This window comes from Allobosea sp. NPDC003192 (genome assembly GCF_050275675.1).
GTDB lineage: Bacteria > Pseudomonadota > Alphaproteobacteria > Rhizobiales > Beijerinckiaceae > Allobosea.
The window spans coordinates 1-56,119 of record NZ_JBNNPK010000003.1 but is presented as its reverse complement, the minus strand read 5'-3'; the positions used below and the strand labels follow the sequence as shown (position 1 = coordinate 56,119).

48 protein-coding genes, 1 tRNA gene and 1 pseudogene (1 of these 50 cut by a window edge) are annotated in these 56,119 nt (G+C 67.5%); 24 read left to right on the top strand and 26 right to left on the bottom strand.

The genetic code is table 11. The features are described 5' to 3' along the window. Positions 1 to 286 carry the beginning of a sugar ABC transporter substrate-binding protein gene (locus ACQKLX_RS05435; protein WP_427360194.1) on the bottom strand. 650 nt of this gene lie to the left of the window's left edge, so 286 of the gene's 936 nt are visible here — the first part of the coding sequence; it begins with the start codon at positions 284 to 286; its stop codon lies beyond the left edge, outside the window. Positions 287 to 679: 393 nt separating this feature from the next. Between ACQKLX_RS05435 and ACQKLX_RS05430 the strand changes: the two genes are divergently transcribed. Beyond that, on the top strand, positions 680 to 1,924 hold the full coding sequence (locus tag ACQKLX_RS05430; RefSeq protein ID WP_427360192.1) for a Zn-dependent hydrolase: 1,245 nt from the start codon (positions 680 to 682) through the stop codon (positions 1,922 to 1,924). Between the two features lie 93 nt (positions 1,925 to 2,017). Here the strand turns inward: ACQKLX_RS05430 and ACQKLX_RS05425 are convergent, their stop codons facing one another. Together ACQKLX_RS05425 and ACQKLX_RS05420 are read right to left on the bottom strand one after the other, a co-directional pair. Beyond that, on the bottom strand, positions 2,018 to 2,413 hold the full coding sequence (locus tag ACQKLX_RS05425; protein WP_427360677.1) for a RidA family protein: 396 nt from the start codon (positions 2,411 to 2,413) through the stop codon (positions 2,018 to 2,020). Between the two features lie 40 nt (positions 2,414 to 2,453). Beyond that, positions 2,454 to 3,098 carry a TetR/AcrR family transcriptional regulator gene (locus ACQKLX_RS05420; protein WP_427360190.1) on the bottom strand — a complete coding sequence of 215 codons (645 nt, stop codon included), beginning with the start codon at positions 3,096 to 3,098 and terminating at the stop codon, positions 2,454 to 2,456. A gap of 123 nt (positions 3,099 to 3,221) precedes the next feature. Here ACQKLX_RS05420 and ACQKLX_RS05415 point away from each other — a divergent pair, with 123 nt between their 5' ends. The 4 genes from ACQKLX_RS05415 to ACQKLX_RS05400 are packed head-to-tail and all read left to right on the top strand — an operon-like array spanning position 3,222 to position 7,218. Further along, entirely contained in the window at positions 3,222 to 3,998 is a 777-nt protein-coding gene (locus ACQKLX_RS05415) for a cyclase family protein (protein ID WP_427360675.1), read from the top strand. Positions 3,999 to 4,021: 23 nt separating this feature from the next. Next, positions 4,022 to 4,948 (top strand): 3,5-dioxohexanoate:acetyl-CoA acetone transferase, encoded by a 927-nt coding sequence (gene kce, locus ACQKLX_RS05410; protein WP_427360188.1) that lies wholly within the window; start codon positions 4,022 to 4,024, stop codon positions 4,946 to 4,948. Next, complete coding sequence (locus tag ACQKLX_RS05405) at positions 4,948 to 5,976, top strand: SMP-30/gluconolactonase/LRE family protein (protein ID WP_427360186.1); 1,029 nt, start codon at positions 4,948 to 4,950, stop codon at positions 5,974 to 5,976. The genes kce and ACQKLX_RS05405 overlap by 1 nt, the downstream gene beginning before the upstream one ends. Positions 5,977 to 6,009: 33 nt before the next feature. After that, entirely contained in the window at positions 6,010 to 7,218 is a 1,209-nt protein-coding gene (locus tag ACQKLX_RS05400) for an ABC transporter substrate-binding protein (protein ID WP_427360184.1), read from the top strand. Positions 7,219 to 7,227: 9 nt separating this feature from the next. Here the strand turns inward: ACQKLX_RS05400 and ACQKLX_RS05395 are convergent, their stop codons facing one another. From ACQKLX_RS05395 to ACQKLX_RS05380, 4 genes are all read right to left on the bottom strand, one after another. Continuing rightward, positions 7,228 to 7,977, bottom strand: a complete 750-nt coding sequence (locus ACQKLX_RS05395) for an ABC transporter ATP-binding protein (RefSeq protein WP_427360183.1) — start codon at positions 7,975 to 7,977, stop codon at positions 7,228 to 7,230. Continuing rightward, the gene (locus ACQKLX_RS05390) at positions 7,953 to 8,831 is read right to left on the bottom strand and encodes an ABC transporter permease (RefSeq protein ID WP_427360181.1); all 879 of its coding nucleotides are present in this window, start codon (positions 8,829 to 8,831) and stop codon (positions 7,953 to 7,955) included. Before ACQKLX_RS05390 ends, ACQKLX_RS05395 begins: the two co-directional genes overlap by 25 nt. A 3-nt stretch (positions 8,832 to 8,834) precedes the next feature. Further along, complete coding sequence (locus ACQKLX_RS05385) at positions 8,835 to 9,848, bottom strand: ABC transporter substrate-binding protein (RefSeq protein ID WP_427360179.1); 1,014 nt, start codon at positions 9,846 to 9,848, stop codon at positions 8,835 to 8,837. A gap of 89 nt (positions 9,849 to 9,937) precedes the next feature. Beyond that, entirely contained in the window at positions 9,938 to 11,284 is a 1,347-nt protein-coding gene (locus ACQKLX_RS05380) for an LLM class flavin-dependent oxidoreductase (protein ID WP_427360177.1), read from the bottom strand. A gap of 694 nt (positions 11,285 to 11,978) precedes the next feature. Here ACQKLX_RS05380 and ACQKLX_RS05375 point away from each other — a divergent pair. After that, the gene (locus ACQKLX_RS05375) at positions 11,979 to 13,103 is read left to right on the top strand and encodes a helix-turn-helix transcriptional regulator (protein WP_427360175.1); all 1,125 of its coding nucleotides are present in this window, start codon (positions 11,979 to 11,981) and stop codon (positions 13,101 to 13,103) included. Positions 13,104 to 13,196: 93 nt separating this feature from the next. Here ACQKLX_RS05375 and ACQKLX_RS05370 read toward each other — a convergent pair. Together ACQKLX_RS05370 and ACQKLX_RS05365 are read right to left on the bottom strand one after the other, a co-directional pair. After that, positions 13,197 to 13,272: transfer RNA gene (locus ACQKLX_RS05370), tRNA-Ala, on the bottom strand. Between the two features lie 189 nt (positions 13,273 to 13,461). After that, a complete protein-coding gene (locus tag ACQKLX_RS05365) occupies positions 13,462 to 13,863 on the bottom strand; it encodes a TIGR02300 family protein (RefSeq protein WP_427360173.1) in 402 nt (133 codons plus the stop codon). A gap of 241 nt (positions 13,864 to 14,104) precedes the next feature. Between ACQKLX_RS05365 and cmk the strand changes: the two genes are divergently transcribed. Both cmk and ACQKLX_RS05355 read left to right on the top strand, forming a co-directional pair. Then, a complete protein-coding gene (cmk, locus tag ACQKLX_RS05360) occupies positions 14,105 to 14,731 on the top strand; it encodes a (d)CMP kinase (protein ID WP_427360674.1) in 627 nt (208 codons plus the stop codon). Positions 14,732 to 14,913: 182 nt separating this feature from the next. Continuing rightward, a complete protein-coding gene (locus tag ACQKLX_RS05355; RefSeq protein WP_427360171.1) occupies positions 14,914 to 15,729 on the top strand; it encodes a DUF1194 domain-containing protein in 816 nt (271 codons plus the stop codon). 9 nt (positions 15,730 to 15,738) lie between these two features. Here ACQKLX_RS05355 and ACQKLX_RS05350 read toward each other — a convergent pair whose 3' ends face one another. Beyond that, positions 15,739 to 16,935 (bottom strand): multidrug effflux MFS transporter, encoded by a 1,197-nt coding sequence (locus ACQKLX_RS05350; protein WP_427360169.1) that lies wholly within the window; start codon positions 16,933 to 16,935, stop codon positions 15,739 to 15,741. A gap of 154 nt (positions 16,936 to 17,089) precedes the next feature. Next, positions 17,090 to 18,502, bottom strand: a complete 1,413-nt coding sequence (locus ACQKLX_RS05345; RefSeq protein WP_427360672.1) for a sodium:proton antiporter — start codon at positions 18,500 to 18,502, stop codon at positions 17,090 to 17,092. Positions 18,503 to 18,678: 176 nt separating this feature from the next. Between ACQKLX_RS05345 and ACQKLX_RS05340 the strand changes: the two genes are divergently transcribed. Together ACQKLX_RS05340 and hrpB are read left to right on the top strand one after the other, a co-directional pair. Continuing rightward, positions 18,679 to 19,467: a class II glutamine amidotransferase gene (locus tag ACQKLX_RS05340; protein WP_427360168.1), complete on the top strand. Its 789-nt coding sequence runs from the start codon at positions 18,679 to 18,681 to the stop codon at positions 19,465 to 19,467. 43 nt (positions 19,468 to 19,510) lie between these two features. Next, the gene (gene hrpB / locus ACQKLX_RS05335; protein WP_427360166.1) at positions 19,511 to 22,009 is read left to right on the top strand and encodes an ATP-dependent helicase HrpB; all 2,499 of its coding nucleotides are present in this window, start codon (positions 19,511 to 19,513) and stop codon (positions 22,007 to 22,009) included. 4 nt (positions 22,010 to 22,013) lie between these two features. Here hrpB and ACQKLX_RS05330 read toward each other — a convergent pair whose 3' ends face one another. Then, positions 22,014 to 24,161 (bottom strand): transglycosylase domain-containing protein, encoded by a 2,148-nt coding sequence (locus tag ACQKLX_RS05330; RefSeq protein WP_427360164.1) that lies wholly within the window; start codon positions 24,159 to 24,161, stop codon positions 22,014 to 22,016. Between the two features lie 310 nt (positions 24,162 to 24,471). On the opposite strand from ACQKLX_RS05330, the gene ACQKLX_RS05325 reads away from it, so the two are divergent. Continuing rightward, a complete protein-coding gene (locus ACQKLX_RS05325; protein ID WP_427360163.1) occupies positions 24,472 to 24,867 on the top strand; it encodes a DoxX family protein in 396 nt (131 codons plus the stop codon). 73 nt (positions 24,868 to 24,940) lie between these two features. Here the strand turns inward: ACQKLX_RS05325 and trxA are convergent, their stop codons facing one another. The 5 genes from trxA to ACQKLX_RS05300 form a co-directional block, all read right to left on the bottom strand. Further along, a complete protein-coding gene (trxA, locus tag ACQKLX_RS05320) occupies positions 24,941 to 25,261 on the bottom strand; it encodes a thioredoxin (RefSeq protein ID WP_091835207.1) in 321 nt (106 codons plus the stop codon). An 88-nt stretch (positions 25,262 to 25,349) separates the two neighbouring features. Beyond that, entirely contained in the window at positions 25,350 to 28,835 is a 3,486-nt protein-coding gene (gene addA / locus ACQKLX_RS05315; protein ID WP_427360161.1) for a double-strand break repair helicase AddA, read from the bottom strand. Continuing rightward, complete coding sequence (gene addB / locus ACQKLX_RS05310; protein ID WP_427360159.1) at positions 28,832 to 31,936, bottom strand: double-strand break repair protein AddB; 3,105 nt, start codon at positions 31,934 to 31,936, stop codon at positions 28,832 to 28,834. Before addB ends, addA begins: the two co-directional genes overlap by 4 nt. A gap of 6 nt (positions 31,937 to 31,942) precedes the next feature. Further along, the gene (locus ACQKLX_RS05305; RefSeq protein ID WP_427360157.1) at positions 31,943 to 32,677 is read right to left on the bottom strand and encodes a nucleotidyltransferase family protein; all 735 of its coding nucleotides are present in this window, start codon (positions 32,675 to 32,677) and stop codon (positions 31,943 to 31,945) included. A 76-nt stretch (positions 32,678 to 32,753) separates the two neighbouring features. Then, on the bottom strand, positions 32,754 to 33,419 hold the full coding sequence (locus ACQKLX_RS05300; protein WP_427360155.1) for a nitroreductase family protein: 666 nt from the start codon (positions 33,417 to 33,419) through the stop codon (positions 32,754 to 32,756). An 81-nt stretch (positions 33,420 to 33,500) separates the two neighbouring features. On the opposite strand from ACQKLX_RS05300, the gene polA reads away from it, so the two are divergent. The 4 genes from polA (at position 33,501) to ACQKLX_RS05280 (ending at position 38,909) form a co-directional block, all read left to right on the top strand. Continuing rightward, entirely contained in the window at positions 33,501 to 36,545 is a 3,045-nt protein-coding gene (gene polA, locus ACQKLX_RS05295) for a DNA polymerase I (protein WP_427360154.1), read from the top strand. A gap of 95 nt (positions 36,546 to 36,640) precedes the next feature. Next, the gene (locus ACQKLX_RS05290; protein WP_427360152.1) at positions 36,641 to 37,003 is read left to right on the top strand and encodes a glycine zipper domain-containing protein; all 363 of its coding nucleotides are present in this window, start codon (positions 36,641 to 36,643) and stop codon (positions 37,001 to 37,003) included. 2 nt (positions 37,004 to 37,005) lie between these two features. Further along, complete coding sequence (locus tag ACQKLX_RS05285; protein ID WP_427360150.1) at positions 37,006 to 37,422, top strand: hypothetical protein; 417 nt, start codon at positions 37,006 to 37,008, stop codon at positions 37,420 to 37,422. A gap of 101 nt (positions 37,423 to 37,523) precedes the next feature. After that, positions 37,524 to 38,909 carry a sensor histidine kinase gene (locus ACQKLX_RS05280; protein WP_427360148.1) on the top strand — a complete coding sequence of 462 codons (1,386 nt, stop codon included), beginning with the start codon at positions 37,524 to 37,526 and terminating at the stop codon, positions 38,907 to 38,909. Positions 38,910 to 38,912: 3 nt separating this feature from the next. Here the strand turns inward: ACQKLX_RS05280 and ACQKLX_RS05275 are convergent, their stop codons facing one another. Then, the gene (locus ACQKLX_RS05275; RefSeq protein ID WP_427360146.1) at positions 38,913 to 39,293 is read right to left on the bottom strand and encodes a response regulator; all 381 of its coding nucleotides are present in this window, start codon (positions 39,291 to 39,293) and stop codon (positions 38,913 to 38,915) included. Positions 39,294 to 39,451: 158 nt separating this feature from the next. Further along, positions 39,452 to 39,916 (bottom strand): DUF992 domain-containing protein, encoded by a 465-nt coding sequence (locus ACQKLX_RS05270; protein WP_427360144.1) that lies wholly within the window; start codon positions 39,914 to 39,916, stop codon positions 39,452 to 39,454. A gap of 165 nt (positions 39,917 to 40,081) precedes the next feature. On the opposite strand from ACQKLX_RS05270, the gene ACQKLX_RS05265 reads away from it, so the two are divergent. Beyond that, positions 40,082 to 40,312: a hypothetical protein gene (locus ACQKLX_RS05265; protein WP_427360143.1), complete on the top strand. Its 231-nt coding sequence runs from the start codon at positions 40,082 to 40,084 to the stop codon at positions 40,310 to 40,312. 27 nt (positions 40,313 to 40,339) lie between these two features. Here the strand turns inward: ACQKLX_RS05265 and ACQKLX_RS05260 are convergent, their stop codons facing one another. Beyond that, entirely contained in the window at positions 40,340 to 40,927 is a 588-nt protein-coding gene (locus tag ACQKLX_RS05260; RefSeq protein WP_427360141.1) for an extensin-like domain-containing protein, read from the bottom strand. Positions 40,928 to 41,277: 350 nt separating this feature from the next. Beyond that, positions 41,278 to 42,072 carry a response regulator gene (locus ACQKLX_RS05255; protein ID WP_427360139.1) on the bottom strand — a complete coding sequence of 265 codons (795 nt, stop codon included), beginning with the start codon at positions 42,070 to 42,072 and terminating at the stop codon, positions 41,278 to 41,280. A gap of 309 nt (positions 42,073 to 42,381) precedes the next feature. Here ACQKLX_RS05255 and ACQKLX_RS05250 point away from each other — a divergent pair, with 309 nt between their 5' ends. The 3 genes from ACQKLX_RS05250 to ACQKLX_RS05240 are packed head-to-tail and all read left to right on the top strand — an operon-like array spanning position 42,382 to position 44,883. Continuing rightward, entirely contained in the window at positions 42,382 to 42,606 is a 225-nt protein-coding gene (locus ACQKLX_RS05250) for a NepR family anti-sigma factor (RefSeq protein ID WP_427360138.1), read from the top strand. Next, a complete protein-coding gene (locus ACQKLX_RS05245) occupies positions 42,593 to 43,153 on the top strand; it encodes a sigma-70 family RNA polymerase sigma factor (protein WP_137883936.1) in 561 nt (186 codons plus the stop codon). Before ACQKLX_RS05250 ends, ACQKLX_RS05245 begins: the two co-directional genes overlap by 14 nt. Further along, positions 43,153 to 44,883 (top strand): sensor histidine kinase, encoded by a 1,731-nt coding sequence (locus tag ACQKLX_RS05240; RefSeq protein WP_427360136.1) that lies wholly within the window; start codon positions 43,153 to 43,155, stop codon positions 44,881 to 44,883. The genes ACQKLX_RS05245 and ACQKLX_RS05240 overlap by 1 nt, the downstream gene beginning before the upstream one ends. On the opposite strand, the gene ACQKLX_RS05235 is transcribed toward ACQKLX_RS05240, so the two are convergent. From ACQKLX_RS05235 to ACQKLX_RS05225, 3 genes are all read right to left on the bottom strand, one after another. Then, on the bottom strand, positions 44,808 to 45,680 hold the full coding sequence (locus ACQKLX_RS05235) for a transglutaminase family protein (protein WP_427360134.1): 873 nt from the start codon (positions 45,678 to 45,680) through the stop codon (positions 44,808 to 44,810). The genes ACQKLX_RS05240 and ACQKLX_RS05235 overlap by 76 nt on opposite strands. Before the next feature lie 177 nt (positions 45,681 to 45,857). After that, on the bottom strand, positions 45,858 to 46,133 hold the full coding sequence (locus ACQKLX_RS05230; protein WP_427360133.1) for a hypothetical protein: 276 nt from the start codon (positions 46,131 to 46,133) through the stop codon (positions 45,858 to 45,860). A 112-nt stretch (positions 46,134 to 46,245) separates the two neighbouring features. Continuing rightward, positions 46,246 to 48,057, bottom strand: a complete 1,812-nt coding sequence (locus ACQKLX_RS05225; protein WP_427360131.1) for an ABC transporter ATP-binding protein/permease — start codon at positions 48,055 to 48,057, stop codon at positions 46,246 to 46,248. A 122-nt stretch (positions 48,058 to 48,179) separates the two neighbouring features. On the opposite strand from ACQKLX_RS05225, the gene ACQKLX_RS05220 reads away from it, so the two are divergent. The 3 genes from ACQKLX_RS05220 to ACQKLX_RS05210 all read left to right on the top strand — a co-directional run bounded on the left by ACQKLX_RS05220 (position 48,180) and on the right by ACQKLX_RS05210 (position 50,529). Beyond that, on the top strand, positions 48,180 to 48,941 hold the full coding sequence (locus tag ACQKLX_RS05220) for a Crp/Fnr family transcriptional regulator (protein WP_427360129.1): 762 nt from the start codon (positions 48,180 to 48,182) through the stop codon (positions 48,939 to 48,941). A 137-nt stretch (positions 48,942 to 49,078) separates the two neighbouring features. Next, the gene (locus ACQKLX_RS05215) at positions 49,079 to 49,879 is read left to right on the top strand and encodes a class I SAM-dependent methyltransferase (protein WP_427360127.1); all 801 of its coding nucleotides are present in this window, start codon (positions 49,079 to 49,081) and stop codon (positions 49,877 to 49,879) included. 89 nt (positions 49,880 to 49,968) lie between these two features. Further along, positions 49,969 to 50,529 (top strand): NADPH-dependent FMN reductase, encoded by a 561-nt coding sequence (locus tag ACQKLX_RS05210; protein ID WP_427360125.1) that lies wholly within the window; start codon positions 49,969 to 49,971, stop codon positions 50,527 to 50,529. A 6-nt stretch (positions 50,530 to 50,535) separates the two neighbouring features. Here ACQKLX_RS05210 and ACQKLX_RS05205 read toward each other — a convergent pair whose 3' ends face one another. Beyond that, on the bottom strand, positions 50,536 to 51,063 hold the full coding sequence (locus ACQKLX_RS05205) for a hypothetical protein (RefSeq protein ID WP_427360123.1): 528 nt from the start codon (positions 51,061 to 51,063) through the stop codon (positions 50,536 to 50,538). 129 nt (positions 51,064 to 51,192) lie between these two features. Between ACQKLX_RS05205 and recQ the strand changes: the two genes are divergently transcribed. Then, the gene (gene recQ / locus ACQKLX_RS05200; RefSeq protein ID WP_427360121.1) at positions 51,193 to 53,031 is read left to right on the top strand and encodes a DNA helicase RecQ; all 1,839 of its coding nucleotides are present in this window, start codon (positions 51,193 to 51,195) and stop codon (positions 53,029 to 53,031) included. Between the two features lie 121 nt (positions 53,032 to 53,152). Further along, positions 53,153 to 55,591, top strand: a complete 2,439-nt coding sequence (gene gyrB / locus ACQKLX_RS05195) for a DNA topoisomerase (ATP-hydrolyzing) subunit B (protein WP_427360119.1) — start codon at positions 53,153 to 53,155, stop codon at positions 55,589 to 55,591. A 327-nt stretch (positions 55,592 to 55,918) separates the two neighbouring features. Here the strand turns inward: gyrB and ACQKLX_RS05190 are convergent. Then, positions 55,919 to 56,119: pseudogene (locus tag ACQKLX_RS05190) on the bottom strand (integrase core domain-containing protein); the annotation flags it as partial.

The following is a 56,119-nucleotide window of genomic DNA, read 5'->3' as shown; positions in this document are numbered from 1 at the left end:
AGGCGTCGGGGATCGAGACGACGAGGCCGGCCGGCTTCTGGTTCACCGCGGCATCGATCAGCTGGCTCATCGCCACCATGTCGAAGGTCTCCGGGGCGCGGTAGTCGACCGCGACTTTCAGATCGGCCGCCGCCTTGGCGACGCCGTTCTTGACCACCGACCAGAATGGGTCGGCGGCCTGGCCATGGCTGACAACGATGATCCTGGTCTGCTGCGCGACGCTCGGCGTCGCCCCGCCAACCACGATCGCGGCGGCAGCAATCATCCCTGCGAGAAAACGCTTCATCTCATCCTCCCATGCGGGGATGCCCCCGCTTTCGTTGTTCGGTCCGATCGGGCGCGATCGACCGGTTTTCGGGCGATTTGGCCGGCCGCGAAGCGCCGCGGACTGCCTGGGATGGCGAAGGAGGGAGGACGCGCCAGGCGCGGCCACCGACTCTGCGCTTCATTCAAAACGAAACAAAAAAACCGTTTTTAATATTCAATGGAACAATCATTCCATTGCGCATGCACGCCTGTCAAGCGCCTTCTGCGCCGATGACATACCGGAGCGTGTGACGGCCCGTGCCACCCGGACCGGAGAAACCCATCACCAATATCGATTTGCCAGGACCGGTCCGGCGCCTCGATTGTCGCGGATCGAAGCGGCGCGCTCAGCGTCCGGAATCAGGGGAATCTCATGGGCCTGCCAGCGACCGCGCGCATCGATACCGGGCGCTTCTGGACGACGATCGAGCGCTCGGCCGAGATCGGGGTGGGACGGCCGGGCGGCCTGTCGCGGCTGGCGCTCGGCGATGCCGACCGGGAGGTCCGCGACGTCTTCATCGACTGGTGCCGACAGGCCGGCCTCACCGTCCGGATCGACGGAATCGGCAACATCTTCGCGCGCCGGGCCGGGCAGGATGACAGCCTGCCGCCGGTGGTGATGGGCAGCCATCTCGATACGCAGGTGAATGGCGGGCGCTTCGATGGCATCGCCGGCGTGCTGGGCGGGCTGGAGGTCTGCCGCACGCTCGACCAGCTCGGCCATCGCACCAGGCGGCCGATCGAGGTCGTCAACTGGACCAATGAGGAGGGCGGGCGCTTCTCGCCGCCGATGGTCGGCTCGGGCTGCTTCACCGGCGCCTATACGCTCGACTGGGCGCTGGGCCGGCGCGACGATGACGGCAGGACGATCGGCGAGGAGCTCGACCGCATCGGCTATCGCGGTGAGATGGAGGCGGCGCCGCATCCCTTCGACGCCTATGTCGAGTTCCATATCGAGCAAGGGCCGATCCTCGACCGCGAGGGCATGCAGGTCGGCGTCGTCACCGGCGGCTACGCCAGCACCGGCATGCTGGTCGAATTCCGGGGCGAGACCGCCCATACCGGCCCCTGGCCGATGGAGCGGCGCAAAAACGCGCTGATCGCCGGAGCACGCCTGCTGGTCGCGGTCGACGATCTCGGCTGGGAGCATGCCGGCAGTAGCGGCAAGGCGACAGCCTCGCGGCTGGTGGCCTGGCCGAACAAGCCGGGCATCCTCTCCGACTGGGCGCAGGCGACCTGCGATGTCCGCCATGCCGATCCGGAAGCCACCGCCGTGATGGCCGAGCGCGTCCGCCGCGCCGTGCATGAGGCGGCGGCGCGGGCTGATTGCACGGCCGAGATCCTCGATGTCTGGAACTGGGGCGGTAAGGTCTTCGCCGACGAATTGATCGCGCAGGTCCGCTCGACCTCGCTCAGCCTCGGCTACCGCACGTGCGATATCCTCAGCCAGGCCGGGCACGACGCCTATTTCGTCGCCCGCCATGCGCCGACGACGATGATCTTTTCGCCCTGCAAGGGCGGCATCACCCACAACAACGGGGAATTCTGCACGCCGGGCGATCTCGAGCCCGGCCTCAACGTGCTCCTGCACACGGTGGTGGCGCGGGCGGATCGCTGAACTGTCATTGCGAGCGTAGCGAAGCAATCCAGGGGCGGCAGCGTTCGACGCCCCCTAGATTGCTTCGTCGCTTCGCTCCTCGCAATGACGCGTTCAGCCCACCGCGGCGACGCATTCGATCTCGATGTCGAAGGGCAACGGCCAGGGCCGGATCGCGGCGCTGGTCCGGGCCGGGAAGCTGTTGCTGAAATAGGTCCTGTAGACCGCGTTGACCCCGGCCATCAGCGCGGGATCGGTGACGAAGATCGTCGCCTTGATGACGGCGTCGAGCGAGGAGCCACCATGGCGCAGGGTGACTGCCAGCGCCTCCATCGCGGCGCGGGTCTGCGTCTCGATATCGCCGCTGACGATCTCGCCGGTCGTGACATCGATCGGCGGCATGCCGCAGGTGAAGAGCAGGTCGCCGGCACGCGCCAGCGCCGAGGTCGGCGCGCCGAGCCGGCGGATCGCTTCGGAGATGACGGGGACTTCGATGATCTCGCGGCGCATGATCTGATCCATTTTCCCTTATCCGCCTGAATTGGCCGGCTCAGCGGCTCCGCAGCAGGCCGTCGATGCCGGCGGCGCAGAAGCTGGTCAGGCGCTGCAGCAATTGTTCGGCATTCTCGGCCACCGGGACGGACTCGCGCTGCTGGTCGAGCCGCATGGCACGGTCGCCGGCGGCCATCGTCGTGACGAGAGCCCCGACCATGAAGAGGTAGGCGTCAACCAGCGCGCCCTCCGGCGCCTGCGGATAGACCTTGCCCAGCGCCGCGACGAACTGTCGTGCGGTCGGATCGAAGTGCTCAGCGACGACGCCGCGTGCCGCCTCGCGCGGGTCGACCGCCTCGCGGGCGGTCATCATGGCGAAAGCCGCGCCCTGCACCCCTTCGCTGAAGCGCTGACGCACGGATGGGCCGATCAAGGCGGCGACGATCTCGCCGATGTCGAGCACCGGCCGGGCCATGGCCTCGCCGAGCGCCTGCGCGCGCGCCAACGCCAGGGCATGGGCCCGGCGAGCGAAGACGGCGCGGTAGAGCGCCTCCTTCGAGCCGAAATGATAGCTGAGCTGCGAGAGCCGCACGCCCGCCGCGGCCGCGAGATCGCGCATCGAGGCGCCGTCAGCCCCGCCGCGCTCGGCGAAGAGCCGCTCGGCAGCGTCGAGAATGCGGTCGCGCGTCGGCATCGCGGACATCGGGCCCCTCCAGAATCCAGTGATTCCCCTCTTACCAGAAACATGACCTCCTGCTATAGGTCGGACGTTCGTCCAAATTCGAACCGCAGAGAACACATCCTCAAGGGAGGACATACCGGCATGCTGCCAGGCCGCCTCGTCGATCTGTCGATTCCGCTCGAGAACGACGTTCCCGCCGACCCGCCCTTCCAGAAGGTCAGAATCGACTATCGCACGCATCAGGCGACGGCGACGGACATCGCAGCGGCCTTTCCCGGCCTGAAGCCCGAGCAGTTGCCTGATGGCATGGGCTGGGCGGTCGAGCTCGCGACGATCTCGACCCATAACGGCACCCATGTCGACGCGCCCTGGCACTACCACCCGACGCAGGATGGCGGCGCGCCGGCGCTCCGGATCGACGAATGCCCGCTCGACTGGTTCCTGCAACCGGGTGTGAAGCTGGATTTCCGCCATCTGCCGGATGGCCATGTCGTCACCCCCGCCGAGATCGACGCCGAACTCGCGCGCATCGGCCATACCTTGCGCCCGCTGGAGATCGTCGTCGCCAACACGCGGGCCGGTGCCCGCTATGGCGAGGCCGACTACGTCGATTCCGGCTGTGGCTTCGGCCGCGAGGCGACGCTGCACCTGGTGCGGCAGGGCATCAAGGTGGTCGGCACCGATGGCTGGAGCTGGGACGCGCCGTTCAGCCACACCGCCCGCCGCTTTGCCGAAACCGGCGACGCCTCGCTGATCTGGGAGGGCCACAAGGCCGGGCGCGAGGCCGGCTACTGCCAGATCGAGAAGCTGCACAATCTCGAAGCGCTGCCGGCGACCGGCTTCACCATCAGCTGCCTGCCGGTGAAGGTCCGCAACGGCTCGGCCGGCTGGACCCGCGCCGTCGCGATTTTACCAGGCTGACCGGAACGACGAAGGAGAATGCGATGAGCAAGGTCATCATCACCTGCGCCGTCACCGGCGGCATCCATACCCCGACCATGTCGGATCACCTGCCGATCACGCCGGACGAGATCGCCAGCCAGGCGATCGCGGCGGCGGAGGCGGGAGCGGCGATCCTGCACCTGCACGCGCGGGATCCGAAGGACGGCCGGCCGACGCCGGACCCGGCCGTGTTCATGGAGTTCCTGCCGCGGATCAAGCAGGCGACCGATGCCGTCGTGAACATCACCACCGGCGGCGGCCTGACCATGACCGTCGAGGAGCGCCTCGCCGCGCCGCTCAAGGCCGCTCCGGAGATGTGCTCGCTCAATATGGGCTCGATGAACTTCGCGCTGCATCCCCTCGCGGAGAAGTACAGCGACTGGAAGCACCCCTGGGAGCAGCCTTACCTCGCCAACACCAAGGACTTCATCTTCCGCAACACCTTCGGCGACATCGAGCGCATCTATAAGCTGCTCGGCGAGGGCCACGGCACCAAGTTCGAGCATGAATGCTACGATGTCGGCCATCTCTACAATCTCGCCCATTGCCTCGATCGCGGCTGGTTCCGGCCGCCGGTGTTCCTGCAATTGATCTTCGGGATTCTCGGCGGCATCGGCGCCGATCTCGACAATCTGATGTTCATGAAGCGCACTGCCGACAAGCTGTTCGGTCGGGATTATCACTGGTCGGTGCTCGCGGCCGGGCGCCATCAGATGGCCTTCTGCACACAGGCCGCGATGCTGGGCGGCAATGTCCGCGTCGGGCTGGAGGACAGCCTGTTCATCGGCAAGGGCAAGCTCGCCACCTCCAATGCCGAACAGGTCGCCAAGATCCGCCGCATCGTCGAGGAGCTCGGCTACGAGATCGCCACGCCCGAGGAGGCCCGCGCCACGCTCGGCCTCAAGGGCGGCGACCGCGTGAACTTTTGATGTCACGCCGCTCCAACCCGCTCGACGGCTTCGTCATCGATCCGGCTGCCATCACTTATGTCGGCGAGGGCCTGCAGCGGCCGGAATGCATCCTCGCCGAGCGCGACGGCTCGCTCTGGAGCGCCGATGCGCGCGGCGGCATCGTCCATATCCGGCCCGATGGCACGCAGCAGCTGATCACGCAGACGGCGAGCCGCGGCTTTGCCGAAGCGGCCGACGAGGAAGCCCGCTTCGTCTCCGGCACCTTGCCGAACGGCCTCGCCTTCGCAGGCAATGGCGATGTCCTCATCTCGAATTTCGGCACCGACCGACTGGAGGTGATGACGCGTTCGGGCGAGACGCGCGTGCTGGTCGATACGATCGACGGACAGGCGATCGGCAAGGTCAATTTCGTGCTGCGCGACAGCAAGGACCGGATCTGGCTGACGATCTCGACGCGCACGAAGAACTGGATGCGGGCGATGAGCCCCAATGTCCGCGACGGCTATGTCGCGCTCTATGATGGCGGGCGGCTGCGCATCGTCGCGGATGGATTCGCCTTCACCAACGAGATCCGGCTCGATGCCAGCGAGGAATGGCTCTACGTCGCCGAGACCTGCGCCTGCCGGGTGACGCGATTGCGGGTTGGGGCCGATGGAAGCCTGACCGATCGCGAGATTTTCGGCCCGAGCGACCATGGCGCCTTCATCGACGGCATCGCCTTCGACGCCCATGGCAATCTCTGGGGCACGCATGTGATGGTCGATCGGGTCTTCGCGATCACGCCGAAGGGCGATTTGCGCATCCTGCTCGACGACGATCGCGGCAGCGCGGCCGGCAAGGCGCTGATGGCGGCCTTCGCCCGCGACGAGGCGACGCCCGAACTGATGCTCGCCTGCGGCGGGACGATCGCGCCCTGGTTCGCCAGCATCACCTTCGGCGGGCCCGACCTCAGCACCGCCCATATCGGCAGCCTGCGCGGCAGCCGCATCCCCTCATTCAGATCACCAGTCGCCGGCCTGCCGATGGCGCACTGGCACGACCGCTAGCAACGACAAACGACAATCACGGGAGGAATTCACATGAAGGGTCTGGCCTCGGCGCTCGCCATCACCACCGCATTGCTCGGCGCCCTGCCCGCCGCGGCCGAGATCTCGGACGGCGCCGTCAAGATCGGCGTGCTGACCGACATGTCCGGCGTCTATTCCGATATCACCGGCAAGGGCTCGATCACCGCCGCCCGCATGGCGGTCGAGGACTGCCTGAAGGCCGAATGCGCGGGCATGAAGATCGAGGTGGTCTCGGCCGACCACCAGAACAAGGCCGATGTCGGCTCGGCGATCACCCGCGAATGGATCGACCGGCAGGGCGTCGACGTGCTCGCCGACATGTCGAACGCCTCGCTGCAGCTCGCCATCCCGCCGCTGCTGAAGGACAAGAACCGCGTCGGCCTCTTCCCTGGCGGCACGGCCCGCCTGACCGGCGACGCCTGCCAGCCCGACCATGTCGTCCAGTGGATGTGGGACACCTATGTCCAGGTCGCCGGGATCGCCAACCACCTGACCAAGCCCGGCACCAAATGGTATCTGGTCACGGCCGACTATGCGCTCGGCCACCAGCTCGAAGCCGACGCCAAGACCCTCGTCACCGCCAAGGGCGGCAGCTATGTCGGCTCGATCCGGCACGCCTTCCCGGCTGTCGACCTCTCCTCGCAGCTCCTCACGGCGCAGGGTTCGGGCGCCGATCTGATCGCGCTCGCCAATGCCGGTGGCGACACCGTCGCCGGGATCAAGACCGCCCGCGATTTCGGCATCGGCCAGGACAAGCAGAAGCTGGTCGCCTTCTTCCTAACCGCGATGGACGTGAAGAGCGTCGGCCTCGCCTCGGCGCAGGGCACGATCCTGACCGAAGGCTTCTATTGGAACATCGACGAGCGCACCCGCGCCTTCTCCGAGCGCTTCAAGGCGGCGCATGGCGCGGTGCCTTCGGCGATCCAGGCCGGCGTCTATTCCTCGGTCCGGCACTATCTCAAGGCGGTCGCCGCGGCGAAATCGGACGAGGCCAAGACGGTGATCGCCAAGATGCGTGAGCTGCCGATCGAGGACGAGGTCGTGCGCAACGCCAAGCTGCGCGAGGACGGGCGCATGGTCCACGACTTCTACGTCTTCCAAGTCAAGAAGCCGGCGGAATCGAAGGGCGAATGGGACCTCTACGACCTCGTCGCCACCATCCCTGGCGACCAGGCCTTCCGCCCGCTGGCCCAGAGCGCCTGCCCGGCGATCAAGAAGTAGCCGCGCGCCTCAAGCGACGCGGCGCAGCTCCTCTTGCGTCACGCCGAGGCTGGTGAGCAATTCGCTACGCACCTCGGCGAAGCGGCGCTGCCGCGGCCCCGTCTCGGAGGGCAGATCGACCTTGAGATCGACGACGAAGCGGCCCTGATCGAGCACCAGCACCCGCTGGGCGAGATGAATCGCTTCGTCGACGTCATGGGTGACGAGCAGCACCGCCGGACGATGGCGGGCGCAGAGGTCGAGCAAGAGCGCCTGCATGCGCAGGCGGGTCAGCGCATCGAGCGCACCGAAGGGCTCGTCAAGCAGCAGGAGTTCGGGTTCACGCACCAGCGAGCGGGCCAGCGCGGCACGCTGCTGCTCGCCGCCGGAGAGCTGCATCGGCCAGGCTTTGGCCCGTGCCGTCAGCTCGACTTCGGCGAGGGCATGCAGAGCGCGCTCACGTGGTGTCTGCCCGTTCAGCCCGAGCGAGACATTGTCGACGACCGTCTTCCAGGGCAGCAGGCGCGCATCCTGGAAGACGACCGAGACCGCGTCGGGCGTGCCGAGCCGGCCGGAGCCGGGCACGCCATGGTCGAGCCCGGCGAGCGCCCGCAGGAAGGTGCTCTTGCCCGAGCCCGAGCGGCCGAGCAGGGCGACGAACTCGCCGCGGCCGATGTCGAGATCGACATTGTCGATGATGGTACGCTCGCCATAGCGGCGGGTCAGGCCGCGGACAGCGACGACGGGCGGCGGGATCAGTCGGCCAGAATCTTGCGCCATGGCAGAGCCTTTCGGGTGATGAAGCGGACGAGCCAATCCGAGCTCAGGCCGAGCGCGGCATAGACGGCCAGGCAAAGGATGATGACCTCGGTCTGGCCATAGGTGCGGGCGAGGTTGATCATGTAGCCGAGGCCGCTGGTGGCGTTGACCTGCTCGACCACGACGAGGGCAAGCCAGGAATAGGTGACGCCGAAGCGCAGGCCGAGCAGGAAGCCAGGCAGCGCCGCCGGCAGCACGACATGGCGCAGGAACTGGCCGTTGGAGAGGTCGAGCGTCTCGGCCAGCTCGATGAAGCGGGCATCGGTGGAGCGCAGGCCGTCATGGGTCTGGATATAGATCGGCGCGAAGGTGATCAGCGCGATCGTCAGGATCTTCATGCCCTCGCCGATGCCGAACCAGAGCATCAGCAGCGGAATCAGCGCCAAAGCCGGAATGGCGCGCTTGATCTGGATCGGACCGTCGACGAGGTATTCGCCGATGCGGCTGAGGCCGGCGATAACGCCGAGCGAGGCGCCGGCGACGATGCCCCAGAACAGCCCCCAGAAGGAGCGCTGGAACGAGGTCCAGAGGTTCTCCTGCAGGCGCCCGTCCTGGATCAGCTCCCAGCCGGTGGTCGCCACCGTCCAGGGTGCCGAGAGGATCCGGTCGTCAATAAAGCCGGTCGCCGCGCCGATGCTCCAGAGGATCAGCAGAAGGACCGGGCCGAGCGCGGCGCCATAGCGGATCGGCCGGCCCGGTCCGAGCTTGCGGCGTCGGCGGGGCTTCTCGGCCGTGCCGGCTGGCTGGCTGCGGGCGAGCTTGAGCCAGCTCGGGTCGAGGGCGCCCTGCCCGCCGGTGAGCGAGAGATCAGCCATGGTTCATTCTCCCTGATAGGCCGCGCCGGCGACCTGCTCGAAGCGCCGGTCGAACAGTGTCGCGGCCTTCAACACCGGCTTCTTCAGCTCGGCGGCGAGCAGATCGATGGTCTCCTGCTGGCGCTCGATCGCCCCGTTCCAGTCGAGCGGCACATCGGGATCGCCGTTGGATTCGACCAGGAAGCGGCCGGAATCGGCTTTCAGCCCTTGATCCTTGACATAATAGCCCTTGATCCACTCCTCCGGATGGGTCTCGACCCATTTGGTGGCGCGGCCCCAGGCCTGGACATAGGCGCGGATCGCCGCCGCCTTGCCGGGGTCCTCCAGCGAGGACTTCACGACATAGAGATAAGCCGGATCGTCGCGCAGGCCGTGCGGCAGGGCCTTGGCGCCGTCGCGCGCATAGTTCTGGACGAAGCGCTGCTTGTTCGCCTCGGCGATCGGCGCGGCGTCGACGAGCTTGCTGGCGAGCGCGTTGACATAGGCATCGCCGACACTCGGCAGTTCGACGAGCTGGACTTCGTCATGTCGGAGGTTGAGCTTCTTCAGCACGCGCAGCACCAGCGCGCCCTGGGCCTGGCCGGGGCTGAAGGCGATCTTGCGACCCTTGATGTCCTCGAGCCTGGCGATGCCGGAGCCCGGCGCCGTCGCGATCACATAGATCGGATGGCCGATCGGATCGCGCCGGAACTTGGCGGCGACGATCCTGACCTCGAGACCGGTCCATTGCGCGTGGACCGGCGGGATGTCGGCGACCGCGCCGATGTCGAGCGCCTTGGCCCGAAACGCCTCGATCGTCTGCGGACCGCCGGAGATATTGGCCCATTCGACCTTGAAGGGCAGCTTGGCGAGCTCGCCCGACAGGGTGAGCGCGACGCGCGTCTGTGGATCGCCGATCACCAGGGTCGTGCCCGGCGGAACGCGCTCGGGAAGCGGTGCGCTCTCCGGCAAGGGCTGGGCCGCAGCAGCGCCGGCCAGCAGGGCAGCGGCGAGTGGCAGAAGATAGGTCAGCTTCATCTGGTGTCCTCGATGGGCATGCGTCCTCGTCCACGGGCTAAGCCCGCGTCGCCTCACGCATGGGGAAGGTCGGTGCGAAGCCCGGCGCTTCAGGCGCTCTTGCGCTGCTCTGCGGCGAAGAGGCTGTCCGGACGCGGCAGCCCGTAATGGTCGCGCAGCGTCGTGCCGGAATAATCCTGCCTGAACAGGCCGCGCTTGCGCAGGATCGGCACGACTTCGGCGACGAAGCTGTCGAAGCCGCCGGTGAGATAGGGCGGCATGACGTTGAAGCCGTCGGCCGCGCCCTGCTCGAACCAGGTCTGGATCTCGTTCGCGACATGCTCGGGCGTGCCGACGACGACGCGATGGCCGCGTGCGCCGGCAAGACGCCGGATCAGCTGGCGGATCGTCGGATTCTCGCGGTCGACGATATCGACGACGAGCTGGAAGCGACTCGCCAGCCCCTTCGGCCCGTTGGTGTCGATGATATGGCGTGGCACGGGCCCGTCGAGGTCGTAGCCGCTGAGGTCGACACCGATCATGCGCTTGAGCTGGTCGAGCGAGGCCGCAGGCTGGATCAGATCGTCGATCTCCTCCTCCAGCCGTTTCGCCTCGGCCTCCGTCGAGCCGAGGAAGGGACTGATGCCCGGCAGGATGCGCAGATGGTTCGGCCGGCGGCCGAGCGCCGCCGCACGGGTCTTGATGTCGGAATAGAACTCCTGCGCGCTGGCCAGTGTCTGGTGGGCGGTGAAGATCGCCTCGGCGAACTGGGCCGCGAAGAAGCGGCCATCCTCCGAGGAACCGGCCTGGACATAGACCGGCCGGCCCTGCGGCGAGCGCGAGACGTTGAGCGGCCCACGCACCCGGTAATGCTTGCCGGCATGGTCGATGCGATGGACCTTGTCGGCATCGGCGAAGACCCCGCTTTTGGGGTCGGCGACGAGCGCATCATCCTCCCAGCTGTCCCAAAGCTTGGTGACGACATCCAGGAACTCGCGGGCTTTCTCATAGCGCTCGCCATGCGGCGGATGCTCGGACAGGCCGAAATTCTGGGCGGCCCCGGCATCGCTCGTCGTGACGATGTTCCAGCCGGCGCGGCCGCCGCTGATATGGTCGAGCGAGGCGAAAAGGCGGGCGAGGTTGTAGGGCTCGTTATAGGTGGTCGAGGCCGTGCCGATCAGGCCGATCTTTTCGGTGGCAGCGGCTATGGCGGTCAGCCAAGTCACCGGCTCCAGGCGAACGCGGGACGAATAACGGACGTTCTCCGCCAAGGACGGCCCGTCGGCGAGGAAGACTGCATCGAACTTCGCAGCCTCGGCCTTTCGCGCCAGCTCCTGATAGTAGCGGATGTCGAGCACCCGCTCCGGTTCCGACTCCTCGTAGCGCCAGGCCGCCTCATGATGACCGCCGGGATAGATGAACAGGTTGAGCGTGAGCTGGCGGCCGGCTTTGGACATCGCGCACCTCGCATTGAGCGAATGGTTTGACGGGGAGCGGACCCCGCGCCCTCTGTCTTTCACGATGACGGTCAGCGTAGCCGATGGTCAAGAGAAGTGTTTTTTAAAAAGAACGGCCTGATCAGGAGATTATTATACGGATAATTCCATGATCAATTGACGAACATCTAGGCGTCATTCGAAATAAAAAACTGAATGCCACTCCTTCCTTGGGATGATCACCTCCGACTGCACGAGACACCCAAAAGGACCTTCCCATTTCAAACCCGCACGCGCCCTAAACGCAGAGCGACTGCGGCCGCCAGCAGGCGCGTGTGGCAGGCCTATTCGATGACATCGACGATCAGCACGTACTGACAGCCGCGCAGCTGCTGGTCCTGCTGCTCGACCTTGGCAGGGCCGCGTCGGTCAAGCCGTCGATGACCTGGATCCTATCCTCCGATCAGAACGAGTTCGGCGACAACCGCACGAAGAATTCGCGGGAACCCGGCAGCAACGAACCACCTTCGCCGGGGGGTGCCGCTCGATAGGAACCTTCCACTCGTTAGAGTAGTTTTCCTTTTTCCTGCTACAGCCGATCGTCTAACGTAGAGGCAATGGAGATCATGAGTGATGGCAGCTAGGCCATCGTCATCGACTTGGGACGAAAATGGCCGTGAGGCGAGGATTGCTCGACGTATACGACGAGGACCGCGTGTCGGTCATCAGTCAGAACCTTGCCGCGGCCATCGATGCCGCGACCTTTGGCGAGGGCTCATGGGACCAGGTGCCGGCACTCCTGAGTGAGGCCTTCCCCGGCTCCTGGGGCGGGCTCGCCAATATGAACTTCCCCGAAAGCCGTCTCAACTTTCTATCGCTCCAGAACATGGAGCCGGCCTTCGTGACCGCCTATGCGGAGCATTTCGCCCATATCAATCCGTGGAACAGCTATTGGGGCAGCCTGAAGGGCACCATGATCGGCGCCTCGGAGGAGGTCTGCCCCGCAAGCACCTTCATCAACACGGAATTCTACAATGACTGGCTGCTGCCTCAGGGCCGTGCAGTGGCCGCCGCCGGCATGAAGGTCGTCGGCGAGAGCGACGAGGCCGTGAATCTGCTCCTGCACTACCCGCTGTCGAGATCCGGCATCTACGACCGGGCGGCTGTGGAAATCCTGACCAATATCCGCGGCAATTTCGAGCGCTCTATCAATCTCGCCCGCCTTCTGCGCTCCGACGTGGAAACGGCGGTCGCCAAGGCCGCTTTGGTCGAGCGCAGCCGGTGCGCGGCTTTCGTCGTCGGCGGTAACCGGCGCGTGCGCGACGCCAATCTCCTCGCCGAGCGGCTCTTCGTCTCGGGGCAATGCGTCACCGTTCGCCACGGGCGCTGCCATCTTGCGGATGCGACGGCGGACACCCGCTTCGCAGCAGCGCTGGACCTGCTGTCCCAGGGTAAGCCCACCACCGTCTCGCGCATCGGCTTCCGCACCGCCGCTGGCGCATGGCAGGTATCGCTCGCCGCGCTCCCGATAGCTCAGCCACCGGCCGGAGGTCGCCTTATCCTGCTCCCACCCGAGCGGCTGATCCTGGTGCAGATCCTCGAGCTCGGCTCCAAGGGATTGCATGCCGGCGATCTGGCGCCTCTCGCCCCCGCCTTCGGCCTGACACCTTCGGAGATAGCGCTCTGCCGACGCTTGCTGCTGGGCGAGTCGGTCGTCGATGCGGCAGAGCAGCTCGGCATCACCCAGGAAACCGTCAGGACGAGACTGAAGACGATCTTCCAGAAGACGGGAACGTCGCGGCAGGCGGAGCTGATGCTGCTCCTGGTCAGCGCGAGCTGATCCGCCGGGCCGCTTCCGGCAGATGGGTCCTGTCCCAGCACCGCAGTGCTGATCCGCCACATCAGTAAACCAGCAATTTAAGGGAGAGAGATTTGGTGGAGCCAGGCGGAATCGAACCGCCGACCTCTTGAATGCCATTCAAGCGCTCTCCCAACTGAGCTATGGCCCCACTTTGCCGACCTTCTTGGGGAAAGGCCGGGAAATCGTCGCAGTCCGAAGGCTCTTTCGAGCCGGTCCGCGCTCGTCGCCGCAGCGACGAAGCGCTCTATAGGCAAGCTTGCGCCAAGACACAAGCACTGATGTCACGTTCTTGTCGCGCTTTTTTCAGCAGCGCGATTTGACGTGATCCTGGCGCGGCTCAGGCGTCCTCGTCGCCCTCGATGTCGCCATCGATCAGATCGGAGACGTCGTCGTCGCCTTCCTCGTCCTCTTCCAGGAAGGTGTCGTCGTCGTCACCGGCGGCGCCGTCATCCTCGATCTCGATGTCGTCGTCGCTGGTGACCACCGGCTCCTTCTCGGCAGCCTCGGCATCGGCATCGTCGAGCGAGACGAGCTCGACCGCGCCGTCGGCGGCCTCCGTCTCGTCCTCGTCATCCGCCGGCTTGGGTGCCGGGGCGGCAGCCTTGGCCTGCGGCTCGAACAGCGAGCGCGGATAGGACTGGCCGGTATAGGGCGAGACGATCGGATCCTTGTCGAGATCGTAGAATTTGCGGCCCGTGACCGGGCAAACGCGCTTGGTACCAAGTTCCGGTTTCGCCACGGCGTCGGACCTTCAAGTTCGGACAGGGTTCGTAAAAAGCAGGGGCGTCCGTTAGTCGGGCGAAGCGTCGCTGTCAAATATTGATTTGGCTTCGGCGCAAACCGATGACGCCGGGCGCAAAACCGCTTCGCATCGGCACGCTCGGTGCTTTAGAACTCTGCCTTCACCAGAGTACTGACGAAAGACAGGAATCGTGCCCTCGACCCAGCCCTCCGCCTCCCCGATCCAGCAGGCTGGCCGGCTGGTGATCGCCGTCGACGGGCCGGCCGCTTCCGGCAAGGGCACGCTGGCGCGGCGGCTCGCCGCCTATTACGGGCTGCCCTATCTCGACACCGGGCTGCTCTACCGCATGGTCGCGCGCACCATGCTCGACGCCGGCGAACCGCTCGACGACGCCGAAGCCGCCGCCGCCAGCGCCGCCGGCTTCGACGATGCGGCAATCGACGAATCGCGGCTGCGCGGCCGCGAGATCGGCGAGGCGGCCTCGGTAGTGGCGGCGATTCCCGCCGTCCGCCGCGCCCTGATCGACCGGCAGCGCCGCTTCGCCGCAGCAGCGGCCGGGGCCGTGCTCGACGGGCGCGACATCGGCACGGTGATCTGCCCGGACGCGATGGTGAAGCTCTTCGTCACCGCGACGCCGGAAGTGCGCGCCGCGCGCCGGCACAAGGAACTGGCGGGACGCGGCGAGACCACGACCTTCGATGGCATCCTGGCCGATATCCGCCGGCGCGACGCCAGGGATTCGGGTCGCGGCGACGCGCCCCTGAAGGCAGCGGAGGACGCTGTCCTGCTCGACACATCGGCGCTCGGCGTCGAGGAGGCCTTCCAGGCGGCGCTCGCGATCGTCGAGAGGCGCAAGCGCAGCTAGCCCGTGCGAGGTACCGGCACGTGCGGACCGATGCCCATTTTTCCGGCTGACACTCGCGTTTTCGTGCTTTGCGCGAATCAAAAGCAGGCGCAGACTTTGACGACATTCGTTTGAAGCCTGCCTTCGCCCGGAACCCGTCTTCTTTCGGCGTCACGCTTCGACGACAGATGACGGAGGTTTCGATGCGGCCCTGGCTGTTCGGTCTCTTGAGTCTCGCCGCCGCCGGTTTCTGGCCGGCATCGGCGCCACATGCGCAGCAAGCGAGCGCGCCGCCCGAAGAGGTCGATGTCGCCCTGGTGCTGGCGGTCGACGTCTCCTATTCGATGGATCTCGACGAGCTCGCCCTGCAGCGCAACGGCTATATCGAGGCGTTCCGCTCGAAGCAGCTGCACGAAGCCATCGCCAAAGGCGCGATCGGCAAGATCGCCGTCACCTATTTCGAATGGGCGGGCGGCGACTTCCAGCACATCGTCAGGCCCTGGACCATCATCGAGACCCCGCAATCAGCGATCGCCTTCGCCGAGGAACTCGGCGAGGCGCCGACCCGGCGCGGCCGGCGGACCTCGATCTCCGGCGCGATCGATCTCGCCGTCTCGCTGCTCGAGGCGAGCAACGTCACGCCGATGCGCCGCGTCATCGACATCTCCGGCGACGGCGCCAACAATGACGGCCGCCCGGTGACGGTCGCGCGCGATGCCGCCCGCGACAAGGGCATCGCCATCAACGGCCTGCCGGTGATGCTGAAGCAGGCGAGCTATTTCGACATCGACAATCTCGACGTCTATTACGAGGACTGCGTCGTCACCGGCATCGGCGCCTTCGTCATCCCGATCCGCGAACGCCATCAGTTCGTCGACGCGACGCGGACCAAGCTGGTGCGCGAGATCGCCGAGCTGCCAGCCGATCCCGAAGCCCTGATCCAGAAGGCGCAGGCCAAAGCGCCGCGCGTCTCCTGCATGCAGGGCGAGCGGCAATGGCGCGACCGGATGGGGAACTGAACAGTTCCGTCAGACCTTGCCAGCGCGGATCTGGGCGCTTGCGTGGAAGAGGATCAGCGTCGCGACGCCGATCACCGACATCACGGCAGGCAAGGGCAGCGCGCTGCCCTTGAGCAGATGGCCGACGAGCAGGCCGACGCAGGCCGCGAGCAACATCTGGCACAGACCGGTCAGGGACGAGGCCGCGCCGGCCCGTTCGGGAAAAGGCATCATCGCCGAGGCCTGCGCCTGCGGCATGGTCAGGCCGACGCCGCAGGCATAGAGCGCCATCGGCCCGACGACACCAGCCGCTCCGCCGAAGCCGGTGGCGACACCGGCCAGCATGGTGAGGCCGCCGGCGGCGAGGCAGGCGACGCCGAGCGCGATCACGCCGTCGAGGCCGCGACGGCCAACCAGGCGCTGCGCGATGATCGTGCCGAGGATGAAGCCGAGCACGGCACAGCCGAAGGAGAGCCCGTAGGCCGGTGCCGTCAGGCCGTAGACCCCCATCAGCACGAAGGACGAGCCGGAGATGAAGGCGAACAGCCCGGCATAGGCGAGCGCGGTCAGCGCGACATAGACGCGGTAGGCGCGGTTTCGCAGCAGCAGTCGATAGCCGCGCAGGATCGCCGGCAGCGACAGGCCGTCCGGCGAGCGCTGGCGCAGCGTCTCCGGCATGATCGTCACGATGACGGCGAGCATGGCGAGCGCGAAGACGAGCGAGGCCAGGAAGGTCGAGCGCCAGCCGAAGGCGTTCTGAAGCAGGCCACCGAGCACCGGTGCGATCGCCGGCACCAGCCCCATGATCATGCCCATGCGGGCGAGCTCGCGGCCGGCGCGCGGCCCGTCATAGAGATCGCGCACCATGGCGCGGCCGAGCACGATCGGACCCGATGCGCCGAGCGCCTGGGCGAAGCGGGCGCCGATCAGCGCCTCGATCGAGGGCGCGAAGGCACAGGCGAGCGTGGTCGCGATGAACAGGCCGAGGCCAATGATCAGCACCGGCTTGCGGCCGAGCCGGTCGGAGAGCGGGCCCCAGATGATCTGGCCGGCGGCATAACCGAACAGGAAGGCCGAGAGCGTCGCCTGCGCGCCGGCGAAATCCGTCCCCATCACCCGCGCGATCTCGGGCAGTGAGGGCAGATAGAAGTCCGTCGAGAGCGGGCCGAGCGCCGTCAGCATGGCGAGGACGGCGGTCATCGCCAGCGTGTCGGGGCGCAGGGGCATGCGAGGAATCTCTGATCGGTCGCCGCGATTTAGACCATGTCCGTTCGCGACGAAACTACACCGTCATTGCGAGGAGCGAAGCGACGAAGCAATCCAGGAGGACGTAGAGCGCCGTCGCCCCTGGATTGCTTCGCTACGCTCGCAATGACGAATGTCAGCGGAAGAAGATCACCGTCTGCACCAGGAAGAGCGGGATCAGGATCGCGCCCGACCAGAGCATGTAGCCGAAGAAGCTCGGCATCGCGACCTTGCGGTCCTTGGCGATGGCGTAGACCATGAAATTGGGGGCGTTGCCGATATAGGTGTTGGCGCCCATGAAGACGGCGCCGGCCGAGATCGCGGTCAGCGTCAGGGCACCGGTCGTCATCAAAGCCTGCGCATTGCCGCCGGCGAGCTCGAAGAAGACGAGATAGGTCGGCGCATTGTCGAGGAAAGACGACAGGCCGCCGGTCAGCCAGAAATAGGCAACGTTGTTGTTGCTGCCGTCGGGATTGCTGACGAGGGCGACCAGCGGCGCGAAGGCGCCATTGCGGCCGGCCTGCAACATGGCGAGCACCGGAATGATGCAGGCGAAGATGCCGGCGAAGAGCTTGGCCACCTCCTTGATCGGCCCCCAGCTGAACTCGTTGCCGGCCCGGACCGGCTTCGGCGTCAGGACGAGCGAGAGCCCGGCGAGCCCGAGCAGGACGAGATCGCGCACGACGTTCTGCAATTCGACATGGACGCCATGGATGTCGAAGATGACGCCCGGCTTCCAGTTCGCCGACATCAGGATGGCGAGGATGACGCCGCCAAGCAGGAGAATATTGACCTTGCCGAACAGCTTGATGGCGCGATCCGGCGTGGGGTCGCGCAGCGGCGGATAGTTCTCCTCCTTGCGGAAGAAGTAGCTGTCGAGCGCGTAGAACACAGCGAGCAGGACGGCGACCGCGAACAGAGTCTCCGGCAGCAGATGCGTCGTCGTCCAGAAGAAGGAGACGCCGCGCAGGAAGCCGAGGAAGAGCGGGGGATCGCCGAGCGGCGTCAGCGAGCCGCCGATGTTCGAGACCAGGAAGATGAAGAAGACGACGACATGGACGTTGAAGCGCCGGTCGTCATTCGCGCGCAGCACCGGGCGGATCATGATGATCGAGGCGCCGGTGGTGCCGACGAAGCTCGCCATCAGCGTGCCGATCGCGAGCAGGGCGGTGTTGGTCGCCGGCGTGCCGTGCAGATTGCCGGTGATCAAGATGCCGCCCGCGATGGTGAACAGCGCGAACAGCAGGATGATGAACGGGACATATTCGAGCAGTCCCGTATGCAGCAGCGCGCCAAGCGCCGGATCGAAGCCGCGGAAAAGGACGAGCGGCACGACGACCAGCACCGCCCAGAAGGCGGCGAACTTGCCATAGTTCAGCTCCCAGAAATGCGGGAACAGGATCGGCCCGAGCGCGATCGAGAGCAGCATGCCGGCGAAGGGCAGGGCCCAGGCGACGCCCATGCTGGCGCCACCTATATCGCCGGCAGCAAAGGCGGCCTGAGGAACGAGCATGAACAGGAACGCCGCGCCGGCAAGCTTCGTCAGCATCGAGATCGGCCCTTCCCCTGCCCGCTTGCCGCGGGACGTCGTCACCCCATCACTGCGACGGTTATAGCAAGGCTATGGGAGCGACAACCGGGCGATCGCCACCATTATGCCGGCATTCATTCTCATGGAATAATCTTCTCCTGCGGCGTCCCGCCCGCAGCTGATTCGGGACCACCATGTGCCGTTTCCTCGCCTATGCCGGCGCTCCGGTCTTCCTCGAGGACTTCATCGCCTCGCCCTGCCATTCGCTGATCCACCAGTCGCTGCATGCCGAGGAAGCCAAGACCGGCACCAATGGCGACGGCTTCGGCGTCGGCTGGTACGGCGAGCGGGCCGAGCCCGGCCAGTATCGCGAGATCAGGCCGGCCTGGTCGGATGAGAACCTGCTCTCGATCGCGCGCCTGGTGCGCTCGCACCTGTTCTTCGCGCATGTGCGCGCCGCGACCGGCACCGCCTCGACCCGGGCGAACTGCCATCCCTTCGTCCATGGCCGGCACCTCTTCATGCATAACGGCCAGATCGGCGGCTACGCCGTGATCAAGCGGCGGCTCGAAAGCCTGATCCCCGATGCGCTTTATGACGCCCGCGTCGGCACCACCGATTCGGAGGCATTGTTCCTGCTGGCTCTCGCGCGCATCGCCGAGGGCGCCGCGCCGGGCGATGCGCTCGCCGGGGCGCTTGGCGACGCGCTCGCGCTGATGCAGGAGGCCGGCGTGCAGGAGCCGCTGCGCTGCGCCGCCGCGCTCGCCGATGGCGAGACGATCCATGCGATACGCTGGTCGTCCGACACAAGGCCGCCGACGCTCTATGTCTGCAATCGCGGCGATGCGGTGGTGATCGCCTCCGAGCCGGTCGATGCCGCCCGCGACTGCTGGCAGGCTTTGCCCTGCAACACGCTGGTCTCGGTGAAGGCCGGCACGGTCAGCATGACGCCGTTCGAGGTCGGATTGCGGCAAGCGGCCTGAACCGGCTTGCACCATGCCGCTGCCTGCGCCACATCGCGGGTGCATGCGCGCCTTCGACACAGCCCTTCCGATCGACGCGGTTCTCGATGCCCTCGCCGCTTCGCTGCGCGAGACGCCGAACGCCGTGCTCGTAGCCCCGCCCGGCGCCGGCAAGACGACGCGCGTGCCGCTCGCGCTGCTGGACGAGCCCTGGGCCAAAGGTGGCAAGCTGATCGTGCTGGAGCCGCGGCGCCTCGCAGCCCGCGGCGCGGCCAACCGCATGGCGCAGACGCTGGGCGAGCGCGTCGGCGAGACGGTCGGCCTGCGCGTCCGGCTCGGCTCCAAGATTGGCCCGAAGACGCGGATCGAGGTCGTCACCGAAGGCGTCTTCGCAAGGATGATCCTCGACGATCCCGCGCTCGACGGCATCGCCGCCGTGCTGTTCGACGAGTTCCACGAGCGCTCACTAGATGCCGATTTCGGGCTGGCGCTGGCACTCGATGCCCAGGCCGGCCTGCGCGAGGATTTGCGCATCCTGGTGATGTCGGCGACGCTGGACGGGGCGCGGGTCGCCAGGCTGCTCGGCGATGCCCCGGTGATCGAGAGCGAAGGCCGGGCCTATCCGGTCGAGACCCGCTATCTCGGCCGCGACCCGCTGAAGCGGATCGAGGATCAGGTCACCGAAGCTGTATTGCAGGCGCTGAACGAGCAGGCCGGCTCGCTGCTCGTCTTCCTGCCGGGGCAAGGCGAGATCCGCCGTGTCGAGGAGCGGCTGCGCGAGAAGATCCGTGATCCCGCCACCGAGATCGCGCCGCTCTATGGCGCGCTCGACCAGGCTGAGCAGGACCGCGCCGTGCTGCCAGCGCCGAAGGGCAAGCGCAAGGTCGTGCTCGCCACCGCGATCGCCGAGACCTCGCTGACGATCGAGGGCGTGCGCGTCGTGATCGATTCCGGCCTCGCCCGGGTGCCGCTCTACGAGCCCGATATCGGCATTACCCGCCTCGTCACCCAGCGCGCCAGCCGGGCGGCCTGCGACCAGCGCAGAGGCCGGGCCGGCCGCACCGAGCCCGGCATCTGCTACCGGCTCTGGGAGGAGGCGGCGAACGGCGCTCTAGAAGCCTTCGCCCGGCCGGAAATCCTTTCGGCCGACCTCGCTCCGCTCCTGCTCGACTGCGCCGCCTGGGGCGTCTCCGATCCGACCACGCTCGCCTTCCTCGATCCGCCACCGGCACCGGCGCTGAAGGAGGCACGGACGCTGCTGGGCGATCTCGACGCGCTCGATCCGGACGGCCGCATCACCAAGGACGGCAAGGCGCTGCAGGAGCTGCCATTGCCGCCGCGACTGGCGCATATGATCGTCGGCGCAGCCCATCACCGCCAGGCCGAGCCGGCCGCCATGCTGGCGGCCCTGCTCGTCGAGCGTGGATTAGGCGGCGATGCGATCGACCTGTCCGAGCGGCTGGAGCGGTTCGGCCGCGAGCGCGGCGGCCGCGCCGGCGACATGCGCCGCCTCGCCGAAGGCTGGGCCAGGCAGGCGGCAAGCAAGGTGAAGGCTGGCGCGGAGCAGCCGCTCTCGCCCGGCTTCCTGCTCGGTCTCGCCTTCCCCGACCGCGTCGCCAAGGCGCGCCAGCCCGGCTCCGGCCAATATCTGCTCGCCAATGGCCGCGGCGCCGCGCTCGAACCCGGCCAGAGGCTGGCGCGCGAGCCCTACCTCGTCATCGGCGAGATGACGGGGTCGGCGCAACAGGCGCGCATCCTCAGCGCCGCCGCGATCAGCGAGGCCGAGATCGCCGCGCTCGCCGCCTCAGGCCTGATCCGGATCGGCCTGTCGGAGCGCAATGAAACCGTGTTCGACCGGCAGGCGCGGGCACTGCGGACCCGCGCAGCGCGGAAATACGGCGCGCTGGTGCTAGCCGAGCGGCCTTTGCCGGTCGAGGCTTCCCCGGAGAATGCCGAGGTGCTGGCGAAGGGCATCGCTACGCTCGGCATCGAGACGCTGCCCTGGAGCAAGGCGCAGGCGCAGTTGCGCGAGCGCGTCGCCTTCCTGCGCGCAGCGGAAGGCGAGGATGCGGGCTGGCCGGACCTGTCGGACGCCGGCCTCGCCGACGGCGCCACCGACTGGCTCGCACCGCATATCCTAGGGCGAAGCTCGCTGACAGCGATCACGCCGGGCGATCTCGATGCGGCATTCGCGACCTTGCTTCCCTGGGAGCTGAAGCGGCGGCTCGATGCGGAGGCGCCGACGCATTTTGCGGCGCCGACCGGTTCGCAGCTCGCCGTCGACTATGGCGCCGAGGCCGGGCCGACGATCTCGGTCCGCGTGCAGGAGCTCTACGGACTGGCGCAGCACCCTTCATTGGCTGGCGGACGGGTGCCGCTGGTGCTGGAGCTCCTGTCGCCGGCGCACCGGCCGATCCAGGTGACGCGCGACCTGCCCGGCTTCTGGCGGGGCTCCTGGGCCAGCGTGAAGGCCGAGATGAAGGGGCGCTATCCGCGCCATCCCTGGCCGGACGATCCTGCCGTGGCGCCGCCGACGACCCGCGCCAAGCCGCGGGGGACGTGAGGCGTCAGCCGCCGAACAGGCGCTCGAAGAAGTTCTTTTCCTGCGGTGCTGGCGGCGTCCAGGCGCGATCGCCGGACGCAGCCTGTTGGGTCCTTGGCGAGGGCGCGACGCCGGCGACCGGCTCGCCCGTATCGAAGATCGACTTCGGTGCCGACTGCCAGAGCCCGCCCGGCAATTGCACCGGCTGCTGGCCGGCATGGGCCGCCTTCATGTACTTGCCCCAGATCTCGGCCGGCAGGCCGGCGCCGGTGACGCGCTTCATCGTCGAGTTGTCGTCGTTGCCGACCCAGACGGCGGTGACGAGGCGTCCGGTGAAGCCGACGAACCAGGCGTCGCGATAATCCTGCGTCGTGCCCGACTTGCCGCCGACTTCCCAGCCGGGGAGGTTGACCTTGCTGCCGGTGCCGCCGGTCATCACCGCGTGGAACATCGAATTCATCATCGACAGCGTCTGCGGCTGGATCACCGGGCCGAAATTATTGGCCTTGCGGGCATAGACGACCTTGCCGCTCGTCGACCTGACCTCGCGGATCACATAGGGCAGCACCGACTGGCCGCCATTGGAAAAGGTGGCATAGGCGGCGGTCATCTCGAGCGGCGTCACCTCCGAGGTGCCGAGCGACAGCGACGGATTGGGCTGCAATGACGAGTTGATGCCGAGGCGCTGGGCCGTACGCACGACCTCACGCGGCGTCACCTCCTGGATCAGGCGCGCCACGACGGTGTTGAGCGAATGGGCAAAGGCGGTCTGCAACGTGACCGGCCCGCGGAAGGTGCGCGAGAAATTCTCCGGCTCCCAGCCCTTGATCGAGACCGGGGAATCGTCGCGGATCGTATCCGGCGTCAGGCCCTTCTCGATCGCCGTGAGATAGACGAAGGGCTTGAAGGACGAACCCGGCTGGCGATGCGCGGCCGTGGCGCGGTTGAACTGGCTCTTGGTGTAGTCGCGCCCGCCGATCAGGGCACGGATCGCGCCATCCGGTGCCAGCGAGACCACCGCGCCCTGCGAGGCGTTGAGCTTGGCGCCCTGCGCCGAGAGCGCTTCGACCAGGATCGTTTCGGCGCTGGTTTGCAGTCTGGTGTCGACCGTGGTCAGCACGGTGACGTCGCCCTCGACCGCGCCGATGAAGTCGTCGAGCACGTCCATGACATAGTCGGCGGCATAGTTGACCGAGCCGGCGCCAACGCGCTCGGGCACCTCGGCCGGCGCGCCGAGCGCGGTCTTGGCCGCTGATTGCGAGATCAGGCCCTGCTCGGCCATCGCCGAGATCACCAGCTGGGCGCGCTTCTCGGCGGCTTCCGGATTGCGATTGGGCGCGAGACGAGAAGGCGCCTGGACGAGGCCGGCCAGCATCGCCGCCTCGGCGATCGTGACAGAGCGCGCGGACTTGTTGAAATAGCGCTGCGCCGCCGCCTCGACGCCATAGGCGCCCGAGCCGAAATAGACGCGGTTGAGATAGAGTTCGAGAATCTGGTCCTTGGTGTAGGTCCGCTCCAGCCAGAGCGAGAGGATCGCTTCCTGGATCTTGCGGGCGGCGGTGCGCTCCTGGGTCAGGAACAGGTTCTTGGCGAGCTGCTGCGTCAGGGTCGAGCCGCCCTGCACGCCGCCGCGCTTGGTCAGGTTGTTGACAACGGCGCGGGTCAGGCCGATTGGGTCGATGCCGAAATGGTCGTAGAAGCGCCGATCCTCGATCGCGACGAAGGCCTTGGGCAGATAGGGCGGGACTTCGCCGATGGTGATGGTGCGCCCGCCGGTCTCGCCGCGATTGGCCAGCAGCGTGCCGTCCGCCGCTAGGATCGCGATGTTCGGCGGCCGCTTCGGCACGGTGAGCTGGTCGATCGGCGGCAATTGCGCGGCGTGGTAGGCGACGACACCGCCAACGGCGAGCACGGCCCAGAGCCCGAGCACGAAGCCCCAGTAGAAGATGCGGCCGAAGAAGGAGCCGCGCTTGCGACGCTGCTTGCGGCCCTTGCTGCGCTCATTCTGCTGGCGGCGCGGTTGCTGGCGCGGTGCCACCGGATTCTTTCCTCCACGATAGGGGCGGTCCTCGGCCGAAAGGCGCAGATCGCCGTCGTCGCGCTCGTAATCGTCGCGCGCACGCTCGAATGACGGCTCGCGCCGCTCACCGCCTCGTCTTGACCGGTCGTTCATCCCGCCCCGTTCAGGCCCCGCCACCGCGCCGCGATCCGCAGCCCGGTGATTTCCAGACAGGATTCAAACATGGCGCTTTTAAGGGGTGGTTAAGCCCGATTTCGACGAATTTTCTGCAATGGTGAACGAAGCCAGGGCTGTTGCGGATTTGCCGCTCGGTGATTTTGCTGCGCTGCAAACGAAAACGTGACTTGATCGACGTTGTTTGCACAGAGACAAGCGCGAAGCGATGAATGAGACTTCTTCGCCAGCAAACCCAATCACTTAGCAAATTTTTCCAATTCGAAACCGGACGGAAGGCAACCCGCCCATGCAGGCTCTCAACTCCCTGAATCGCTATGCACCCCACGCGCTCGCGCTGCTGCGCGTCGCAACCGCGTTGATCTTCATCGCCCATGGCACGCAGAAGCTGTTCGGCTTTCCGGCGCCGCCGGCCAGCGGCCTGCCGGCAGCGTTCACGCTGTTCTGGTTCGGCGCGATCCTCGAGGCTTTCGGCGGCCTGCTGATCCTGATCGGCCTGTGGACCCGGCCCGTCGCCTTCATCCTCGCGGGCGAGATGGCCTATGCCTACTGGATGTTCCATGCGCCGCGCAGCGTCTACCCGCTGCTGAACAATGGCGACGCCGCGATCCTCTACTGCTTCATCTTCTTCTATCTGGTCTTCGCCGGCGCCGGCGCCTGGGCGCTCGACAACCGCTCGAAGTGACCTGCGCATAGCCTGAAACGAAGAAGGCCCGCCCTCGCTGAGGGCGGGCCTTCCTGATTCTGCAACAGTCAGATCAGACCGCGGCCGAGATCCAGCGCGACAGGTCGCTCTTGGGGGCAGCGCCGACCTTCTGCGAGGCCAGCTTGCCGTCCTTGAACAGCATCAGCGTCGGGATCGAGCGGATGCCGAACTGGGCCGGGATCTGCTGGTTCTCGTCGACGTTCATCTTGACGATCTTGACCTTGCCATCGAGCTCGCCGGCGATCTCCTCGAGGGCCGGGCCGATCATCCGGCAGGGGCCGCACCACTCGGCCCAGAAGTCCACCACCACCGGCTCAGCTGACTTCAGCACGTCGGCTTCGAAGCTCGCATCGGTCACTTTGGTCGTCGCCATGGCTCATCGCCTTTCGATTCGCATGCGGCAACAACGCCGCTATTCGTCGCCGAAGCTATGAACGAGCAGCCGCAGGGTCAAGGCTGGCTCACCTTCCGGTGAAGCGGGGCTGATCTGCCATTGTCGCCAGGGCGGCATCGAGCAGCTCGGCTGAGGGCTCAAGCGGCTTGAGGCTCACCGTATAGATCGCCACCGCTCTGACGTGCCGCCCGGGATAGATCTCCGCGACCAGCCGGCGATAGACCGCGAGCTGCGCCAGGGTCGACGCCGGCAGCGCCGCGGCGTCCTGCGGCGGGCGGGCCGCGGTCTTGAAATCGGCGATCAGCACCTCGCCATCGCCGACCGCGAGCCGGTCGATCCGGCCCTGCACCGGCCGCTTGCTGCCATCGGCCAAGGTGATCTCGCCAGCGAGCGGCACCTCTGCCAAGCTACCCGGCCCGAAGAGCCCGCCGAACTCCGGCGCGGCGATCAGCGCGAGCGCATCGTCGACGATCTTGGTGCGACGCTCCTCAGCGATCGAGCCACCGCGCGCCTCCGCCAGCGCACGAGCCGTACCGAGGCGCCGCTCCGGCGGCACCTCGGGAAGGACCTGCAACAGGAGATGCGCGAGCCGGCCGGCCGCTGCCGCGTTGGCGAGGAAGGGTCCGTCATGCGGACGCTGCTGCGCATCGGCGGCGGAGAGCGCGCTCGACGGTCGCAAGGGTGGCGCCGGCTCGGCCTCTTCGGGTGCGGAGCGCATAAGCCAGTCCGGCAGCGCAGCCGCAGCCCGTGTGGCGGCTGCGTCCTCAGCTGCCCCTTCTCCTGGCTGCGAGACCATGAAACGGCGGATCTCGCCGTCGCCGTCGGGCGCCGGCACATCGCGCAACCAAGGCTCGGAGCCGGCGAGGCCGAGCTCGGCCATGGCGTACCAGGAGCCCTCGGGCGCCTCGCCCTTGGCCTGCACGCCGCAAAGGATCAGGCGCTCCTCCGCGCGTGTCAGGGCGACATAGAGCAGGCGATGATGCTCCTCGACCATCTGCGCGACGATCGCGTCCTTGGCGCGCCGCATCGCCGCGGGATCATCGGCCCGCTTGCTCGGCCAGACCGGCACCTGCTCGCCGCGAGGCGGCTCGACCGCCATCAGCTTCGGCAGACGCCGTTCGCCCGGCGCGATGCCGAGATCGGCGAGGATGACGACCGGCGCCTCCAGCCCCTTCGAACCGTGCACGGTCATGACCCGGACCTCGCCGGCGCTGGCCGAGAGATCGCGCTTCACCTGCGTCGCCACCGCGCCGATATGATGCAGGAAGCCGGCGAGCGAGGGGCCGTAGCGCCGCTCATGGTCGAGCGCGGCGGATAGGAAAGCGTCGAGGGCATCGCCCGCTTCGGGGCCGAGCCGGGCGAGCGCGAGATTGCGGCCCCCACCCGGGCCGAGCAGGCCGGCGAAGAAGCGGAACGGGCCGCAGCGCCCGGCCTCCTCGGCGAGTTCGGTCAGGCGCGCCTCGATCGCGGCGTAGCGCGGCTCAGCTTTCGCCGCCTGCCGGAAGGCGTCGCGCAGCGAGCCTTTCCGTTCCGGCGCGAGCCGCATCAGGTCGTCGTCATCGAGGCCGAAAAGCGGCGTCTTCAGCGTGATCGCCAGCGAGAGGTCGTCCTGCGGCAGCAGGATCGCACGCCCGAGCGCGACGAGGTCCTCGACGGCTGGATGGTCGGCGAGCGTCAGGCGGTCGCGGCCAGCGACCGGCACTTCGCGATCCTTCAGCGCCTTGACGATCGCCTCGAACAGCGCGCCGCGCTGGCGCAGCAGGATCATCACGTCGCCCGGCCTGAACGGCCGGCCGATATCGTCGCGGCCGGCCTCGCTCCAGCGCTTCAGCACATCGGCGATGCGGGTGGAGAGCTTGACCAGTCCGGAGCGGCGCTCGGGCGCATCGACCGGCGCCGTCCAGGCATCGGGCTTCTCGCCGGCATCATCGGCCGAAACCGGCCAGAGATCGACCGCCCCGACCGAGGCGCGCCTGACCGTGTCGTGCCGTTCCGGCCCGGCGCCGCCGTCGAAGACGAGACCGCGCCAGTGCTCCTTCGGCGCGAACACCGCATCGACGGCGCGCATGATGTCGGGGGCCGAGCGGAAGGAGGTGGTGAGGTTGATCGGCTCGAAGCGCTGCCCGGCTTCCTGGAGGCGCCGGCCGAGCAGCCGTCGCTCCTCGCTGAAATGAGCGGGCGCCGCGCCCTGAAAACCGTAGATCGACTGCTTCTCGTCACCGACGACGAAGACGGTGCGCGGGCGGACCAGTTCGCGCGCGCCCTCGCCCGCCGAGAATTCCTCGGCGAGCCGGCGCAGGATCGCCCATTGCGCCTCGCTGGTGTCCTGGGCTTCGTCGAGCAGGATGTGGTCGATGCCGGCGTCGAGCTTGTAGAGCGCCCAGGCCGGATCGACCCGGTCGAGCAGCGAGCGCGTCCTGGCGATCAGGTCGTCATAATCGAGCAGCGAGCGCTGCGCCTTCAGGCGGCGATAGGCGGAAAGGATATGCGTCACCAGCACGGCGAGCGCGGCGCTGCGCTCGCGCACGGCGATGGCGTTGAGCTGGTCGATCGCTTCGGTCAGGCAGGCGGCGAGCGCATCGAGCGCCGCGTCGAGATCGGCCGGCAGGGCGCTGTTGCCCTTGCCACGGACATGCTGGGCGACATTGCCTTCGGCCGTGAGCAGGCCGGCGCGGCAGGCCGCGACAGGATCGACGTCCGGTGCGTCCGAGAGGGCGAGGCGGATCGCCGCCGCCGCCTTGGCGCGCGTCGCGCTGCCGGCCTCGAAGGCAGCGACAAGCCGCTCGAGATCGGGCAGGCCAGCCAATTCGCGCTGGAAGCGCTCGCGCACCGTCTCAGCCGTCAGCTCCGGCGCGATGCCGAGGAAGGCGCTGAGCCCTGCGACGATCTCCTCCGGCCTGCGCGCCCGGCCTTCCGCATCGCTGAACACGGCGCGCTGGTGCAGCGCCTCGCGCATGATCTGGTCGAAGGTGTCCTGCGCCGCATGCTCGGCCATGAAGCGCAGCGCCTGCGCCTGCGGCCCGTCGGGATCAGCCTCGGCGGCGGCGAGCAGATCGCGCCGGGCGTCGCGCATCAATTCGTCCTGGGCGAGATCGTCGGCGACCTCGAAGCGCGGCGGAACGTTGGCCTCGAAGGGCGCGCTCTGCAGCACGCGGGTGCAGAAGGCGTGGATGGTCTCGATCTTGAGGCCGCCCGGCGTCTCCAGCGCCTGCGCGAACAGCCGCCGTGCCCGGCTGATGTCGCTCGCGGCCGGGAGCTGTCCCGTCAGCGCCGACAGGGCCGCCCATAGCACCGAATCCGAGGCGACGGCCCAGACCGAGAGCGCCCGGAACACCCGGTTCGACATGTTGGCGGCGGCGGCCTTGGTATAGGTGATGCAGAGCATCCGGCCGGGCGCTACGCCATCCAGCAGCAGACGCAGCACGCGGTTGACCAGCACGTGCGTCTTGCCCGAGCCGGCATTGGCCGAGACCCAGGCGCTGAGATCGGGCTCGGCCGCAAGCGCCTGGTTGCGCCGCGTCTGCTCGGGGATGGTCCAGCCGGCCGGCGTCATGCCTCGTCTCCGGCATCGCCGCCGAGATCGGGCGCCGCCGACCATTCCTTGACCCGGGCGAGTTGGTCATAAGGGCTGGCGTATTTGATGTAGGCCGGGGCGCGGCGCGACAGCCAGGGCTCGCGGCCGGCGCGCAAGACAGCGAGATGGTCGAGCAATTGCGCGAGATGGCGGGCGGTGACATCGGCCTGCGCCTCGTCCTTGAACGACAGCTTCTTGTCCTTCTCCCAGCTCTTGGGGTCGTGGTTGAGCCGCAGATAGAGCAGCGCTTCGACCGGGCTCGGCAGGATGTCCGGCGAAAAGCCGTGGCGCAAAGCGAGCTCGGCTTCCAGCGTCAATTGCGGGGCGAAGCCGAGGCGGACCTGCTCCTCGCTCGGCGGCGCGCCGGTCTTGAAATCGATGATGCGCAAGGCGCCCTCGCGGGTGACCTCGACGCGGTCGGCCCGGCCGGTCAGCAGAATCGAGGAACCGTCGACCAGCGGGAATTCGGCCTGCGTGTCGCGCTCGACCGCGACGCGGGCGAGTTCCGGCCGGCGCCTTTCCTCCCAGCCGATGAAATTCTGCGCGATCAGCAGGAAGCGTGGCCACCAGAAGGCGCGGACCTCCGGCGTCTCCTGATAGGCGCGGAAGAGTCGCTCGCCGATCTCGATCAGGCTGCCGAGCGCGCCGGCCGGCACCTGCTCGGGATAGGTCTCGGCGAAGCTGCCGACGATGTCGTGCAGCAGCGAGCCGCGATCGGTCGCGCCGGGATCCTCGACCAGCTCCGGCAGGGCGTCGAGCCTGAGGATCTTGCGGGCATAGACCGCATAGGGATCGCGATAGAGCGTCTCGACCTCGGTGACGCTGAATCGCTTCGGCTGCAGATGCGCCGCCGGATAGGGCTTTGGCCGCGGTACCGGCAGGAGATCGGCTGGCTTGCCGAGCAGCGCAGCCCAGGCGGCCAGTTCGCGCCCGCGCGCCTCGGCCGCCTGCCAGGCTTCGGGCGGCGCGACCGCCTTGAGCCGCTGCCAGAAGCGCGAGGGGATCGTCTCGGCCTCGCCGGCCTTGCGGGCGCGGGTCAGCGTCACCTTGCCGGCGAGCGCCGCGGCGACGAAGTCATGCGCGGTCTGGCCGATACGCCGCTCCGGCGGCGAGAGGCCCAGTTCCGCCCGCATCGGCCGGTTGATGAAGGAATCGGTCTCGGTCGCCGGCGGCCAGACACTCTCGATCAGGCCACCGAGCACGACATGCTCGGCTTCGAGCAGGCGGGCTTCGAGCAGGCCCCAGATCTTGACGCGGGGATGGCCGGGGTCGCGGCGCTGCACGACGCGCTCGCCGATCAGGCCTTCAAGGACCGCGATCCAGTCGCGGGCGCGGCCCTCGCCAGGCGCTTCCGGCAGCGCTGCGTCGAGATCGTCGAACAGACCAGCGAGCGCCTCGCCATCCGGGCCGCGCCAGGCGAGGACCGCGCCGGCCTCGTCGCCGCTCAGCTTTTCGACCGTCCGCCGGGCCTGTGCCGCGATCTCGCGCAGTTCGGGGGCAGGACCGGCCAAGGCAGCCGCGAACGGGGCGAGCGCGTCTTCCAGCGCCGCCAGCACCTCTTCGGCCGCGCCGACATCCTCGTCTGTCAGCTTGCGGCGCGGGCGCGGGGCATAAGTTGCCGTGCGCAGCTCCGGCAGCGCCTCGAAGGCCCGGCGCAGGCCGGGGAAACCGGGGCCAACGGGCTCGCCACGCCAGCAGCCGATCTCCAGCGCCGCCGCACCTTGCCGCAGGCGTGCTTCCGTCAGCCCGAGCCGGCAGAGCGGATGGGCCAGCAGTGCAACGAGGCTCGCCGGAGAGAGCTCGCCCTCGACCGCATCGAGCGCCAACCGCAGCAGGGAGCCGACCGGCCAGCGGCCGAGTGGCAGGCCGGCGGAATCATCGGCCTGGATGCCCCAGCGCCTGAGCTCGACCGCGACGCGCTCGGCGAGGCCGCGATCGGGCGTGATCAGCGCGGCACGGGCACCCTTCTCCTCCAGCGCCTCGCGCAAGGCCAAGGCCGCGACCAGCGCCTCCTCGCGCTCATCGGCGGCTTCGACGATGCGCAGGCCGTCGAGCGCTTCGGCTGCAAGGGGCGCCGCGCCAGCCCAGTCATCGGTCACCGAGGCTGGCAGCAGAGCCCGGCGCAGCAGGTCACGGCGCGCTTCCAGCGCTGGCGACGGCTCGGCGAGGGTGATCACCTCATCCCGGCTCGCGCCGATTTCGTCGAGCAGGCGATGCAAAGCCGCCTGCGGATGCGAAGGCGCCGGCTCCTGGACGATGGCGCGCCAGCCCTGCTCGGACAGAGCCTCGTCGAGATCGGGCAGGACGACGGCGCCATTCGGGGCGCGGGCGAGCGCGGCGAGCAGGCGCGCCGTCGCCGGCACCGTGCCGGTCGAGCCCGCCGCGATCACCGGCCCGTGGAAATCGCCGGCGAGCAGGCGCTCGCGCTCAGCCGCCAGCATGCGGTTGCGGAACTCGGCCGGGTCGCATTCGGCCCGCTGTTCGAGGATCGCCGGCCAGGCTTCGGCGATGATGTCGAGGAAGCGGGCGTTGAACTGCCAGATCTCGTCGAAGCGGGCGGCATCGAGCCCTTTCAGTCGCGCCGGCGAGACGCCTTCGGTCTGCAACTGGTCGAGCAGATGGGCGAGGTCGCCAGCCAGCCCCCAGGCCTCGGCCAGGGTCGCCGGCATCAGCGAGGGCTCGGCCGGATCGAGCTTGAGGTGCTGGCGGTTGGCGGTGCGGCCCCAGGCCGAGATCAGCGTGGTCAGGATGAAGCGACGGCGTAAGGGATCGATCGGTGCGACCCGCCCGAGCGCCAACGCATCACCCGCGCCTGCGATCAGCGCCGTCTCGGCTTCGTCGACATCCCCGAGTGGGACGATGCGCGGCAGCAGCAATGGCCGGCCGCCGAGCTTTTCCGACAGGATAGTGCCAAAGGCCCGCGCCGCACGTTGCGTCGGCAGATAGAGCGTAGTGCGCGAGAGGGCGGCGGGATCACCAGGGTCGAAAGCCCGGCCGAAGCGGCCGGCGATCAGTGCCTGCGCCAGCACCGAAAGGAAGGGCGCGCCGGCCGGGATGCTGAACAGGTTGAGCCCGGCCATCGCCGCTCACCCGCTCTGATGGGCGGCGTAGGCCTGCTCCGCCAGCGGGATCGCCTCGGGCGTGCCGACATGCAGCCAGCGCCCGTCGAGCAATTGGCCGAACAGCGTTCCCTTGGCGATGCAGCGGTCGAACAGCAGGTTGAGCGAGAACGGTCCCTCCGGCGTATCGGCGAAGAGTTCCGGCTTGATGATGGCGACGCCGGCATAGACGTAAGGCGCGCTCGCAGCCTGCCCGCGCCGCGCCAGCCGGCCGGCTTCGTCGCGGAAGAAATCACCGGCGCCGTCGAAGCCGACGCTGCTCTCGCGTTCGGCGAGCAGGAGCAGCATCTCCATGCGCGCCGCATCCCAGGCAGCGGCCATGGCGGAAATGTTCGACGCTCCCCGCTCGCTCCAGAGCGAATCGGAATTGATATGGAAGAAGGGCTCGGCGCCGAGCAGCGGCAGCGCCTTCTTCACGCCGCCGCCGGTTTCGAGCAGGACGTCGCGCTCATCGGAGATGGTGATCTGCGGGCTGGTGCGGCCGGCGACGCGCGCCTCGATCTGCTCGGCGAGATAGTGGACATTGACCACGGCCTCCGCGACCCCGGCCTCGGCGAGGCGATCGAGCGCATGGTCGAGCATGGTCTTGCCGGCGATCGCCACCAGCGGCTTCGGCATCGTGTCGGTGATCGGGCGCATGCGCTTGCCGAGCCCGGCGGCGAGCACCATGGCCCGGCGGATCGGTGGCGAACCGGTCTGCATCACTGCGCGAATCTCCTGCCGGCCATATCGGCCTATCAGCCATGGCCGGCGCGATTGCTCAAGTGCGACGGGCAGATCAGAGGAAGCTGGCGATCTCGTCCAGCGGCTTCTTGCCGATCGCCGGGACGACGCAGTTCTCGGCGGGGTAGCCGACGACGAGCAGGATCAGCGCCTTCTCATTGTCGGGCCGGCCGCAGAGTTCGTTGAGGAAGTTCATCGGCGCCGGCGTATGCGTCAGCGTCGCCAGGCCCGCCTGATGCAGCGAGGCGATCAGGAAGCCGGCGGCAATGCCGACCGATTCCGGCACGTAATAATGCTTCACCTTGCGCCCTTCGGCGTCATAACCCCAGCGCTGGGCGAAGATCGCGATCAGCCAGGGCGCGGTGTCGAGGAAGGGCTTGTTCTCATCGGTGCCGAGATGGGCGAGCGCACCCAGCCATTCCTCGCCGGCTCGGCCGGCATAGAATTCACGCTCTTCCTCCTCTGCGCCTTCGCGAATCTTCTTTTTCAACTCCGGATCGGAGATGCAGACGAAGGTCCAGGGCTGCTGGTTGGCGCCGGAGGGGGCGGTGCCGGCTGTCGCGACGGCCGCCTCGATGATCTCGCGCGGCACCGGCCTGTCGGAATAGTCGCGCACCGTGCGGCGCGTCCTCATCGTCTCCAGAAACTTGAGCGCCTGCACCTTCATCTCCCCGTCGGGCAGGCCCTGGAAGGCGAGCGGCATGGTGACATAGGCGTTCATCGATTTCCTCCTGACAGCTTCTTGCGGGCACTGCTGCTTGCACAATAGACCATCCCGGCACGCAGCCCTATGGTCCCGGCCATGACGAACGACAGCTCCCAGCTCAAGCCCGGCGACCACCTCTTCCTGGTCGATGGCTCGAACTTCATCTTCCGCGCCTATTTCCAGTCGATCAACCAGGACCGGAAATACAATGCCCGCTCGGACGGGCTGCCCTCGGGCGCGGTCCGCTTGTTCGCGACGAAACTGTTCCAGTTCGTGCGCGAGGGCGTCCTCGGGGTGAAGCCGACCCATCTCGCCATCGTCTTCGACAAGAGCGAGAACTCCTTCCGCAAGGAAATCTACCCGGCCTACAAGGGCAACCGCTCCGATCCGCCGCCGGATTTGATCCCGCAATTCCCGCTGATGCGCGATGCCGTGCGCGCCTTCGGGCTGATCCCGGTCGAGCAGGACGTCTACGAGGCCGACGACCTGATCGCGACCTACGCCAAGCAGGCGCGCGAGGCCGGCGCCGACGTGCTGATCGTCTCGGCCGACAAGGATCTGATGCAGCTGGTGCGGCCGGGCGTCGCCATGTACGACCCGGCTTCGGGCGACGCCAAGAAGGGCGCGGGCTTCCGGCCGGAACGGCGCATCGGCGAGCCCGAGGTGGTCGAGTATTTCGGCGTCACGCCCGACAAGGTCACCGACGTCCAGGCGCTCGCAGGCGATGCGACCGACAATGTCCCGGGCGCGCCCGGCATCGGCATCAAGACAGCAGCGCAGCTGATCGGCGAATATGGCGACCTGGAAACCCTGCTGGCCCGCGCCGGCGAGATCAAGCAGCCCAAGCGTCGGGAAACGCTGACCAATCCCGAGGTGGTCGAGAAAGTCCGCATTTCGCACAAGCTGGTCACGCTGGTCGAGGATGTGAAGGTCGAGACGCCGCTTGGCGAGCTCACCTTGAACCAGCCCGATCCCGGCAAGCTGATCGCCTTCCTCAAGGCGATGGAGTTCACCACCATCACCAAGCGCGCCGCCGAGGCCTATGAGGCCGATGTCGGCGCGATCGATGCCGATCCCGACCTCGCCCCGGGCGGCGCCCGCGCCGCCGCGCTCAAGGCGCTCTATGCCGAGACAGATCTACCGGCCGTAGGAGCGGCCGTTGCGGTCGCGACCGATGGCGAGACGACCGTGGTCGCCGCCGCTGTGGTCGAGGGCAAGCCCGCCCCCGCCGCCGATGGCTGGCTGCGGCCGGCCGATCTTGCCGCCGCCCGCAAGGATGCGGCGATCACGGTCAAGATCGACCATTCCGCCTACGAATGCGTACGCACCATCGCCGACCTCTCACGCTGGATCGGCTGGGCCTATGAGGCCGGCTTCGTCGCGCTCGACACCGAGACGAATTCGCTCGACGTGATGCAGGCCGATCTGATCGGCATCTCGCTCGCGGTCGCGCCGGGCAAGGCCTGCTATATCCCGCTGCAGCACCGCGCCGGCGACGGGCTGTTCGATTCCGGCCTGCTCGAAGGCCAGATTCCGCTCGACCAGGCGCTGGCGGAATTGAAGCCGCTGCTCGCCGATCCCGGCGTGCTCAAGATCGGCCAGAACCTCAAATACGACATCGCCGTGTTCAACCGGCACGGCGTCGAGGTCGGCCCGATCGACGACACCATGCTGATCTCCTATGCGCTCGATGCCGGCAATGGCGGGCAGGGCATGGACCGGCTCTCGGAGGTGCATCTCGGCCACAAGCCGATCGCCTATTCGGAGGTCGCCGGCACCGGCAAGAGCCAGGTCACCTTCGACAAGGTGCCGCTCGACAAGGCGACCGCCTATGCCGCCGAGGATGCCGATGTCACGCTCCGGCTCTGGCTGGCGCTGAAGCCGCGGCTGGTGCCGGAGCGCAAGACCACGGTCTACGAGACGATGGAGCGCCCGCTGGTGCCGGTGCTGGTCCGGATGGAGCGCCGCGGCATCGCGATCGACCGGCAGATCCTGTCGCGCCTCTCCGGCGAATTCGCCCAATCGCTGGCGCGGCTCGAGGACGAGATCCACACGCTTGCCGGCGAGAAGTTCACCATCGGCAGCCCCAAGCAGCTCGGCGACATCCTGTTCGGCAAGATGGGCCTGCCCGGCGCCAAGAAGACCGCGACCGGGCAATGGGCGACCGGCGCCGGCGTGCTCGAGGACCTTGCCGAGCAGGGCAACGAACTGCCGGCCCGCATCCTCGACTGGCGCCAGCTCGCCAAACTGAAATCGACCTATACCGACTCGCTGCCCACCTATGTGAATCCGCAGACCCACCGGGTCCACACCTCCTACGCCCTGGCCGCGACCACCACCGGCCGACTCTCCTCCTCCGAGCCGAACCTGCAGAACATCCCGATCCGCACCGAGGCAGGTCGCAAGATCCGCACCGCCTTCGTCGCCGAAAAGGGCAACAAGCTGGTCTCGGCCGACTACAGCCAGATCGAGCTGCGCATCCTCGCCCATATCGCCGATATCCCGCAGCTCAGGCAGGCCTTCGCCGATGGCGTCGACATCCATGCGATGACGGCCTCGGAGATGTTCGGCGTGCCCGTCGAGGGCATGCCGAGCGAGGTGCGCCGGCGCGCCAAGGCGATCAATTTCGGCATCATCTACGGCATCTCGGCCTTCGGCCTCGCCAACCAGCTCGGCATCTCCCGCGAGGAGGCCAGCGCCTATATCCGCAAATATTTCGAGCGCTTCCCGGGGATCCGCGACTATATGGACCAGGCCCGCACCACGGTGCGCGCCAAGGGCGCGGTCGAGACCATCTTCGGCCGCGTCTGCCATTTCCCGGCGGTCGCCTCGAAGAATCCGTCCGAGCGGGCCTTCGTCGAGCGCCAGGCGATCAACGCGCCGATCCAGGGCTCGGCCTCCGACATCATCCGCCGCGCCATGATCCGGATGGAGGACGCGCTTGCCGCCGCCAGGCTCGATGCGCGCATGCTGCTCCAGGTGCATGACGAGCTGGTCTTCGAGGTCCCGGAGGGGCAGGTCGAGGCGGCGCTGCCGGTGATCCGCAAGGTCATGGTCGAAGCGCCGCAGCCGGCCGTCGCGCTCAAGGTGCCGCTCGTCGTCGATGCGCGCGCCGCCGACAATTGGGACGAGGCGCACTAACCTTACGGCCGGGAACCGTCCCATTGCTGACGCGTTGAGCTTTGCGCCGTGCGTTCCGCATGGCATCGTTCATTGCAGGCACCAGGAGGCATTTGATGGCCGCAACCAGTTCCACCGCAAAGCGACAGGCTGCGGCCTCGGTCAAGCGTGCCAAGGACGAGGTGGCCGATGCTGCCGCCGATACGGCCGAGCGCGCCCGCCGCGCCGGCCGTCGCGTCAAGGACGAGGCGGACGAGATCGAGGCCAGCCTGACGCGCGGCGCCGAAGACCTCGCCGCGACGGTCAGCGAGAAGCTCAGATCGGTCGGCGTCGACACCGACCGCATGGCTGCGGTCGCGCGCGAGCAGGCCAGCGATCTGGAAGAGCTGATCATTCGTGAGATCCGCGAGCGGCCGCTGCGGGCGCTTGGCCTCGCGGCTGCGGTCGGGCTGTTCGTCGGCTTCCTCTCGGCGCGCTGACCATGCTGGGGGGGCTGACCGGTCTGGTCACGCGCGAGGTCGGCGGCGTCGTGCGCCGCAACGTCACCGTCATCGTGCTTTATCTTCTGGCGGGCGTACTTGCGGCCGGCGCGGTCGGATACGGCCTCGACGCTCTGCATACGGTGCTGACGCTGCATTACGGGGCGATCACCGCCAGCCTGTCGATCGCCGGCGGGCTGCTCGTCGCAGCGCTGCTCATGCTCGGCATCGCGCTCTATGTGAAGAACCGGCCACGCCCGGACCGTCGCCTCGCCGCGGCCGTCGCGGCCGCGCCGATCGCAGCCTCGCTCGTCGGCAGCCGCAAGCTCGGCTGGCGCGCCGGACTGGTGGGGGGCGTGGTGCTGCTCGGCCTCATCCTGGGCCGGCAGTTCTCGCAAGGAGACGATGCTGAAGAATAAGGCGAATCGACCCTGAATCCACTGCCCTTTCCGCAGGCGGTTCGCGTCGATATGTCTTTTTACCTTGGGCGATCGGATTTCAGCGTCTATTCAAGACGGCGATGAATGCCCAGCTGAAGCTCCGTCCACGCTGGCTGTTGCCGGGACTGCCCTTGCTCGGTACGCGCCTTTATACCGCCTCCTCGGCGGCGATCGCGATCGTCGTGGTCGCTGCCGCCGTCCTCATCGCCGGCTGGATAAACATCCAGGCGGACGAGGCTTCGAAGCTGGTTGCGCGCTCGATCGACATACGTGAGCGCAGCGAACGCTTCCTCGGCAATCTGCTCGATGCCGAGACGGGGCAGCGCGGCTTCCTGCTCACTGGCGAGGAAGCCTATCTCGAGCCTTATAACGACAGGCAGGCGGATCTGCTGCCGAGCCTCGATCAGATCGAACGGCTCGTCGCATACAGCCCGACCCAGCTGGAGCGCGTGCAGAGCGCCCGTGCCATAACGGTTCGCAAACTCGGCGAAATGGCCGAGACGGTCGCGCTGATGCGGCGTGGCCAGCGCAACGAGGCGATCGCGCTGGTCACTCAGGGCACCGGCAACCGGCTCACCCAAGGCGTGCGCGAGGTCATCAGCGCGATCCAGCTGGAGGAGAATCTTCGGCTCACCGCCAGCAGCCGCCGCGAGGCGCGTCGCCGCGTCCTCGCCAGCGTCGGCATCCTGGTCGCGCTCGCCGGCCTGTGCTTCGCAGCCTGGCTGCAGTTGCGGGGCCGGCATCGCCGGACCGTCTCCTTGTCCAGCTCCAATGCCGAGCTGGAACGGAAGGTATCCGAGCGCACGCTCCAGCTCGAGAATGAGAGGCTGCGCATCGAGGCGCTGCTGCGCGACGTCAACCATCGCGTCGGGAACAATCTGGCGATGGTCTCGGCGCTGCTCAACGTCCAGAGCCGGCAGACGCGCGAGCCTGCGGTCAAGCAGGCGCTCGCCCAGGCGCAATCGCGCATCCAGGCGATCGCCGCCGGGCAGCGCCGCCTGAGGCTCGACATCGAGGCCGACGAGATCGAGGCCCGGCCCTATCTGGAAGACCTGCTGGCCGAGATCGGCAAGGCGGCGGAAGGCCGCCCGATCGAGATCGGGCTGGCAATGGATGCGATCCGCCTGCCGGGGCGCGACGCCGTCTCCTTCGTCGTCGTCATCAACGAGCTGGTGACCAACGCGATCAAGCACGCCTTTCCCGACGGTGCCGACGGCAAGATCACGATCCGTCTCGCCCGCACGCCCGAGGAGAACCTCGTCCTCTGCGTCGAGGATGACGGCGTCGGCATGCCGGAGGATCAGCAGACGGCAGGGCTGGGCAAGTCCGTGATCAATGCCCTGCTGCGCAGCATGCGGGCCACCATGGAGATCACGCCGCTCTCCCAGGACGGCGCACGGCCCGGCACCCGGGTCGCGGTCACGTTCCCGAAGCGGGAGCAGCCCGCGGAGGACGAGGCGGAATAGGCCTCAGCCCTTGTTCACGGCCTTGGAGACGAAGCGGACGAGTTCGTCCGCCGAGAAGGGCTTGCGGACGAAGCGCACGTCGCGCAGCTCGGGCGGCACTTCGCTCGGGGCCGATCCCGAGACGAACACAAGCGGCGTGCCCTTGGCGCGCAGGCTAGCGGCGATGCCGAAGGTCTTGCCGCCGACCACGTCGATGTCGAGCAGCGCGCAATCTAGGGGCTGATCGGCGGCGCGCCGCGCCTGCGACAGCGATTCGACCACAATGAGTTCGGCGTCGTCGCCGAGCTCATCGCTCACGGCGCTTTCGATATCCATCGCGATAAAGGGGTCGTCCTCGACGATGAGGACCCGAATACCGGCCATGAGACCCAGATCACCTTCCAACTTCACGACTAAACCCCAAGTCAGTTACCTGCTTGTGAGCCTGTTCAACGCCCGCTTGGTTGGCCTTGTTCCGTTCTGAGCAGGATTGTCCGCCTCAAACCCCTCAAATTCAATTCAAATTGCTTGGATATGGTTAGGAAAGCGTAAGCACCCTTCCGTCAACGCCTGCGCGGCGAGCGAACGAGGTTGAGCTCGAAAGCGGTCACGCCGAGGGCGACATTGGCGCCGCGCTGTATGGGAAGCGCTCGCGGCACCAGCCGGACATCCCCGTCATGGCTGCCGCTCAGTGCGACCTCGCCAGCTTTGCGGGCATAGGCTCCGTTGAGCACGCCGAGGGGCGCACGCGCATAGGGACCGTAAACCCGCCAGGCGAGCAGGCTGCGCCCGACCGTCTTGGCATCGAGCGCGAAGCCGCGAATCACCCCGGAATAAGTCTGCAGGGGCCCGCGCCGTGGCCGGAAGCGGCACTCCAGCGGCTTTTGCGTGGCGACGACCTGAGCGAGGCCGGCGCCGATCGTGCAGGTCAGGCGTCCGGCCGGCGCGCCGCTCTGCGCCCAAGCCGGGGCGGCAGCGAGAAGGCTGGATCCAGCCGCCAGGACGATCGTTGCGAGCAGACGTCTCATTCAGCCTCTCCTACGCCTTGCTGCGTATGCCTATGCATCACCGGTAGATCATCCCAATGCGCTTCGAAACCGCACCAAACCGCCGCAATCACTCCATAGTTCCCAAATAATCCGGAACCTCAATCCGGTGCTTGCGTTGACGGGAACAGACCAGTGGACGCGCGAATGCCCAAGCAAGGACGAATCGACCCGGTGTGGATGTTTCCTGCCCCCAAGCTGGCACGCGATCTTCCGCCATTCTGGGAACTCGAACAACTTCTGCGCGAGGGTTTTGACCATGATTCGGCGCTGGCCGAGCTCGCACGCCGGCGCGAGAGCTGGTCAAACGGACGGCGTCCCCCGCCGGTCGTCGCGCAGTCGGACACACCGGACGACCTCTTCACGATCGTGTCATAGGACTCTGTCGAAATCATTAGGCCGAGATCATTGGCAGAAGCGGCTCGAGACCGCGCGCCGCTGCTGGATGTCGACATGCAGATGGTTGGCGTGGGCAGCATCCGAGCCTGGACCCAGCACGGTCATGAAGGCGCCGCAGGCCGACTGACGCACGCCGTCGAGAAAGCGGGTCTGTTCGAGGCCGCTCGGACGTTCCACCGATACAGACAGCCCACCCTGCTTCTCCTCGCCGAGCTGGAAGGCGAAGATGTCGAGCGCTTTTCCCGTGGCGTGCTCGCTGAGCGGCCCTCCCGTCTGGCGATTGCGCCGGCGGCACTCATGCCCGCCACCGACCCGTAACGCCGTCAACTCGCGCCCGAACGCTCCGCGCGCCAGCGGCTGCAGGCTGGTGTCGAGCCAGAGCGAGACCGCGCGCGCCAGCTCGCAACTCACCGTCGGCGGCGGCAGCAGCTTGACCGATCCCGGGCCGTCGGCTGTCCGGACCGTCAGCGCCTCGATCACGACGGGATCGACCACCCGACATTCCTCCGGCTCCGGCTTCGCAGCCGACGCGAGCGGGCGAATCCGGTGTCCGGCCACGCCTGTGAGGCTCCGCATGCAGGCGCTGGCTTCCATCGTTGCCGCAGGCTTGTCCTCGACCGACGCAGTCGGTGATGGCGGAGCGGGAGCCGGCAGCGAGGCCGGCCGTGGCGGAGGCAGGATCGTGGTCGCCCGCTGGGCTTCTCGGCCCAAGGCCGAACCCATGCCAGCGAGAGCCACGACGATCAGGGCCGCGCAGCCGCCGTGCCGAAAGCGCGAGCACTCTCGCATGCCTTCACCCCACGGCCGTGAACAGGACCGTCAGTGACGCCGCGACGATCAGCGCCGCCAGCAAAGCCATGGACATGACCGATCTCCTTCGCATTGCCCGGGCCGGGGCAACGCGAGGGATGGCCGATTTGTTCCCGGTCACCGCGACCGGTGCGTCAGGCCGCCTTGCGGCCGGCGCGCCGGTCGAAGAACAGCGCTTGGCTGATCGCAGCCTTCACGGCCTCCGGCTGGAACGGCTTGGTGATCAGGAAGGCCGGCTCCGGCCGATCGCCGGTAAGTAGCCGCTCGGGATAGGCAGTGATGAAGATCACCGGCACCTCGATCGCGCTGAGGATCTCGTTGACCGCCTCGAGCCCGGAGCTGCCATCGGCGAGCTGGATGTCGGCCAGCACCAGTCCCGGCCGCTTCTTGGCGGCCAGCGCGATGGCCTCGCGATGCGTCCTGGCGACGCCGGTGACCTTGTGGCCGAGTTCCTCGACCATGGTCTCGATGTCGAGGGCGATGATCGGCTCATCCTCGATGATCAGCACGTCGGTGGCAACCTGCTCGGCGATCTCCTGGCCGGCTGTCTGCACGAGGGCGGCTGCATCGCTGCTGGAGATGTTCATGATCTGAGCGACCTCCTCGATCGAGAAACCTTCGACCGTCCGCAGCAGGAAGGCCTGGCGCGAGCGCGGCGTCAGCGCATCGAGATTGCGCTCTGCGGCGGACCGCTCGGCCTCCGGCGCCGGTGCCTGGGTGTTGAGCCCCACGGACGACCACATCTGCAGGAACAGCCGGTAGAGGCCGACCCGCGGGCCGAGCTCGCGCGGGAAAGTGCCGGGGTCGGCAATCAGCGCCTCCAGCGTGGCAACGACATAGGCATCGCCGCTTGCCTGGGTGCCGCTGAGCGCGCGGGCGAACCGGCGCAGATACGGCAGATGCGGCGCGATTTCGGTGGCGATCGACATGTTGCTATCCCCCACGAGTCAGGCCCGATCAGCTTTCGGTACAAGCAGATCAGGTCGGCTCTATCCAGAATTGAAAGACGGATCGACGGAATCCGCCTCCGACCAAAGTTGTCGGAGAAGAGCACTCAAGTCACTGTTATGACAAGAAAATTATTTTTCGTTCGGGATGGAACCTTTTGCTTTCCGCTCCGTTATTGGGCCGAATGAAGGTGCGTTTCGGGGCAGTCGCGCGCAAGCGTGTCAACGAGCGTGCGATGCGTGGACAGGTGTGACCGACGGAATGTCGGCACGCCGATGGAGCGAGGGATCATGAACCTGATGAATGCCGATCCGCCCGAAGCGGCCAGAGCCGAACCGGATGACGAGATGGTGCTCGACCCGCGGGTGCAGGAATCGATCGGCCGATCCCTCAAGGCGCATTACGACGATCTCGTCAACGCGCCGGTGCCGGACCGCTTCCTGGTGCTGCTGGCCCAGCTCGAAGACACAGAGCGGCGCCTGAAGGCGCAAGGCGGTGCCGATGAGCGCGGCTGACTTCAAGGACGGGCTGATCGCGGAAATCCCGAATCTGCGCGCCTTCGCGGCGTCGCTCTCGGGCTCGATGCAGCTCGCCGACGATCTGGTGCAGGATACGCTGCTCAAGGCCTGGGGCAACGCCGAGAAATTCCAGCCCGGCACCAGCCTGCGGGCCTGGCTCTTCACCATCCTGCGCAACACCTATTATTCGCTCTACCGCAAGCGCGGGCGCGAGGTGCAGGACAGCGAAGGCACCTATGCCGACCGGCTCGCCACCCATGGCAACCAGGAGAGCCATCTCGACCTCGCCGATTTCCGCAAGGCGCTGGCCAAGCTCCCCGAGGAGCAGCGCGAGGTGCTGATCATGGTCGGCGCCACCGGGCTTTCCTATGAGGAGACCGCCGAGATCTGCGGCGTCGCGATCGGCACGATCAAGAGCCGCGTCAACCGGGCACGCGCCAAGCTGGCGGAGCTCCTGTCCATCGGCGGCGTCGACGATCTCGGCCCCGATCACCGGATCACCGCAGCCGTCCAGCGCGCCGGACCTGAAACCGTCGGTAGCTGATGGCCCTCTCGCTGTTCAGGACGGTCCGCGGCCGCCTGCTGGCACTGATGGTCGCGATCGTCCTGCCGATCGCCTGCCTGACAGCGGCGGCGGCGGTCGCGACCTATCGGACCGTCTTCGAAGCGATCCAGACCTCCCAGACGCGCGCAGCCGACGACTTCGCCGTGCGCGCCCGCGTCTGGTACCGTGGTGCGCTGCGCTCCCTCGTAACCAGCGCCGCCGCGATCCGGGCGGTATCGCCCGCCTCGGATAGCTGCGATCGCATCGCCGAGAAGGCGATCGCCGCGGTCTCCGGTTATGAGGCGCTGCTGCTGCGGGTCTCCGGCCGGCCGGACTGTGTCGGCGGGCTCGACGGCAGCATCCCCCGCAGCGAACTCGCGGCGGTAGCCGGCCAGCTCGCCAAACTCCCAGCCGTCAAGCTCTGGGGCGGCACCGAGTTCACCAAGGCCCGCTACGATCAGGTGACGATCACTGGCCGCTCCTATCTCGCGGTCTACAGCGAGTTCGACGAAGGCGATGCACTCCTGCTCTCCAAGCCGGACCCGCTTGATGACGTCTTCGACCTCGGCACCGACGACAAGGGCATGATGGCGGCGCTGCTTCGACGGGGTGGCGAGGTCGTGGTCGCGCGCGGCGGCGCCCAGGCCGATGCTTCATGGCTGCCGCAGGCCGAGACCGTGCCCGAGCAGACCACGCACTGGACCGCTCCCAGCCGGGCCGGGCCGGATCGGACCTATGCCGCCCGCATAGTTGCGGAGCCGGACCTCTACGTCCTGGTGAGCTTCGACGGTTCGGCGGAACGGGCGGCGACGACACAGTTCTACACGCTGCTGCTGGCGCCATTGCTGACGCTGACGCTGCTCGGCCTGGTCTATATGAAGGCGATCGACCAGCACTGCGTACGCTGGCTGCGCGGCATCGAGGCGACCGCGCGGGCGCGCTCCAGTTCGTCCGGCGCCCGAGTCCCGCTTTCGGACGAGATGCCGCGCGACATTCGTAGCGTCGCCGAGGCCTTCAATGCGATGGTCGACGAGCAGGAGGTGCGCCAGAGCAAGCTCCGGCTGGCGCTCGACGACAACCGCTTCCTGGTCCGCGAGCTGCATCACCGGGTCAAGAACAGCCTGCAGGTGGTGCAGAGCTATATCGGCCTCGCCAAGCGTGACCATAACGGCGAGGCGCGCATGGCCCTGTCGGATGCCGAATGCCGCGTCCATGTGCTGTCGGCCGCCTATCGCTTCACTCTTGCCGATGGCGAGATGCAGCCGGTGCGCATCGACCTCTTCCTCGACGATGTCGTCGCGATGGTCTCCAGCCTGATCGTCGCCCGCGGCCAGCGGCTGGAGAGCCGCATCGAAACGCGGGCTGCCCTGCCGATCGACCGGATCATCCCGCTCGGCTTCCTGATCGTCGATGTCGCCAGCCGAGCGCTACGCGCGGCTCCCGGCCTCGGCCTGGAGCTCGCCGTGACGAATGCGGGCGAGGGCATCATCGACATCGCCATCACCACAGACCGCGATACCGCCCAGATCGCGCCGCCGCGCCTGTTCGCAGGCTTGCTGATGCAGATCGAAGCCGTCGAGATCAGCCCGCCGCAGGGCCGAAGCCTCGGCGTCTGGCGCCTCGGGCACGGCGCTCCCCGCAGGCCCGACGCGGTTCAGCCAAGCCCTGCGGCTGGCGTGATCTCGACACCGACGCTGAGCCCGAGGAAGGCGCCGGCCGGCCCGACATAGCTCCCCGATACCGGCGAGGCGTCCTCCGGCACCCGCGCCACCGCGACGCGGAGCAATTGCCGGTCGGCGACGAGGTCGTTGGTCGGATCGAACTCGACCCAGCCATCGTTGGGGATGAAGACATCGGCCCAGGCATGGGTCAGTCCGACCACGGAGGTCATCGCCCCGGCCTCCGGCGACCGATCATGGATATAGCCGGTGACGAAGCGCGCGGCGAAGCCGAGCCGGCGCGCCAGCTCGATGAACAGCCAGGCATAGTCACGGCACGAGCCCGTCCCCATCCGCAGCGTGTCGAGAGGATGCTGGGTGCCTTCGTCATAGCGCACGGCATAGCTCAGGCCGGCATAGATCTCATGCGCCAGCGCTCGCAGCAGATGGCCGCCATTGAGCCTGGCGCGGAATTCCAGCAGCCAGGCGTCGAGAGCCCCATCGGGATCGGCGGCGGCGAGATCGAGAAAGGGCCGCAGCACGGCGCGCTCGGCCAGCGTATAGCTGATTTCGGAACTCTCGATGCCGGGCTCGACCCTGGTGCGCGGCAGCGCCGAGCCGAAGCGCTGGACGACGAGCTCGCTGACGATCTCGAGCGTATCCGCAGTCCCCGCGAAGGTCGCCATGGCGACCGGATTGCCATAGGCGTCGTGCATCCAGCGCAAACCTGCCGGCGGCGAGATGGCGATCGCGGTGTCGATGACGCGCAGATCGAAGGAATCGCGCGGGCGCAGCATCAGCCGATGCGGGCCCAAGGCGACCGGCTCGGCATAGCGATAAGTCGTCGCGTGGCGAATGCGCAGATGCATCTCAATCCCCAACCGGTCCCGTGCCATCTCGCCATCACGGCGAAAAGCCGCCTCACGGCGGCTTTGCTGGTCGGGCACATGTACTACGCGCGAGCGGCAGATCGGTTCCGCCGAAAGCATTTTCGAGCGAAGCGGGTACCGGTTCGCGTGAAGAAAATGCGATACGCCAAGACAAACTCAGCGCAGGACGGTGTTGCCCTTGAGGCTGGCCTCGCGCTGCGAGGTCGGCACGACACGGTGAGCGAGGTCACGGCGCATCTCGGCAGGGTTGACCGCCGCGAACTGGACGTCGGCCGGGACGCCGCGCTGGGCCTTGGCCTGGGCGATCGCTTCCGAGCTCTCGCCGAAACCGTTCTGGAACGAGGCGCCCATGGTGAGGGCGGTCACGACCAGCGCCATGCCGCCGAAGAAGGTGGCAGCGCGCTTGAAGGGGGCAAGGCTGGCGGTCGTCATCTTCGCTCTCCCGGTTCGTGTGATCGCTCTTGAAAGGCGGAACGGCTTCTCAACCCGTCTGGCGGGGATTTGTTCCGGTTTGCGTGGAATTCGCGGCGATCCCGATTCTTTTTCAGGCTGCCGAGCGATCATTGGCCGCCTCGCGCCGGCGGAACAGCCGCCAGAGCGATCGGGACAGGCGCTTGGACGTCAGATGCGCGCCGGCCTCGCGCTTCTCCAGCGTGATCTTGCGCTCGTGGAAGTCCTCGAGGCCCGGCCGGTGGCCGACGCTGATCACGGTCGCATAGGCGAGCTCGGACTCGAGCAGGCCAAGCAACGAATCCTGGCTGCCTTCGTCGAGGGCCGAGGTCGCCTCGTCCATGATGATGATGTCCGGCTTCTGGATCAGCAGCCGCGCGAAGGCGACGCGCTGACGCTCACCACCGGAGAGGACGTTGTCCCAGCGCTCCTCCTCGTCGAGGCGCCGGCCGAGATAGGAAAGGCCGCAGCGCTCCAGCGCCTCGCACACCGCCGCGTCGTCGACGCGGCTTTCGGCCTCCGGATAGAGCAACGCATCGCGCAGCGTGCCCAGCGGCAGATAGGGCTTCTGCGGTAAGAAGGCGACGCGCTTGCCGCGCGGCAGCGCGATCGTGCCGGAACCCCAGGGCCACAGGCCGGCGAGCGCCCGGATCAGGGTGCTCTTGCCGGTGCCGCTCTCGCCGGCGACCAGCACCTTCTCGCCGGGCGCGATCACCACGGAGACGTCGGCGATGACGATGCGGCCATTGCTGTGGGCGATCGAAAGATCGGCGATGTGGATCGCCCCGTCCTCGCTCTCCCCCAGCGCGATCTGGGTCTCGCCCTCCATGATCGTGCCGACATCGAGCGCCTCCAGCGCCTCGGCCAGTTCGTCGACGCGCCTCACCGAGGCGAACCATTCGGCCAGCCGGACGAAATTGTCGACGAACCAGATCAGTGCGGCCTGGACGGCGCTGAACGCGGCGACGACCTGCATGACGGCGCCCAGCGTGATCTCGCCCGACAGGTATTTCGGCGCGATCAGCAGCAGCGGTACGATCGGGAACAATGCGCCGTTCGTGTTGAGCACGATGGCGATGACGCCCTGCTGCCGGATCACCTTCAGCCAGGCGGCGACGACGCGGCCATAGTTCTCGCCGACCGACTCGCGCTCGTCGGCATCGCCCTTGATCAGGGCGATGCTCTCGGCGTTCTCGCGCAGGCGCGTCATCTCGGCACGGAACTGGGCTTCGGCCTCGTTCTTGGCGGCGATGCGCGGCACCAGCGGCCGGCCGGCGAAATAGGCCGCGAGCGAGGCGATGATCGCATAGAGGATCGCGGCGAGCGCCATGTAGCTCGGGATCACGATCTGCGTTCCGCCGAGAGCGAAATGTGCCGCCCCCGCGACCTGCCAGAGGATCGCGGCGAAGGTCACCGCGGTGACGAAGGCGCTGAGCAGGCCGATGGCGAACTCGACCAGGGGCTCGATGGACAGGCGGACATCCTCGGCGATGCGATATTCCGGGGCGCTCTGGTCGGGCACGACGAATTGCATCCGGTAATAGCGCTGGTCGGCGATCCACCAGCCGGCGAGGCGGTGCGTCAGCCATTCACGCCAGCGCATCTGCAGCAGCATCCGGCTGATCACCAAGCAGGACAGCGATGCGGCCGAGGCCGCGACGATCAGCGGCAGCCAGCCGACAGCCGTCCAGACCTGGGCGAGATCGCGCTTCTCCAGCGCGTCGAAGAACAGCCGGTTCCAGCTGTTGATGCCGACCGCGGCGCCGAGCTGGGCCGCGACGAAAAGCAGGACGGCAATGGTCAGCCCCCAGGCGCGCAACCGGCCCTCGCCCCTCCAGAAGCGCAGGGCCACGCGAAAGAATTGGCGCAGGCGCGAGCGCCGCAACCCGGAGGCGTGTGATTTCATGCGGCGGCCTCCAGAGCCTGCTGCTATGGCCAGACGGAGCGCGATTGCTAAGCGGCAGGTTTCGCGCCACACAGAAAACGCAAGCATTCGCCACGAGTTCCGGCGGATGAATGGAGTCATGCGTGATCGTTTCATCGAGCAATCATCGCAATCACCGCAGCCCGTCCTGCCTTGCCTGCCCGTTGCGGCTGATGCCGGCCTTCAAGGACAAATCCGACGAGGAAATCCGCTTCATCCAGGCGATGAAGCTCGACCACCGGCAGCTGCCGGCCGGCAGCGACATCATCCATCCCGGCCAGGAGGATGCCGAGCTCTACACGCTCTTCTCGGGCTGGGCCTTCCGCTATAAATCGCTGCCGGACGGGCGGCGCCAGATCCTCAACTTCCTCCTGCCGGGCGACCTCGTCGGACTGCAGGCCTCGCTGCTCAGCGCCGCCCAGCACGGCATCGAGGCGCTGACCGAGGTCGAGCTCTGCGTCTTCCCGCGCCGACGCACCTACGAAATGTTCGGGCGGATGCCGGCGCTCGCTTATGAGCTCGCCTGGCTCGGCTCGCGCGAGGAGTGCCTGATCGACGAGAACCTGACCTCGGTCGGCCAGCGCAATGCGCAGGAGCGGATCGCGGCGCTGCTGATCTCGCTCTATCGCCGGGCCGAGGCGCTCGGCCTCGTCGCAGAGAACAGCTTTGCCTTCCCGCTGACCCAGCAGCAGCTCGCCGACGCGCTCGGCCTGTCGCTGGTCCACACCAGCAAGACCTGGGCGCGGCTGCGAAAGGCGGGGATGTTCTCGCTCGCGCGCGGGCGCCTGACCATCCACAATCCACGCCTGACCGAGCGCATGGCACTGCTGTTCGAGAGCGAACTGCATCCGCGCCCGCTGATCTGATCGCGGGCATTGCGGCCACCACGCAAGAAATCGCTGGATTCAGCCCGCTCTTGACCCCATATGACAGCGGCGTAACGTCACAGCATTGTCATGTCGCTCCGGCGCGGGCCTTCCGCCTAGCCGCATCGAGGTTCTGGATGGCCCATTCCGCTTCCGGTCAGCGCCTGCGCACCACTCGCTTCGGGCGCTCGTCCGTCGCCGCGCGGCTGGAGCACGAGGTGCGGCTGACGGCCGCGGATTTCGCCGACAGCGTCGCTGAAGCGAGGCTTCGTGTCGCGGCGGCGCGCTACAAGGTCGAGGACGAGGTCCGCAGCACCGCCGGGAAATTCAAGTCGCGCGTCCGCAAGGCCGCCGACGAAGCCAAGGCACGCTTCGGCGACGATGCCCGCTTTCTCAAGTCCTGGATCGATTCGCCGGGGCGTACCGGCGCGGTCGCGCCGTCGAGCCCGTTCCTGGCCAGGCGCATGGCATCCTATGTCGATCCGCAGGCGCAAGGACCGGTTGTCGAGATCGGCCCTGGTACCGGCCCGGTCACCGAGGCGCTGATCGAGCGCGGCATCGACGAAGGCCGCCTGATCCTGGTCGAGTACAGCCCGGAGTTCTGCGAGCTGCTGCGCCGCCGCTTCCCGCGCGCCACCGTCATCGAGGGCGACGCCTATGCGCTCTCGACTACGCTCGCCGGCCACCTGAGCGAGAAGGCGAGCGCGGTCGTGTCCTCGCTGCCATTGTTCAACAAGCCACCGGCCGAGCGCACGGAGCTGGTGCAGGACGCCTTCGCCAAGGTGCTCCAGCCCGGCGCGCCCTTCATCCAGTTCACCTATGCGGTGATCTCGCCGGTGCCGCGCAAGGGCTCCGGCCTCAAGGCGCAGGTCTCCGACTGGGTGCTGCGCAACATCCCGCCGGCCCGCGTTTGGGTCTATCGCCGCGCCAAGCCGTGACGGCCCGGGCTTGACGCCGGCCCCGCATCTCTCCGACATCGCGAACTGAGAAGGCTGGGCCGCTCACCCAGCTCGCTGTCGGAGTGACCATGCCAAAGATCCTCGTCTTCGCCGGCTCCTGGCGCCCGGGTTCGATGAACACCCGGCTCGCGACGCTGATCGCCAAGAATCTGGAAGATGCGGGAGCGCAGGTGACGCAAATCTCGCTCGGCGATTACCCGCTGCCGCTGATCGACGCCCGCGCCTATGACAACGACCCTCCCGGCGAGGCGAAGGCGCTGGCGGCGCTGGTCGATGCACATGACGGCCTCTTCATTGCCAGCCCCGAATATAATTCCGGCTACCCGCCGGCGCTGAAGAACGCGCTCGACTGGATCAGCATCGTCCGCTCCGGCGGCCCCGGCCTGCGCGAGAAGGTCGTGGCGATCGGCGGCGCCTCGGCCGGCAACCTCGGCACTTATCGCTGCCTGACCCAGTTGCGGACCGTGCTTGAGCTCGGCTTCGGCGCGCTGCTGGTGCCGGAGATGCTGGCGGTCAATGGTGCCGACAAGGCCTATGGCGAGGATGGCGACTTCACCGAGAAGCGCCTCAGGGGCATGCGCGACAAGATGGTGGCGCGGCTGGCAAAGGTTTCGGCGCTCCACCCCTGAGGGCGGCTACTCGATCTCGCATCGCCCGCTTGCCGGCAACAGGCGCCAGACCCCGTCATCGGGCTTGGCCGGGATGCTGACCGCATCGTCGGCGATTTCCTCGGCGTCGTAGGGGTTGGGATTGGCGGTGATGCCGGCATTGCGGATGTCGAGCGCGCCGTTGGGGCCGCGTTCGATCCGCCAGCTGCCGGCCTCCCATTCCGGCACGCAGCGCAGCCCCTGCCCGGCCGCCTTGCAGAAGCCGCTGAGCTGATAGTCGAAGTTCTGGCCGGGATTCACGCGTTCGCGCAGGTTGAAGTAGAGCATGACATAAAGGCTGCCGCCCTCGCCCGGCTGCCAGTTCCGCGGGCTGTGCAACAGGCGGACCTTCGCCACCTTCTGCCTGGGGTGGCTGGCGAGGTGAGCGGCATCGTAGCTGCGTTCCCAGCAGGCATTGCCCTTCGGCGGCAATTCGCGCTCGAGCGGGCGAGCCTGCGCAGAGGTCGCAAGTAAGGCCGCAAGACAGCAGGCGGCAGCAGTCAAAGGCAGGCGCATCATGGCTCTCCTTGCCGGGGTGCCGTAGCGTGAGGCACAGGCCACGCCCGATCAACCCGGCTTGCGCCAACCGGGGACGAAATCGCGTGACGGCTGGCCACGGCCTTGCGAATCCGGCACATCCGGCGAATGTCGTCGCCCCGCGAATCAGAAGCCCGCGCGATCCTGAAGTCGGTCTTCGGCTATGATGATTTCCGCCCCGGGCAATGGGAGGTGATCGAGGCCGCGCTCGCCGGCCGCGACGTCTTCGCGGTGATGCCGACGGGCTCGGGCAAGTCGATGTGCTACCAGCTCCCGGCGCTCGTCGCCGGCGGGCTCACGCTGGTGGTCTCGCCGCTGATCGCCCTGATGCGCGATCAGGTCGGCCAGTTGGTGCGTGCCGGCGTCTCTGCCGCCACGCTCAACTCGATGAACAGCGAGGCGGAGGCGGCTCAGGCCTGGGACAAGCTCAATTCCGGCGAGTTGCGCCTGCTCTTCGTCTCGCCCGAGCGCCTCGCAGGTGAAGGCCTCGTCGCGCGGCTGCGCCGGCTCGGCGTCACCCGCCTCGCCATCGACGAAGCCCATTGCGTCTCGCAATGGGGCCATGACTTCCGCCCGGAATACCGGCTGCTCTCGAAGGTCCGCGAGGCGCTGGGCGACGTGCCGGTGACGGCGCTGACGGCGACAGCCGACCGCCAGACCCAGGCCGACATCGCCCAGCAGCTCTTCCCGCAGCCGCCGAAGCTGGTGATCCATTCCTTCGACCGGCCGAACCTGAAGCTCTCCTTCGCGCCGAAGGAGCAGCCGCGCCGGCAGATCGACGATTTCCTGAAGGTGCATCGCGGCGGCTCGGGCATCGTCTACTGCTCCTCGCGCGGCCGCACCGAGCGGTTGGCGCAGGGCCTCAGCGAAAAGGGCTGGAAGGCCTATCCCTACCATGCCGGGCTGGAGCAGGCGGAGCGCAACCGCAACCAGGACATCTTCCTGCAGGAGGACGGCGTCGTGGTCTGCGCCACCATCGCCTTCGGCATGGGCATCAACAAGCCCGATGTCCGCTTCGTCGTCCATGCCGACATGCCCGGCTCGATCGAGGGCTACTACCAGGAGATCGGCCGCGCCGGCCGCGACGGGCTCCCGGCGGATACGCTGACGCTCTACGGCGTCGACGACATGGCGCTGCGCCGGCGCCAGATCGACGAGAAGCCAATCGACGACGAACGAAGACGCATCGAGCACAAGCGCCTCAATGCGATGATCGACCTGTGCGAATCGGCGTTGTGCCGGCGCTCAGCGCTCCTGTCCTATTTCGGCGAGCAGGTGCCGGCCTGCCGGCATGGCGTGGCGGAATTCCGCTGTGACCTCTGCGGCCCGGCAGCTCCGGAGCTCTCGGACGCGACGCTCGATGCGCGCAAATTGCTCTCGGCGGTGATCCGCTCCGGCCAGCGCTACGGCGCCGGCCATCTCGCCGATATCCTCACGGGCACGGCGACCGAAGCGATCCGGCGCCAGAACCATGACGGACTGAAAACCTTTGGCGTCGGGCACGACAAGCCCAAAGGCGCCTGGATGGCCCTCACCCGCAAGCTCTTCGCCGCCGGCGCGCTCGCCGAGGCCAGCATCGAGCATGGCGGCTTCTGTCTGACCGCCAAGGGCGAGGACATCCTGTTCGGGCGCGAGCCGATAGCCTTGCGGGTCGACCCGCTGGCCGAGCGGCGCTCGCGCCGCGGCCAGCGCGAGGCCGCCCGGGCCGACGGGCTCGATGGCGATACCGCCGCCCTGTTCGAGCATCTGCGCCAGTTGCGCCTGACCCTCGCCCGCGAGGAAGGTGTTGCCGCCTACATCATCTTCACCGACCGGACGCTGATCGCGATGGCGCGCGAGCGGCCGCTCGGCCTCGAGGAGATGCGCGGCATCGAGGGCGTCGGCGAACGCAAGCTCGCGCAATATGGCGAGGTTTTCCTTGATGCGATCGCGACATTCTCTAGCTAAATCCACCGCTCTCGCGTACGCGGGCGTGCGCACGTGAAAAAGCCATCCTGAACGCCTATATTCGTAGGCCGAATCAAGCTCATCCGCGGGCGTCATGCTCGCCCGCCGAAGGACACCCCGCATGACAGACGTCACCAACGGCGCCGGCGCCGAAGACTACGGCGCCGACTCGATCAAGGTGCTCAAGGGCCTCGACGCGGTCCGCAAGCGCCCAGGCATGTATATCGGCGACACCGATGACGGCTCGGGCCTGCACCACATGGTCTACGAAGTCGTCGACAACGCCATCGACGAGGCGCTCGCCGGCCATGCCGACCTCGTCACGGTGACGCTGAACGCCGATGGCTCGGTCACGGTCTCGGACAATGGCCGCGGCATCCCGACCGCCATCCACAGCGAGGAAGGTATCTCGGCGGCCGAGGTCATCATGACCCAGCTCCATGCCGGCGGTAAGTTCGACCAAAACTCCTACAAGGTTTCGGGCGGCCTGCACGGCGTCGGCGTTTCCGTCGTCAACGCGCTTTCGGTCTCGCTCAAGCTGCGCATCTGGCGCGAAGGCCACGAACATTTCATGGAGTTCCGCCATGGCGACGCGGTCGCCCCGCTAGCGGTGGTCGGCCCGGCCGGCGACAAGCGCGGCACCGAAGTGACCTTCCTGCCGTCGCAGGAAACCTTCACCATGGTCGAGTTCGACTACAAGACGCTGGAGCATCGCCTGCGCGAGCTCGCCTTCCTGAACTCGGGCGTGCGCATCGTCCTCACCGATGCCCGCCATGCGGAAGTCGTGCGCGAAGAGCTGATGTACGAAGGCGGCGTCGAGGCTTTCGTGCGCTATCTCGACCGCGCCAAGACGCCGATCATCTCCAAGCCGGTGATGCTCTCGAACGAGAAGGACGGCATCACCGTCGACGTCGCGCTGTGGTGGAACGACAGCTACCACGAGAACGTGCTCTGCTTCACCAACAACATCCCGCAGCGCGACGGCGGCACCCATCTCGCCGGCTTCCGCGCCGCGCTGACGCGGCAGGTCACCGGCTATGCCGAGACCTCCGGCATTTCGAAGAAGGAGAAGGTCTCGCTCACCGGCGACGATTGCCGCGAGGGCCTGACCGCGATCGTCTCGGTCAAGGTGCCCGACCCGAAATTCTCCTCGCAGACCAAGGACAAGCTGGTCTCCTCCGAGGTCCGTCCCGTCGTCGAGAACGTCGTCAACCAGGCGCTCTCGACCTGGCTGGAAGAGCATCCCAACGAGGCCAAGACCATCGTCGGCAAGGTCGCCGAGGCGGCCGCCGCCCGCGAGGCCGCCCGCAAGGCGCGCGACCTCACCCGCCGCAAGGGCGCGCTCGACATCGCCTCGCTCCCCGGCAAGCTGGCCGACTGCCAGGAGAGGGACCCAGCCAAGTCCGAGCTCTTCATCGTCGAGGGCGACTCGGCCGGCGGCTCGGCCAAGCAGGGCCGCGCCCGCGAATACCAGGCGGTGCTGCCCTTGCGCGGCAAGATCCTCAATGTCGAGCGGGCGCGCTTCGACAAGATGCTGTCTTCCGACCAGGTCGGCACCCTGATCACCGCGCTCGGCACCGGCATCGGCCGCGACGAGAAGGATTCCGGCGCCTTCAACATCGAGAAGCTGCGCTACCACAAGATCATCATCATGACCGACGCGGACGTGGACGGCGCCCATATCCGCACCTTGCTGCTGACCTTCTTCTACCGGCAGATGCCGGAGCTGCTCGAGCGCGGCCACCTCTTCATCGCCCAGCCGCCGCTCTACAAGGCGGCGCGTGGCAAGTCGCAGACCTATCTCAAGGACGAGCGCGCGCTCGAGGATTACCTGGTCGATTCGGCGCTCGACGGCGCGGTCTTCCGCACCGGCGAGGGCAGCGAGCGCGGCGGCGCCGATCTGCGCGCCCTGATCGAGGAAGCTCGCAGCATCCGCCACACGCTCTCGCAGCTGCATTCGCGCTATGACCGGCGGGTGGTCGAGCAAACTGCGATCGCCGGCGCCCTACGTCCCCATGGCGAACGCAGCGAGGCCGAGCTCAATGAGGCGGCGGCTTATGTCGCGCGCCGGCTCGACGCGATCTCCGATGAGATCGAGCGCGGTTGGGAGGGCAAAGCGTCCGATGGCGGCTTCATCTTCTCGCGGCTGGTGCGTGGCGTGAAACAGGTCGTCTCGCTCGATTCCGGGCTGCTCGCCAGCGCCGAAGCGCGCAGGCTCGACGCCGCCGCCGCTTCGCTGCGGGAGGCCTATGCCAAGCCGGGCGTGCTCAGCCGCAAGGGCGACGATCACATCGTCAACGGCCCGAGCGACCTGTTCGACGCGGTCAACGCCATCGGCAGGAAGGGGGTCTCGCTGCAGCGCTACAAAGGTCTCGGCGAGATGAACCCGGACCAGCTCTGGGAGACGACGCTCGACCGCGACGTGCGCTCGCTGCTGCGCGTCAAGAACGACCAGAACGACGAAGCCGACGATCTCTTTGTCAAGCTGATGGGCGACGTGGTCGAGCCACGCCGTGAATTCATCCAGACCAACGCGCTGAACGCGACCGTCGATACCTGAGCAGCCTGCGCTTTGTAGGGGCACCCTAAAGTTTGACTCCCAGGCCGGGTAGTCAGACTCAATTGTCATGGAAGCTCGACTCACCCGCGCGGCGGGTGGACTGTGCGCCAGGATGGCCTCACTTGCTGACGTTGGCCTTGGGCTCATCCTTGCAAAACTGGAACCTCACTCCACGATTGCAAGGATGATTGTGCCACGCATGCGGGGCTACGTAGCGTCTCGGGCTTGCATCGAGGCCTAGGGAGTGCTCGTCGCAATTCTCCCACACCGCTTGGCCAGCACTACCGGCGGCTCCCCCCCGTGACGTTGCCCCCTGTTTGCCCTCGTTCATAACTGGACTCTGTTCTCGCTGTGGTCCGTTCTGGATCGGGTTGCAAACTCGTTCGGGGTGGGCCGCCAAGGCTCGTATGCGGCCGGTGGGCGTTGTAGTCCATTCGCCATTCCTCGATCAGCCGGCGAGCGCTCGGCAGGTTTCGGAACGTGTCTTCGTTCAAGCATTCGTCCCGGAAGCGGCCGTTCAGGCTCTCG

What these genes read in the sequence shown, in the direction of transcription:
- ACQKLX_RS05280 (WP_427360148.1), top strand. Translation starts at nt 37,524, where the DNA reads ATGAATGCCCAGCTGAAGCTCCGTCCACGCTGGCTGTTGCCGGGACTG.
- ACQKLX_RS05340 (WP_427360168.1), top strand. Translation starts at nt 18,679, where the DNA reads ATGTGCCGTTTCCTCGCCTATGCCGGCGCTCCGGTCTTCCTCGAGGAC.
- ACQKLX_RS05230 (WP_427360133.1), bottom strand. Translation starts at nt 46,133, where the DNA reads ATGACGACCGCCAGCCTTGCCCCCTTCAAGCGCGCTGCCACCTTCTTC.
- ACQKLX_RS05245 (WP_137883936.1), top strand. Translation starts at nt 42,593, where the DNA reads ATGAGCGCGGCTGACTTCAAGGACGGGCTGATCGCGGAAATCCCGAAT.
- ACQKLX_RS05400 (WP_427360184.1), top strand. Translation starts at nt 6,010, where the DNA reads ATGAAGGGTCTGGCCTCGGCGCTCGCCATCACCACCGCATTGCTCGGC.
- ACQKLX_RS05355 (WP_427360171.1), top strand. Translation starts at nt 14,914, where the DNA reads ATGCGGCCCTGGCTGTTCGGTCTCTTGAGTCTCGCCGCCGCCGGTTTC.
- ACQKLX_RS05345 (WP_427360672.1), bottom strand. Translation starts at nt 18,502, where the DNA reads ATGCTGACGAAGCTTGCCGGCGCGGCGTTCCTGTTCATGCTCGTTCCT.
- ACQKLX_RS05380 (WP_427360177.1), bottom strand. Translation starts at nt 11,284, where the DNA reads ATGTCCAAAGCCGGCCGCCAGCTCACGCTCAACCTGTTCATCTATCCC.
- ACQKLX_RS05425 (WP_427360677.1), bottom strand. Translation starts at nt 2,413, where the DNA reads ATGCGCCGCGAGATCATCGAAGTCCCCGTCATCTCCGAAGCGATCCGC.
- ACQKLX_RS05285 (WP_427360150.1), top strand. Translation starts at nt 37,006, where the DNA reads ATGCTGGGGGGGCTGACCGGTCTGGTCACGCGCGAGGTCGGCGGCGTC.
- ACQKLX_RS05215 (WP_427360127.1), top strand. Translation starts at nt 49,079, where the DNA reads ATGGCCCATTCCGCTTCCGGTCAGCGCCTGCGCACCACTCGCTTCGGG.
- ACQKLX_RS05240 (WP_427360136.1), top strand. Translation starts at nt 43,153, where the DNA reads ATGGCCCTCTCGCTGTTCAGGACGGTCCGCGGCCGCCTGCTGGCACTG.
- ACQKLX_RS05235 (WP_427360134.1), bottom strand. Translation starts at nt 45,680, where the DNA reads ATGCATCTGCGCATTCGCCACGCGACGACTTATCGCTATGCCGAGCCG.
- gyrB (WP_427360119.1), top strand. Translation starts at nt 53,153, where the DNA reads ATGACAGACGTCACCAACGGCGCCGGCGCCGAAGACTACGGCGCCGAC.
- ACQKLX_RS05255 (WP_427360139.1), bottom strand. Translation starts at nt 42,072, where the DNA reads ATGTCGATCGCCACCGAAATCGCGCCGCATCTGCCGTATCTGCGCCGG.
- ACQKLX_RS05420 (WP_427360190.1), bottom strand. Translation starts at nt 3,098, where the DNA reads ATGTCCGCGATGCCGACGCGCGACCGCATTCTCGACGCTGCCGAGCGG.
- ACQKLX_RS05290 (WP_427360152.1), top strand. Translation starts at nt 36,641, where the DNA reads ATGGCCGCAACCAGTTCCACCGCAAAGCGACAGGCTGCGGCCTCGGTC.
- ACQKLX_RS05395 (WP_427360183.1), bottom strand. Translation starts at nt 7,977, where the DNA reads ATGGCGCAAGATTCTGGCCGACTGATCCCGCCGCCCGTCGTCGCTGTC.
- ACQKLX_RS05300 (WP_427360155.1), bottom strand. Translation starts at nt 33,419, where the DNA reads ATGAACGCCTATGTCACCATGCCGCTCGCCTTCCAGGGCCTGCCCGAC.
- ACQKLX_RS05405 (WP_427360186.1), top strand. Translation starts at nt 4,948, where the DNA reads ATGTCACGCCGCTCCAACCCGCTCGACGGCTTCGTCATCGATCCGGCT.
- ACQKLX_RS05210 (WP_427360125.1), top strand. Translation starts at nt 49,969, where the DNA reads ATGCCAAAGATCCTCGTCTTCGCCGGCTCCTGGCGCCCGGGTTCGATG.
- ACQKLX_RS05225 (WP_427360131.1), bottom strand. Translation starts at nt 48,057, where the DNA reads ATGAAATCACACGCCTCCGGGTTGCGGCGCTCGCGCCTGCGCCAATTC.
- ACQKLX_RS05385 (WP_427360179.1), bottom strand. Translation starts at nt 9,848, where the DNA reads ATGAAGCTGACCTATCTTCTGCCACTCGCCGCTGCCCTGCTGGCCGGC.
- polA (WP_427360154.1), top strand. Translation starts at nt 33,501, where the DNA reads ATGACGAACGACAGCTCCCAGCTCAAGCCCGGCGACCACCTCTTCCTG.
- ACQKLX_RS05330 (WP_427360164.1), bottom strand. Translation starts at nt 24,161, where the DNA reads ATGAACGACCGGTCAAGACGAGGCGGTGAGCGGCGCGAGCCGTCATTC.
- hrpB (WP_427360166.1), top strand. Translation starts at nt 19,511, where the DNA reads ATGCGCGCCTTCGACACAGCCCTTCCGATCGACGCGGTTCTCGATGCC.
- ACQKLX_RS05265 (WP_427360143.1), top strand. Translation starts at nt 40,082, where the DNA reads ATGCCCAAGCAAGGACGAATCGACCCGGTGTGGATGTTTCCTGCCCCC.
- kce (WP_427360188.1), top strand. Translation starts at nt 4,022, where the DNA reads ATGAGCAAGGTCATCATCACCTGCGCCGTCACCGGCGGCATCCATACC.
- ACQKLX_RS05270 (WP_427360144.1), bottom strand. Translation starts at nt 39,916, where the DNA reads ATGAGACGTCTGCTCGCAACGATCGTCCTGGCGGCTGGATCCAGCCTT.
- ACQKLX_RS05430 (WP_427360192.1), top strand. Translation starts at nt 680, where the DNA reads ATGGGCCTGCCAGCGACCGCGCGCATCGATACCGGGCGCTTCTGGACG.
- ACQKLX_RS05305 (WP_427360157.1), bottom strand. Translation starts at nt 32,677, where the DNA reads ATGCAGACCGGTTCGCCACCGATCCGCCGGGCCATGGTGCTCGCCGCC.
- ACQKLX_RS05260 (WP_427360141.1), bottom strand. Translation starts at nt 40,927, where the DNA reads ATGGAAGCCAGCGCCTGCATGCGGAGCCTCACAGGCGTGGCCGGACAC.
- ACQKLX_RS05325 (WP_427360163.1), top strand. Translation starts at nt 24,472, where the DNA reads ATGCAGGCTCTCAACTCCCTGAATCGCTATGCACCCCACGCGCTCGCG.
- trxA (WP_091835207.1), bottom strand. Translation starts at nt 25,261, where the DNA reads ATGGCGACGACCAAAGTGACCGATGCGAGCTTCGAAGCCGACGTGCTG.
- ACQKLX_RS05205 (WP_427360123.1), bottom strand. Translation starts at nt 51,063, where the DNA reads ATGCGCCTGCCTTTGACTGCTGCCGCCTGCTGTCTTGCGGCCTTACTT.
- addB (WP_427360159.1), bottom strand. Translation starts at nt 31,936, where the DNA reads ATGGCCGGGCTCAACCTGTTCAGCATCCCGGCCGGCGCGCCCTTCCTT.
- ACQKLX_RS05350 (WP_427360169.1), bottom strand. Translation starts at nt 16,935, where the DNA reads ATGCCCCTGCGCCCCGACACGCTGGCGATGACCGCCGTCCTCGCCATG.
- recQ (WP_427360121.1), top strand. Translation starts at nt 51,193, where the DNA reads ATGTCGTCGCCCCGCGAATCAGAAGCCCGCGCGATCCTGAAGTCGGTC.
- ACQKLX_RS05250 (WP_427360138.1), top strand. Translation starts at nt 42,382, where the DNA reads ATGAACCTGATGAATGCCGATCCGCCCGAAGCGGCCAGAGCCGAACCG.
- ACQKLX_RS05390 (WP_427360181.1), bottom strand. Translation starts at nt 8,831, where the DNA reads ATGGCTGATCTCTCGCTCACCGGCGGGCAGGGCGCCCTCGACCCGAGC.
- addA (WP_427360161.1), bottom strand. Translation starts at nt 28,835, where the DNA reads ATGACGCCGGCCGGCTGGACCATCCCCGAGCAGACGCGGCGCAACCAG.